We start from the raw sequence: 42934 nt of genomic DNA, 5'->3' as shown, positions 1-42934 counted from the left end.
ATTAAGCGTATCAATCTTCAAATTTTTTGGCTCCGAGCAAGCTCGTCAGCCAAATAAAAAACAGCTAGACCAATTATGATCTAACTGCTTATGTAAACTGCCATCAACTTAATTTGACGAACAGCCTCTTTTTTATGGTTCTTGTTCACTGTTTTATAGTGGAAACGAGCTACACAAGCCAGCTACTTCCGGTTAAGCCTATTTCCCGCCTTGTCTGCTTCGCAGTCAATTCGTGAAATTGTCTTAATCCTCGGTAGCTACCGGGCTTGTTTCGCTCTCTAACTTAAACGAGCTACACAGGGGCAACCCTCTGCACCTAAGACAATTTCCCATATCACTCGCAAAGTACGCGAGCAATCTGTGAAATTGTCTTAGGCTCCGAGGGCTGACCGCCCCTGTTTCGCTCTCTTTTAATCTGCGTCCGGATCTCTCAAATAATATCCAACCCCACGTCTTGTCATCAACCATTCTGGTTGACTTGGGTTATCCTCAATCTTTTCACGCAATCTTCTGACGGTAACATCAACTGTTCTGACATCACCGAAATAGTCATATCCCCAAACTGTTTGAAGCAAGTGTTCCCGTTTCATCACTTGTCCGATGTGTTGTGCTAAATAATGCAACAACTCGAATTCACGATGCGTTAACTCTATTTCTTTACCATTCTTAGTTACCGTATAAGCATCGGGGAGAATGGTTAGGTCACCTATTTTGATTTCGCTGCTTTTGGCATCTTCACTATGAGCATGCGTTTGCGTTCTTAGACGTGCTTTGACACGTGCTACTAATTCTCTATTTGAGAATGGCTTTGTAACGTAATCATCTGCCCCAAGTTCTAGGCCAATAACCTTATCGATTTCGGTATCTTTAGCCGTTAACATAATAATTGGAGTATCTTTAGTTTTTCTGATAGTTCTTGCTACTTCAAGACCGTCGATAACTGTGAGCATCAAATCTAGCAAAATAAGATCTGGATCGTCTTCTTCTACTTTATCTAATGCTTCTTGTCCATCAAAAGCAGTTATGACTTCGTAGCCTTCATTTTCCAAATTATATTTAACAATATCGGAAATCGGTTTTTCATCATCTACTACTAGAATTTTTTTAGCCATATTATATCTCCTTGACATCAACATTATACTAGTTATTTCCCATTAAAACAAAATCGTCATAAACCCACCTTAAAAATTTTGAACTTTTTTTAAAAAAATACTTGCTATGAATTTGGAGCCTATGGTATGATATATCTCGTTGGTTGAGAGGGAAACGTTTCAACCAGTAAGACACATGGGTGGTTAGCTCAGCTGGCAGAGCAACGGACTCTTAATCCGTGGGTCCAGGGTTCGATCCCCTGACCACCCATAAATGCGATTATCGCTTAAACCGATTATGATGAAAATCATGGTCGGTTTTTTAATTATTCTAACAAAAATCATTTAAGCTATCACACCTATTCGTGATAGCTTTTTGTTTTGCAATTGAATATATTAACATCATCAGATTATTTATGACAGGTTTTTGATTTTGTACAGAAAATCTTTTCAATAATTCGTTGATATTTTTTACAATTATTACTCTATTTCTAAATGAAAAGTTATACTTAAAGTAATGTTTAAGAAAAGAGGAAAAAATTGTACATGAAAACAGCAATTTTTGAAAAAGCTGGTCAAATGACAGTTAAAGATGTCGAAAAACCAACTATCAAAGAAAATGACGATGTCATCATCAAAGTCATTCGTGCTTGCGTCTGTGGATCGGACCTTTGGGCATATCGCGGATTCGACAAAAAAGATAATAATTCAACTAATGATGGTCATGAAGCAATCGGAATCGTTGAAGAAGTTGGTTCGGATATCACCACTGTAAAGCCTGGAGACTTTGTAATTGCACCCTTCACGCACGGCTGTGGTCACTGTCCTGCTTGCTTAGCTGGTTTCGACGGCGATTGCCAAAACCACGACGATAACTTTAGCAAGAGCAATCAATCTGAATACATCAGATTCCAACATGGTCAATGGGCTTTAGTCAAAGTTCCTGGCAAACCTAGCGATTACAGCGAAGGCATGTTGAAGTCTCTGTTAACTTTAGCTGATGTTATGGCAACAGGTTTCCACGCTGCTCGAGTAGCTAATGTTAAAGCTGGCGATACTGTTGTCGTTATGGGTGATGGAGCCGTTGGTCAATGTGGTATTATTGCTGCTAAATTACTCGGTGCTAAAAAAATCATTTCAACTAGTCGCCACCCTGATAGAGAAGCTCTAGCCAAGAAATTCGGTGCAACTGACAATATTGCTGAACGTGGTGATGAAGGCGTCAAAAAGATGCTTGCTCTAACTAATAATGCTGGTGCTGACGCTGTCCTTGAATGTGTCGGAACTGAATTATCTACTAAAACAGCTATGCAAGTCGGTCGTCCTGGTTCAATCGTTGGCCGTGTCGGTTTGCCACATGAACCAAAAATGGACGTTGCTACTTCATTCCAAAGCAATATTATTTTAGCCGGTGGACCTGCTTCAGTAACGACTTATGATAAAGAACTTCTATTGAAAGCTGTTCTAGATGGCAAAATCAATCCTGGACTAGTCTTCACAAAGAGTTTTCCACTAGACAAAATCAATGATGCTTATCAAGCAATGACTGACCGTAAAGTCATCAAATCAATGATTGTTGTTAGTGACTAATATAAATGCTAATAAAAAACGCCAATTCAGATTTTTGTGAATTGGTGTTTTTATTTGCTTAATATTTTCTCAACCTCTGTTACATCAGCACTTACACCGAACAAACTGCCATGTGGCTGTAACGGATTAGTCTGGTCTAAAGTTCCTAAATAATAAGGCACGAAGCCAAAATCTTTAATGATTTCTGCCACCTTTTCCAAAGCTTCTTGATTATTTCCAGCATAAACCATCGCTTGATTCTTGCCGGTTGTTGCGGCTAAATCGTGATAGCCCATGTGATTAAAGGCTTTAATAATGATACTTTCGGCAAAATATTTTTGAACATTCTCTGATGAAGTCGTTTTTTCATCATAATACTGACTTTCATCGCCATCGATTTCCCACCAATAATTCATCGCATCAATCACTATTTTATCTTTTAATAGTTTTGAATCTAAAAGGTGATATTTACTTAGTGGCAAAGCTAAAATTATTACATCAGAATTTTCAATCACATCTTTAGTCAACATCGTATTAGCACCTTTGGCTAAGACGCTGACTGACAAATCAATCTTTTCAGGGGCTTTTGAACCGGAAATATTAATCGTATAGCCAGCATCGATCCCTAATTTAGCTAAGGTCATCCCTAACTTTCCAGCTCCAATGATACCAATCGTTAATTTACTCATCATCTTCACTCTCCAAAATTTCCTTAACTCGTGGAATTACTTTTGTTGCGTATAATTCAATCGTCTTAATTCGTGTACTTTCTGTTTGACCGCCAGTTCCATATACTAAATCAAATCTGGAAATATCTAATTCCGAAATCGTTTGAGCAATTTTTTGAGCCACTGTTTCAATTGAGCCGACATAATAAGCTCCTTGACCGACTTCAAAATCATAACGGCTCTTAGTCATTTGTGGCCAGCCACGATCTAAGCCCACTTTATCCATACTTTGCTTGATGTATTTCCAGCCAATATCATAGGCTTCTTGGTCAGTTTCAGTAATGATTCCATGTGAGTGAACGCCGATTTGACGCACTTTTGCCCCATATTCTTTAGTGGCATTTTTATAAAGTTCAATATATTGTTCAAAACGAATTGCTTCGCCACTAATGATGGCAATCATCATATTGTAATCGTACTTTGCCGTTCTTAAAACTGATTCCGGAGTTCCGCCAATACCCACAAAGACTGGCAATTGATGTTGTTCAATTCTTGGATAGACAGTTTGATTGGCCAAACTTTGAGTTTTTTGACCACTCCAAGTCACTTTATCTTTAGTTATCAATTCATTAAACAAAGCAATTTTTTCTTCAAATAATTCGTTATAATCTGCTAAATCATAACCAAATAATGGAAACGATTCAGTAAAAGAACCGCGACCCAACATAATTTGAGCTCGACCATTGGAAATTCCATCTAGTGTTGCAAAACGTTCATAAACTCTGACCGGATCATCTGAACTTAAAACAGTTACTGCGGTACTTAATTTGATATTTTTAGTCGTACTTGCTAAAGCCGACAGCATGATTTCAGGACTGGAAATCGAATATTCTTCCCGATGATGTTCACCTAAAGCAAAGACATCAATTCCTAATTTGTCTGCTAACCGCCCTTCTTTTAAAATATTTTGCAAAGACTGACGATAGGTCATTTTACTTCCATCATCGTTAAATGCGACGTCGCCAAAAGTATCTAAACCAAATTCTAATTTGTCAGTATCGATTGTCATAATCTCACCTCAAAACAATATTTCAAATCTTTATCAAAGTATATGGATAATCTGAAATAGTTGCTATTAAAAGGCTTTGACAAATCGTCTTGGTAAAAATATTTCGTCGTCCGTTCTGCTTTGTGGATGCTGGAACGTACTGGACGCAACTTTAAGCCAATTCCAAAACCGGGAATTGTCAAAAAGTCCGGTCTTCTACTAAGCGATAAATCGCTAAGTAGAATTTCAGTACTGAGCATCCACAAAGCTGCCACTACCAACTGGATAACGTCACTTATTATTTATTTCAAGTAATTTCAGATAAAAATAACCTCCAATTAGATATAGTCGATAAACTATTATCTAATTGGAGGTTTTCTGTTTTTAGTATAAAGAATAAAACCACAATCCAGTCCGGAATAGCAAAGCAAATTGGCTCAGATGTGAAATTATTCTTAGCAATTTATTGCTTAGAATAAGGCCGAGCTTTAAGACTTTGCCTGATCTTGGCAAAGGCTTAAAGTCGTGCCCACATCGTTCCAGCCAAATTTGCTTTGCTATGGAGAACGGCATATAACACTAACCAAAATCGATTATTTTGGTTTATTTATTTCTACGCTTGAACATCAACGATACATACATATTCATTATTAGCTACACGATAATATCCCACATGACCGATATCCGCAAATTCATCGCTATACCAGCTGCTATCAGGACTCAAAGTCTTGTTATTTAGAACTTGCCCATTCTTATCATAAAGCGTGATGGGACTTCCACTTCTTAAAGTTATATCTTCTTTAATCGGATATACAAGGGTTTCTTGATAAACTCGAACATCATTTCCCTTGACGTATTCATTTGCTCCTATTTGAAAGTATGTGCCACTGGGAAGATTGTTTTGGGTTCCAACTTTCCAAGCTGAACCTGCTGGTAAAATTTTTGTACTAGCTTTGCCAGCTGCATCGTAGACAGTTGCTCCAGACAAATTGGTAATTACAACGCCATCATAAGGCGTGCTACTAATTTGACCGTACTTGGAAGCTCCCTCATTCATCAAGAAATTTACATCTGAAGCTTTGAGATACTCATTTTTACCAACGCCAAAATAATTGCCGTTACTAATCGTATTTTCCAGATTGGTCTTCCAACTGGAATTTTCAGACAACTTTTGATTAATTGGTTGTCCCAAAGCATTATACAATTCAGCTGAATTATCTTTGACAGTAACTATTGAATTGCCAATGCTAGTTAATCCGTATTGTAAATCAGCTGCTTTTGCTTCATTGCCATTAATGGTCGCAGGAAGCGCCAACGCACTAATACCTAAAGCCAAAACTGTGGCTTTTAAGAGATTCTTTTTCAATAACTTCATAACTTCATCTTCTTACATCTTAAGCTAAAAAATATCTTGATGACTAAATTCAAATCTAGTTATCAAGATAATCATAGTTCATTTAATAAAAAGTTGCATAAAAATTACTGGGTATTGAGTACACATTTAGTACACTAAACTAAAATCAAACGGTCGATTTTAATATCATGGTCAAAGACTGGCCAATCGGCCTTTTCAAACTGCATCACTGAAGGAACTAAGGCAACGGTTTTGCCTTGGTAATCGGCAAGAAAACGATCATAATAGCCGCCACCAAAACCAACGCGATAATTGCCATCAGTTGCAAAAGCTAATCCTGGTACGATAACCAAGTCAGGTTCTTGATTGACTAAGCCGGCATCATAAACTGGCTCAGGAATCCCAAAATTGCTCTCAACTAAATCTTCGGCACTGGTAAAGTGGATAAAGGCTAATTGACGCTTAGGCATCGTCTTTGGTAGATAAACTTTTTTACCAACCGCTTGGGCAGCCTTAATAATTGGCGTCGTTGCAACTTCAAATGGACCACTGATTGTTGTAGCGATTGAAGTAGCCTTTTGCCACTCAGGAGTCTTTTTCAACTTTTCCAATAATTGCTGGCTTTCGATAACTACTTGGTGCTTATTCTCATTCAATTTTTGAATTTGACGTTTACGTAACTGCTTCTTATCTATGATATTCCCCTCCAAAATCTCTGATTAAATTCAACGCTAATTTCTCTTCATAACATTAACATTATATACAGATTTCTCGAATTGAGTAAAAATATCTAACCATAAATTATTTATCGTCAATTTCATCCAATGTTTTAGACAAGTGTCGCAAACTTGAAAGCAAGTTTTCCTTATCCGCTTCTTGCCAATTATCAAAAGCTGATTGCATCGTCTCTGATCTAGCCGCATTGATTTTCTTTATTATTTGCTCACCCTTTTGTGATAAATAAATTTCTCGAATCCGAGAATCTTTTTTTGAATTATGGGTCACAACTAATTCATTTCGTTCCAGCTTATCAATTTGTCGGCTGGTACTGGAATGATTCTTGCCCAAAACATTTGCCAAATCACTGACCTTCGTTGGCTGCATCCTCCCGATACTGATAAACGCTTGTAATGAGGTAGCTTCTAACTTGACGCCAGCTGCTTGAATTAATTTTTTATCCCGATCAGTGCGATTGAAGAAAGTCAGGATATTTACAAAATATTTATAGATTTCTTCTTCCATTAACTTATTTCACCTCAACAACGACACGTGGCTGGGTTGGTGCGTTCCAAGCATCCTCAATCTCTGTTAGTGGATAAGTCTTGACTGGCATGGAAATTTTTTCTGTCGCTGCAAATTCAAAGACATCCTTAATACTTATTAATAATTCTTGCATCGAGGCACTCTTAGCGCCACTGCCAAGAATTTCAATCGTTGAAGAACGTAATAATGCTGAAGGCAAACTAATTTCATTTTGACCGCTAGCAGCACCGACGCTGACGAAGCGACTTTTATTCTTATTACCCGCTTTAGCAAGAGCTGTCATGATAGCTAAAGAACTATCGCCCCACAAGTAATCTAAGACTACATCTACTCCTTCTTTGAAGTATGGATTCAATTTTTCCGCAAATTCAGTGGCACCATTTTCAGCAATCATATCAAATGAAACTGCTGCATCGGCTCCTAAATTAGCTAACTTCTTCGCATTGCGTCCAGTAACGATAACTTTTTTAGCACCTAAATGGTAAGCAATTTTAACTGCTAAACTGCCAGCACTTCCAGTAGCACCATTGATCAAAACCGTTTGTCCTTTTTCAAAATGGGCTCGGTAAACTAAAGCGACCCAAGATGACATTCCTGGATTAGCAATAGCTGCTGCACTAACATCATCCAAATCTTTAGGAATTGGCACAGTTAGGTTTTTATTAACGATAGTTTGTTGGGCTAAAGATCCAAATGGTGCAGTCGGCATTAGAAAATATACTCGTTTACCTTCACTGGTAGTTCCTACACCGTCAGCTCCAGCGATAATTGGAAAATCATTAGTCGAAGAATAGTGGTTTCCTAAAGCACGGTTTTTAGTAAAATTACTCAAAGCCGCTGCTGAAACGTTAATTTTAAGTTCATCTTTTGTTGCTTCTGGTTCCTTAAATGTTGCATAAACAGGATTGATTCCTGCCCCTTTTACGATTGCTGCTTTCATATAAATTCCTTCTTTTTATGTTTTTTAATTTACGTGCATATTGCACCTATTAAAGTAACAGCTATTTCTGATTAATGCAATTATTATTAACTTTGCATATTTCTTGACATAAAGCTAGCTTTAGGAAGTATTATTATCTAAATTGAAGATTGATTTATTTAATAATGGGAGGCATGAATTATGACACTATTTAACTCAACTATCCAAAAGGTTTCAGGAACAGTGGTCGAAAATCGTAAAATAAACAAAAATACTAATCAATTGGTTATCAAATTGGAACATTTAGAAAACGTTCCGGAAATTGGCGATTATTATCTCGTTTCTTTTAGCAAAACCATGGGGGTCAAAAATAATTATCAACGTCTAACGATTGCCCAGATTCCCGATGAAAATAATCTTTTAGCTTTTACCATCAATAAGAAGACATTCAAAATGGCTTTGATTGATTCTGGTACTAAAGTAAATGTCAAAGGACCCTTTAAGAATCCTGACCAACAAGCTAGTTAACGACACTTTCTAAAAACATATTTCTTCACTAAATTGTAAGGTCATTACCGTGATTTTCGGTTATGTCCTTTTTTGCATTATATTTTAAATTATTAGAGAGCTTTCATTTCTTATAAGTAACGCTTTCTTTTAGTGAAAGGTTCATTGCCAGATTAATTTGGAATATAATGGAAATCATGCTGTATCAAAAGACTTCTTAATTCATTTAGAATCCTCGCATTTTGATACATCAATCTATTAAGCGGGATTTGGAGAAATAATCACTATTTTTTTAAGTTCTAGAAAGTGAATCATATTATGAAAGATCGTTTATACACACCTAATGTGGTCTTAGTTCTAATTGCCAGTTTCTTTTACATGATGAGTTCGATGTTAATTACGCCGATTATCGCTCAATTCACACAAAGCGTTGGTGCTACTAGTGCCATCGCCGGTTTAGTTGCTGGAATTATGAATATTACTTCATTACTTTTAAGACCAATCGCGGGAAATTTAACTGATCGAGTTTCTAAATATCAGTTGACCATGATTGGGGCTTCTTTTTTACTGATTGCTAATTTCAGTTACAGTCTAACGACTAATATTGCTTTAATAACTTTTTTAAGAATTATTAATGGATTAGGATACACTCTTTGTTCTGTTTGTATGTCGACTTGGATTGCTGACTTACTCCCACCCACTCGTGTTGGTGCCGGAATGGGAATCTATGGTTTAGCTAATGCTCTAGGTATGGCTTGTGGTCCTGCAATCAGTATTTATCTTTACCAACATGTCAGTCATCAATCAGCTTTTTGGGTGGCAGCAACTTGCAGTTTATTATTAATAATCATGATTCAATTCGTGACCAATAAAGGCTTACCTACGAAAAGTTCTAAATCTTCTAAACCGCACCAATTAAGGATTGTGCAACCACGAGTTGTTCCAATCGCAATCATATTATTGCTATTTTCATTGCCATATTTTGCCAGTCAAACTTACATCGTAAGTTATATTGCACAGCGTCACTTCAATGTCTCCGCGGAAATTTTCTTTCCAATTTATGCAGTTATTTTACTAGTCTTGCGATTAGTAATGCGTGATCTCTTTGACCGAGTCCCCTTCCATAAATTTTTATGGATGAGTTTAATCGGTAATTTTATTGGACTGATTGGTTTAACTCATTTGACTAACTGGTTCTTTTTACTAGTCAGTACCACTGGATTAGCTGTTGGGTATGGTCTGATGTTTTCAATCTGTCAAGCTAAAGCTTTGATGGTCGTTAATCCTGATGAACACGGGATTGCCAACAGTACTTTCTTTATCGGAGTTGATTTAGGGATGTCGCTTGGTCCTATTACTGGTGGTTTAATCAGTAATTTCTTACCAATAGCATGGTTCTATCCTATAATGATGATAACTTTACCTTTAATCGTCCTAGTTTATTGGTATAATCGAAAATTATTAGCTTAAAAAGCTTATTCAAAAAGTCGAGACACTTTTACATCTATTTGAAGATGTATTAATTGTCTCGACTTTTTTTAGTAAATTTATGTGTAATATTATTTTATATCTATTCCTTGTATTGCATTAGTGTATGTCCATTTCAACAAATCATCTACTTTATTGGTTTGATAGTAGTCAGTGATTAATTTGTTCCATTGTGTCCATAAATTAAGAGGCACATTAATCAACCCTGCTCCATTATCAATCATCAACTTATTTGCGATAAGGGTTGCTGTTCGTTTATTACCATCCCAGAAAAGTTGACCCCGCATATTATGATACATAACTCTAATTGACTTTTCAGTTACTGATAAATTGGACTCCATTAATTGATTCAAATATTTTTCTTCTTTAGAGATATCTACCATATCAGGAACAAGGTCTTCATCCAAACCAATATCAACTGTATCTTGACCTGATCTAAATTCACCAGGAACCAGTGCATCATTTTTAGCAACGATTTTATTGATATTTTTTTCAAATTCTAAACTCAATGACTTGTCACTTTCAGTAATTAATTGCCAGCCTCTTTTTATCTGTACGATGGTATTGATATCATCTATATCAACGCCATCGACTCCCATTCCATCCATAATTGTTTGTGTCTGAGGAAGTGTCGTATTGATACCTTCAAATCTTGCATTCGTATGGACTAGTCTAGTAAAATTCATGCGAGCAAAACGACGATTTTGATCTTTAGTTAAATGATATTTGTCATTATATTCCATATTGATCCTGCTTTCGCCAACTAGTTGTTGTTCTTTAGAAGCCTATTATAACAATGAAACTAAGGCATTTTTCAAACATCATCACTTTCTTTTAAGGGTTCAATCACCAAAGTTTCCGCTAAAAGAACCTCATTATATAAGTCATAAACATAATCTTGATACTTAATTTCACTTTGCGAAATCATATCTAAATAAGCCCGCTCTTTGGAAAAAGCATTCATAAATGCTCGCATTTCCAATTCCTTTTCAGGTCCGGTAAATTCTGGATGTCTGACTACATCTAACCAGGCCTTCATAAAATCCTTCGTTTTTGTCCGCTGCTTTTGACTTCTCAAATCATAAATGACCGATTGCTTCACATTGTCAGGCAGATACATCTGATTAACAGCTTCGACTGCTCGATGAACCATATTTTGCCGCAATTGCGTGACCTCTTGCGAAATTTCCGTATTGGAAACGTCTTTAGGCAAAATAAATCGAAAAATAATTGTCGGCACAATCAAGCTCAAAATTATCAAAACGCTTTCCGACATTAAAACTAAATTGAAATCACCCGTCTTCACGTGGGCCTCAGCTAAAGTATAGGCTAAGGCTAACGTCACGGCTCCATGAACGCCGCCTAATGAGAATATCCAAGCTGAACGATTCTTCAATTTTAGTCGTAAACAACCATAGAAATAACGAATCACTAAACTAACCAGATATAAGATTATCCCAATAAAAATCCAATTCAAAGAATTAGTAGTAATCTTTTCATCACTAAGAATTTTAACGAACATGAATCCTAAAATCACAAAGACCATACTGTTAAAAATTTCGGTAATCATTGAAACCAAACCAAAACCTTGTTGAACTTGAGGTGCATTCGTCAATTTAGTCCGCTGAGCTTCAGCGTTGTGAACTAATCCTGCACAGACTACGGCAATAATCCCGGAAACACTAATTTTTTCAGCCAAATAGTAAATAATTAATGGCGTAATAATATAAAGAATGTTTTGCGCGTTCAATGAATTAAACGAAGTTCTCAATAAAACTTGACGAAATAAAACCATCACAAAAGCTGCTAAGAAACCAAACAAAACTCCACCAACAGCAGAAATCAAGAAGTCTAAAATCGTTTCTCCATAATCGATATAGCCGTTGACATACCATAAAACTGTCATATTTAACAAAATAATACCGGTCGCATCATTGAAAAGCGACTCCAATTTTAAAAAAGTTCCAGTTGTGTTCGGGGTTTTTAAACCATTGCTCACTGAATCCAAGGCTGTCGCATCAGTTGGGGTACTGATTGCTGCCAAAATAAAAGCTAGCGGCAAACTCAAATCACCAATGAACCAAACGCTAAATCCAGCTGCTATCATACACAAAACAACTAAAAAGAGTGCTGTTTGAACAATGTGCTTGAATTCTTTGCCAACTAAATTCAGTCTAGTAGCCTGTCCTTCAAAAAATAACAATGGTGCAACAATCAAGCCAATAAATATTTCTGAGCTAAAATTCTCAATATGATTCCCTAAAGCAGGAATTAAAGCGACAATTCCTCCAATCAGCATACTAAAATAACTAACTGATACTTTTTGAAAGGCTTGTGCCAAAAAAATACTGATGACTGCTGCCAAAGTGATAATAAAAGTTGAAATCATCATTTCCATAGCTGGTTCCCCCTTGAACTAAATCGCTTTAAATATAGCACAAGCGGGATAATTCCTGTATTAAAAGATATTGTCACCAAATTTTTAATCAGGTATTTTGATGCCTGTCATTTCAACTAATTTCTCGATAAATTCAGTTTGTATTTTTTCATCATCAATTCGTTTATCATAGGAAGCTATTCTTAAATGATGGAAATCATGACCAGTCGTCTTTTGATATTTTTCGGCAGTTGCTAACTCAATCTGAGTCGTATATCCCATTGTCAAATCGTCATTGGCAAATTTTCCACCCATTCGCGTTGGCACCCAACCGGGATCAACTGAATTGACCGCCACATCAGGCCACTTTTTGGCCACTTGTTTCATCAATAATATGACTTGTAATTTGGATGATGAATAACTAGTTTCATTTTCTAAATCATCCAGATTTAAACTCGAACCTTGATGCATACCTGATGAAGTATAAACCATTCGTTTTGGTTTATTGATTAAGGCTGTTAACAAATAAGGTGCTAAGACATTAACATCGAAAGTCATTTTCGAGTCATTATTATAGACGCCCGCATTTTGAATGATGGCATCCATCGTCCCTAATTTATTAACTTGGTCGGCAATACTCTTTACCTCAGAAATTGAACTCAAATCACCGACAACCACAGCCTTTGCTTTTGGTAATTCTTTTTCAACCTTTGTCTTTTTAGCGTCATTTCGGGCATGTAAAATTACTTCGTTACCCTTAGCTATTAAATCTTTGGCTATCAAAAATCCTAAGCCAGTCGTTGAACCTGTTACAAAAATTTTTGCCATTTTTCTACCTCCAACTATTTACTTATTAATAATCAGTATAATTAACAAACTAAGATTGGTTAAATACTTATTTACGATAATGGAATATAAAAAAAAGTTATCGATGGTATTCAAAAAGCCTTTGAAAAGAAAAATCTTCTCAAAGGCTTTTTAATTTTCTATTTAATTGGATCATAATTGGCTCTTGGACCACCAACATATTTAGGACGAGAGCGTAAAGCTGTTACATGAGCTGAACCTAATTGGTCTAAACTTGGACGAACCGGTACTTGAACGAACTTAACGTGCATCCCAATTGAAGTATCGCCAATATCTAATCCTGCTTGAGCAACGACATGTTCAACTTCAACTGGGTCATCAAATTGTTTAAAAGCAGCGATTGAGGCTGCTCCACCAGCATGCAAAGCTGGAACGACTGAAACAATTTCAAAGCCCTTTTCTTTAGCAACTTTTCTTTCAACTACTAAACTGCGGTTGATATGTTCACAACCTTGAACAGCCAAATGAATCCCTTTAGGCTTTAATTCAGAAATCAAAGTCTTGATGACTTGTTCACCGACTTTTGGACTAGATTCCTTGCCAATAGTGCCGCCGACGATTTCACTAGTAGAACATCCTAAGACAAATAGGTCATTCTCCTCTAAATTGGCTGCAGCCAAGACATCATCTACGATTGTTGTTAACTGTGTATTAATTTTTTCTAAATCCATTTTTAAAATCCCCCCAAAGTATTTAATTTATAACTCTGCTGAACCTAGCCAGACTTTTGACGATTAGAAGCGTCACGACTAGTCCGAAAACAACTTGAAAAATATTTCCAATGATTGAAGCTAAGCCGGCGGCTATTCCAAACAGTAAAATAGTAGCTAAGCAATAACCGACGACCATAATTATGCTGCCTAAGAGTAACGGCAAAATAATTTTTTTGATGGATTTATCTTCCTTCGGTACTAAATATGCTACCACAAAACCTTCCAGACCGTGGATAACTAATGAAAAAAGGCACCAAACGGGAAAACCCGAAATAATATCGATTAAAAAGCCACTGATAGCGCCGACTGAAAAGCCAACCGGATTTTTGAACAGAATGGCACTAGTAAAAATTCCGACCTCGCATAAGGTCACCATCCCTTTAGTATTAGGAATCGGAATCACGACTAACAATGACATCCCCACTGTTAATGCCGTCAAAATTGCAATCAAACTGATTGTTTTAACTGAACTATGCCCCATGATTTATCCTCTTTTGTCGATAGGCGCCTTGCCAAACGTTGCCTAATTTTTTGTTAACGATAATCCCATTTTCAATCCCAAGATGAACGAATTCTTTCGCAAATTTAATCGAAGAAATCAAAGATTCGCCTTGAGCAAGTTGTGCGGTAATTGCAGCGGAAAAAGTACAGCCAGCACCATCAATAGCACCCGTCAAAATTTTTGTATCCTCTAACCAATACTCGTCTTGACCTAACTTAGCGTAATCTAGTGCAATTTCACCTGGAAGACGACTGCCACCTTTTATAACAACATTTTTACAGCCGAAAGCTTGAATTTTTTCTGCTGCCAATTGAATATCGCTTCGACTTTTTAATTTGTGCATTCCACTCAACTTGGCAGCTTCGTCTAGGTTAGGCGTACTTAGATATGCCATTGGCAAAAAGTTTTGACGATAATAATCTAGATAGTCTTTTTCAATGGCCGCATCGCCCTCTTTAAAAACTAACACTGGATCAACGACCATCTTTTGATTTCTTTGACGTAATTTACTAGTGAGCAACTTTAAGGTAGCTAAATCCCCTAGCAAACCCGTTTTTAAATAATGAATCGGTAAATTATTTAGGACCGAATCCAATTGTTGCTCGATGACAGAAATGGGTTCTTGATAAATAGCAATCCCATTTTTTTGAATCGAAACGATACTGGTAACGACGCTTAAACCAAATGTATCTAATTCTTCAAAAGTTTTCAAATCAGCTTCTAATCCGCCACCAGCCAAACTATCTGAACCGGCAATCGTCAAAACATTTTCCAAAAAAGCACCCTCCATATTCTCGAAAAAATTTACAAGTCACCATCAAATGAAAATCAAACTGATTAATTACAAAAAACTTATCATAGCTGACTCTATAACTCCAGTATAAATGAGATATTGTCTTGTAAACCATGTGTAAATTTTTTATTTTTATTGATTATTACAAAAAAATCTCCCACCAAATGTTTCACATGGAACATCTTGTAGGAGATTTTAATTATTTTACTATATATAGTGTCTAGCAATTAACAATTTCTGAAACTTGTTGAATATCTTCCGGAGTCGTCCGACAGCAGCCACCGATTAAATCGGCACCTGCTTCAAGCCACTTAGGAACTAAATCGCTGAAAGTGTCAGCTTGAGGATTATTTTGCCAAGTTTTCGTGTTGGGGTCGTAAATATCGCCATTATTAGGATAAACGATAATATTTTTGTCAGTCACTGACCGAATATTCTTAACTGTCTCTTCAATATTTTCTAAAGTAGTGCAATTGACTCCAATGGCAGATAGTTGTTTGACCTCATCGAAATAATGAACAGCTTCAAATAATGATGTTCCATCACACAATGTTTCCGTATCTTTGATACTAAAGCTGAGCCATGCGTGTTGTTCTGGAAATTCTTTCACCAAAAGATCAACTAACGCCTTGGCCTCTTCAAAATTAGGCTGCGTTTCAAAGGCGAACAAGTCGACTCCCGCAGAATCTAACAGTTGCATTCTTTGGCGATGAAAATCTTGGTATTGAGTTTGCGTCAAATCGTAGTCGCCTCGATATTCGCTGCCATCAGCTAAGTATGCTCCATAAGGACCCACGCTACCAGCAACTAAAGGATGTGGTGCTCTTTTTTGACGTTCTGCTTTAGGTAGTGCATCAAAATAATCCGCGCGTGCCTTTTGAGCTAATTTTACTGCTTGAACAATCAGATTCTTGCTTTTTTCTTCACTTAAACCTAATTCTTCAAATTTTTTGACATTGGCTTGATAAGTATTAGTAATAGCAATATCAGCCCCGCTTTGAAAGTAACTCTTATGTACAGCAGTGATAGCTTCAGGATTCTTAATCAGCGCTGTCGCTGACCAGAGATCATTATTTGTCTCTACGCCATGCTTTTCTAGTTCGGTTGCCATTGCTCCATCGACTACCAAACCCTTTTTATTTTCTAAATCTTCTGAAATCAAATCACGCAAACTAACATCTCCCATTTCTCTTAGTATCTTGCTATACAAAATAATGTGGACTATTATAAGGATTAAACTTTTTTTAATTTTATTCTAATTTTAAGGGTAACACAAGGAGGAGAAGGTTGGAATCTACAGAAACTACCACAGAAAAAACTCATATTAAATTAAAACGCAACATGGAAGCACGACATTTGTTCATGATTTCCTTGGGCGGCGTTATTGGAACCGGGCTCTTCTTGAGTTCTGGTTATACCATCCATGAAGCCGGACCAATCGGGACGATTTTAGCTTACGGCATTGGTGCCGTTGTTGTCTATTTAGTCATGCTGTGTTTAGGAGAATTGTCGGTCGCCATGCCGGAAACAGGATCTTTTCACGTTTATGCTGACCGCTACATTGGACCAGGAACTGGTTTTACTGTCGCCATTTTATATTGGCTGACTTGGACAGTTGCTTTAGGTTCTGAATTTACTGCTGCAGGACTAATTATGCGTCAATGGTTCCCCAATTCACCTACCTGGATTTGGAGTGCCTTGTTCATGGCAGTGATTTTTATCTCAAATGCTTTATCAGTACGCTTTTTTGCCGAAACCGAATTTTGGTTTTCCAGTATCAAAGTTATCGCCATTGTCATCTTTATTATCGTTGGCTTTTTAGCAATTTTTGGTGTCATTCCTATTAAAGGAACTACTCACGCACCTTTATTTACCAATCTCTTCAAAGATGGTCTCTTTCCTAACGGCTTTAAAGCTGTCTTTACCACAATGTTGACGGTGAACTTTGCTTTTTCCGGAACCGAATTGATTGGAGTAACAGCTGGCGAAACAAAAGACCCAGGAAAGAATATTCCTCGAGCAATTCATACGACTCTTTTACGTCTAGTAATCTTTTTTATCGGCAGCATCGTTGTCATGTCAGCCTTGATTCCTTGGCAAAAGGCCGGGGTCAATCAAAGTCCTTTCGTGCTCGTTTTCAATAGCATCGGTTTGCCCTTTGCTGGCGATTTGATGAACTTCGTCGTTTTAACAGCCATTTTATCAGCTGCCAATTCCGGACTTTACGCTTCAACCAGAATGTTATGGTCACTAGCTCACGAAGGCATGATTCCTTTAAAATATGCCAAAACTAATTCACACGATGTTCCGATGTTGGCTCTTTGTTTGAGTATGATTGGTGGAATTTTTGCCTTAGTCTCAAGCGTTGTAGCAGCCTCAACCGTCTATTTAGTCCTTGTGTCCATCTCCGGACTAGCAGTAGTCATTGTTTGGATGGCCATCGCTTTATCAGAAATCAACTTCCGTAAAAATTTTCTCAAATCTGGACACGATTTATCGGAGCTGAAATTTAAGACGCCTTGGTATCCAATCGTGCCTTGGGCAGCCTTTATTATGAGTCTGTTGTCTTGTATCTTGATTGTTTTTGACCCCAATCAGCGTTCAGCCTTGTTCTATATGATTCCCTTCTTGATTATTTGCTACGGCGTTTACTATGGCAAAGAATATTTGAAAAAGCGTCGTAATTGATAAATAAGTCACAAAATTTGTCTTCCCATATATAAAAAGGTTTAATATTTAAGTAGACACAATTGAGTTACATGCAAATATATGGGGGAGCTTAATTAATAATGAATAAGAAAAATGACGTTAAAGAAACTCCATTGGATAAAGCTATCGATGATGTTTCTGAGGGAATTAATGACGCTGAACCAGTCTTTCCAGAACAAAAAGATCCAGTCGAAGAAAGCAACGGCAAACAAGCCGTTCGTTATCTACTGTGGGGAATAATTTCAGTTATCGTAAATTTTGGTACTTTTTTCATTCTCTATCACATGTTTCATTTAAATTATCAATTTGCTAACATTATAGCTTGGTTCTTAGGGGTTCAAGTCGGATTTTGGGTCGATCGAATCATCGTCTTTCGCCACAAATCCAATACCGCTTTGGCTGAAATGTTGGTCTTTTATGGAACCAGAATATTAACTTACTTAATTGAAAGTGCCACGCTTTGGGTCGGTATTTCATTACTTAGTGCTAATGGAACTGGTTCAAAAATTGTTGGTCAAATCTTAGCAATTATTGGTAACTATATTCTTTCGAAATTCTTTATTTTTAAAAATAGACATTAGCAAAATAGGCCTGATAATCAATTGAGCTGATCCTTTTATGGTTGTCAGATGAAATAATATAAATTCATCTGGCTTTCATAGAAGGATTTTTTATGCTTAGAACAAGACACTTTTGGAGGGTAAATTTAATATTCTCAAAGATTTTTTATTCTTCCAATCTATCTAAATAAGCATTTTGTAAATCATATAATATTGATAAAAAGACGTTTGAAATCACTAGTAACGCAACTACCATTGTCTATACGGACCAAAGAACGGCTTATACGTCTGGTGCACTCAATAATAAAGGTCAATTAGATACACTAAACGGCTGTAATTCAGGTAAATACTAGAATACAGCCGTTTAAAAATTATTCGAGTTTTATCTTATTTCAACTATCATCCACTATTTATTATCTATAATTCTGCAGTTGGACGAATAACTAACTCATTGATGGACATGTTTGCAGGTGTGTCAATTATGAATGATACTGTTTTAGCAATTTCCTCAGGTTTAAGAACAGTCATCGATGGTTGTTTAATATCAGACGAAATCTGCTTACGCAAAGCTTTATTATTAATCGAATTTCCAAGTTCAGTTGCAACTTGACCAGGATAAATGGTTGTGGACTTAATACCATTCTTACCTTCCTCCTGACGAAGTCCCTCCATGATAGAGCGAATAGCTGCTTTGGTTCCGGCATAAACAGCGAATTTAGCATGAGTGACTAGGCCAGCAACGGAATCTGTTGAAATAATATGGCCTGAACCTTGTTTAATCATTGTTGGTAGAACAGCATCAATCCCATTGAGAACACCGTGAATATTAATATTTATGAGATTATCCCATTCTGTCCGAGCACTATTTCTGAGCTCATTGACAGGCATTATTCCAGCATTATTCCACATAACATCAACTCGACCATAAGTTTCAACAGTTTTGTCAACTACTGCTTTAACATCATCAATATTAGTTACATCGGCTTTCATGGCCAAAATACTGGCTCCGGAATTATTAGCTTTTATTTCATCTAGACGATCTAATCTTCGTGCAGCAATTGTCAATTTAGTTCCTTCTTGGGCTAGTAGGTTAGCCGTAGCAGCGCCCATACCACTTGATGCACCCATAATAATAACTACTTTATCTTTTAAGCTCATATTTACTTCCTCCAATATTCTTGATACGATACAGTATAAACATTAAAGTGCACTTTAACGCAAGAATAAGGAAGTATATTTATTATGAAATTTTATGGAATTAATGAAGTAGCAATAAAGTTTCATCTAACTAAACCAACAATCCGGTACTATGATCAACAGAATCTTATTCCTAATCTAAACAGAAATAATAATGGCGAAAGAATTTTCAGTTCATCTAATATTCATACCATCCAATCAATTGAATGTTTAAAAAGGACTGGCATGCCGATAAAAGAAATAAAGAAATATATTCAATTGATTGAGCAAGGTGATTCCACTTTAAAAAAACGCCTTGAATTCTTCTTAGACAGAGAAAAACAAGTCAATTCTCAGATTGAAGATTTGCATAGAACCTTGGATGAAATAAGATGGAAATGTGACTACTATAAAGAAGCTATTGCTGATGGAACTGAAAAATATGTTCAAGAAAAAGCTGAATCATTATGAAATTCTTCAAGGAACTCAAAAGTCGATTTTTATTTGTCCTTGAATGAATCACTAAAATTCTTAAGTAGTTGAGAGGCTTTTAAGTCATTTGAATTTCTATATTTAAAACAAAAGAACGGGATGATAACTCCAATAATTAGAATTATCATCTCGTTCTTATTTTTAAATCAAGGCTTATGTCTCAATATATTTAATTGAAATACACAACTGTTGGTACTGATAGTATCCGTAACTATCAATTATACAAAAGGATATGGAGTTTTGAGATATCATGCTAACAATTCTTCAATTTCTAAGCGACTTTGACATTATCACCTGTTGAAATCTTAGCTCTATTCAACAAGACTGAACTTGTGACAACTGACAATGAACTGAAGGCCATTGCTAGTCCAGCTAATTCAGGACTCAAAGTCAAACCAATAGCATAGAACAAACCGGCAGCCACTGGAATTCCTAGGACGTTGTAGACAAAGGCCCAGAAAAGATTCAACTTGATACGATTGAAGGTCTTGCGACTGAGTTCCAAAGCTTTAGCAACATCGCGAAGATCATTTTTCATCAAGACGATACCACCAGATTCAATGGCAATATCAGTTCCTGAACCCATGGCAATTCCGACATCAGCCATTGTTAGAGCTGGAGCATCATTGATACCGTCGCCGACAAAGGCAACTTTACCATTCTTTTGCAAATCTTCAACGTGGTCAGCTTTGTCACCTGGCAAGACGTCAGCGATGACTTCATCAATTCCAACATCTTTGGCAATAGCTTTAGCGACACGTTGATTGTCACCAGTTAACATAACTGTTCTCAAACCACGATTCTTCAAAGTAGCGATAGCTTCTTTAGAAGTTTCTTTAGGAGCATCTTGAATAGCAATCAAACCGATAATCTTATTATCTAATCCAACAAAGACAACTGTCTTAGCTTCATCTTGTAAACGAGTCATCTTATAAGTTAAATCATCGTCAATTTTTACATCGTCGAGTAATTTATCATTTCCGACAAAGGCATTTTTGCCATCAACAACAGCTGAGACACCCTTACCTTCAATGGCCTTGAAATCACTGGCTTTTGGAGCCGCAATATCTTTAGCACGATTCAAAATAGCAGTAGCTAAAGGATGTTCTGAAGATTCTTCCAAAGCAGCAGCGATTTTTAGAACTTGGTTCTCGTTACCGATAATATCTGTTACTTCAGGCTTACCTTTGGTGATAGTACCAGTTTTATCGAAGACAACAGTCTTAACATCGTTAACTTCTTCCAAAACTTCACCATTCTTGATTAAGATACCCATTTTGGCACCACGACCAGTTCCAACCATTAAAGCAGTTGGTGTAGCAAGACCTAGAGCACATGGACATGCGATAACAACCACGGAGACCGCAAAGATCAAGGCATTAGCTAACGTAGCACCGAGGAAAACGTACCAAACTAAGAACGTCGCAATTGATAAAATCAAAACAGCGGGAACGAAAATCTCAGAAACTTTATCAGTCAAATTTTGAATTGGAGCGTGACTATTTTGAGCCTTCTTAACCAACTCGACAATTTGGGAAAGCATCGTATCGGAACCAACCTTTTGTGCTTTAAACATGAAAGTTCCGTTACTATTCATTGTTGAACCAATAACCTTGTCGCCGACTTTCTTTGCGACCGGCATACTTTCACCAGTGACCATCGATTCATCGACCGTCGAACTGCCGTCAGTGATAACACCATCAACAGCAATCTTTTGACCAGGTTTTACTTTGATTAAATCACCTGTGACAACTTCTTCTAGTGGAATCTTCACTAGTTTGCCATCACGCAATACTTCAGCCTCTTTGGCTTGTAAATCGACCAATTTTTCGATGGCATTTGAAGCATTGTTACGCATTCTCTCTTCAAAGACTTGTCCCAAAAGTACGAAAGTAACCACGAAAGCGGCACTTTCAAAGAAAACCGCTTGGTTCGTCAACATCGCATAAACACTGTAGATGTAGGCTGTAGCTGTTCCTATCGCTACTAAAGTATCCATGTTGGAATGATGCTTTTTAAATGAAGCCCAAGCACTTTGCAGGAAGGGACGGGCAGCGACCAACATAACGATTGTCGTTAAAACAAACTGTGTAATAGCGCCACCTGGCAAAGCTATGCCAAATGGCATCAAAATCATACCAATCAGCATTGGGATTGAGAAGATCAGCGCAATCCAGAAACGCTTAGTAATTGTCATTATTTAATCACTACCTTTCCGTGGAACATGTCCATTCCACAACTAAAGTCGAATTCGCCACTCTTATCAGTTGGAATATTAACTGTTTGCGAAACATTTAGTGGCAACTCTGTTTCAAAATCCAAATCCTTTGAGTGAACGACATCTAAGCAACCTTGGTCCTTAGTTCTAGTAAAAGTGAGTTCTGCGGGAACGCCCTTTTCTAAATTAACAACCTCTGGTTCATACTTACCTGCAACATTTACGTTAACCTTTTGTACATTTTGTGACTTAGCCATAATCTTTTCTCCTCATTAATCCATTTATTTATTGAAATTTATTACTTAATAATTAACTTGCCGTGGAACATATCCATTCCACAAGCCCATTGATATTCACCGGGTTTAGATGTATCAATTTGAATGCTTTGTTCTTCATTTTGTGGTAATTCCTTGTTGATACCAAAATCAGAAAAAACAACTCGATCCAAACAACTCGATGCATCTTTTCTCGTGAAGTTCAAAACTGCCGGAACATCTTTCTTCAAAGTGATAACTTCTGGTGAATAACCACCATTGACCTCAACGTCAACGCTTTGGTTATCATCAGAAACCTTGGCTGTGGCTTGTGCTACTTGGTGTTTGCCGAAGAACCACCAGAGAATAAAACCAATAATTACTAAACCGACGATTAAAACGATTATTCTTGTCATATATTTGCCTCCTCAACTGTTGTTTACAAATGTAATCTACGTCAATTATAGTAATCTTCTAGTTTACATTTGTCAACCGAAGAGATTAAAAAAAAGACCAAATCCAATTATTTGATCTTGATGTCTAGGAAATATTGGGCTAAAAAGCCCGCCTGTTCAGCATTCACTTGCAATCCTCGTAGATAATTTCTATCTAAATCTATGGTCTCGAACTGGCAATCACTCAAGTCGATGCCCTTTAGTGGCGTGTTGAGGGCTGTAAGTTTAGTAAGTTCACAATTTCTAAAATGAGTCTTAACTAGTTTGTTTTCATTGAAACTGACATCCTTCAAAGAACTGTTAACGAAGTCTGTATTTTTTAGATTCATTCGATTCAAATTTGCCATATCCATCCGGCAGTTCTCAAAAACGACATTATTGAAATATGATTGGTCAAAATTTGTCCCTATCAGTTTACAATTTTGAAATTCAACTCGATAAAAACTTACTTCATCTAATTGGCAGTTAGATAAATCACAACTTTTAAAAATGACATCGGTGAAATCTGCTCTATTGAAGTCACATGAACTAAAAGTAACGTGATTGACGACTACTTGTTCTAGTGTAGGACGTTGAATTTTCTCTTGGTCGATAAACTCACCCTTTAATAAACAATTGTTCAAGAAAAAATCTTCTTCGTTATAAATATCAAAAAATGAGGCCGGTTCTAAATAATCAGCTGCTACTTTGGGATGTTCCATAATTTACCTTCTTTCTTCTAATAGGATAATAACAGAAATCTAACGATAATAAATTAGAAGAAAAGTAGGCTCTGAAATTAGTTTTACGTATCCAATATTTTCAAAAATCATGAAATTCTCAATAGATTCCACTTCTAAGGCATCAATCATTAAATCTTCTAATCAAAAATTAATTTGAATCCCGATATAACAGCTTTTTTGAGTATTTAAAAAGGGACTTTTTTCAAGAGTTAAAATCCATACAATTTGTAAAATAATGTTAATCTTAAAAGAAGAATTGCATTGGTGAAAGGAAGTTTATTATGGCACTTTTAGATGAACAAAAGCGTTTAAATATTTTAAAAGATTTAATCGAAATAAAATCTGTCAATGACCACGAAAAAGAGGTCGCAACTTATCTACAAAAGCTGTTGGCTAAGTACGATATCAAATCAGATATTAAAGAGGTTCGCGGTGACCGCGCTAATTTAGTAGCTGAAATTGGCTCTGGCAAACCTGTTTTAGGAATTTCTGGTCATATGGATGTCGTCTCAGCCGGTAATAGCGATGATTGGAACACTGATCCTTTTAAAATGACCGAAAAGGATGGTCAATTATTTGGTCGTGGCATCACCGATATGAAATCTGGTCTCACAGCTTTAATCATCACCATGATTGAATTGCATCACCAAAATTTGCCAAAATCAGGAACGATTCGTTTAATGGCAACCATGGGTGAAGAAGTTGGTGAAGAAGGCTCGAGTTATCTCTTAAAAGATGGTTATATGAAGGATGTCGACGGTTTAGTCATTGCTGAACCTTCCGGATATAACATTGGTTATGGTGAAAAAGGATCAATGGACATTAAGTTCATCTCCAAGGGTAAAGCTAGTCACAGTTCAATGCCTGAGAATGGCTTCAACGCTATTGATGCTTTAATGGGACTATTGCTTGATGCTAACAAAATTTTCCGTGACGACAAAATTTCTCAAAAAACGATGGGACCTTTGATTTTTAATACCACTTTGATTAAGGGCGGTACTCAGGTGAACTCAATTCCCGATTATGCTGAAGCTGAAGTTAATGCTCGGACAATTCCTGAATATGATAACGATAAAATTATTTCTGAATTAAATAATTTAATGAATAAATACAATAATCAAGGTGCAAAAATAAGTACTGACATTTATATGAATGAAAGTCCTGTTTTGATGAACGCCGACAATTATTTGGTTAAGGCTATCAAAACATTGATGGAGCCATATGCAACTGATGACATTCAAATTGGACCTATCTCTCCTGTCACTGATGCTTCAAACTTAGTTCAAGGAAAACCTCAAGATTTCCCATTTATTATTGCTGGTCCCGGTAACGATACCCCACACCAAGTTAATGAAAGTCTTGATAAACAAATGTTTCTTGACTTTATCGATATCTATCAAAAACTCTTCATCGAATTTCTGGAAAAATAATTAACATAAAAAGCTTCAGTAAATTTGCCACTTTCAATGTGACTATTTACTGAAGCTTATTTTTTAAAATTAATTAGTAACTTCTTCTTTTTCAATCACTTGTTCATCATTTTCATCAGTTGTTCCTGTTAAACGAATAACATCTTTTAGAATCATCAATTCCTCATTAGTTGGAATGACTAAAACATCACAAGTTGAATCTTTCGCACTGATTTTATTGATACCCTTGCTTTCCTTGTTGGTCTTCTTATCAAGTTTAATTCCAAGATATCTAAAGCTATCAACGATCATAGAACGAATTTCAGGATTATTAGCACCAGTTCCAGCTATAAAAATTAAAGCATCAATACCATTTAATAAGGCAATATATGAACCGATATATTTAACAATGCGATTAACGTAGATTTGAATAGCTATATTAGCCCTCTCATTAGTGTCTTTAACTGCCAACAAATCGCGCAAATCTGGCGATAGACCTGAAAGTCCTAAAAGTCCTGAATCATTATTTAAAATCTTCACCATATCTTCGACTTTGTCGATTTTCAACTTTTCCATCAAAAATGCAACTAATGATGGATCAATATCACCAGCACGTGTACTCATAGTAAGTCCTGATTCAGGGGTGAAACCCATTGAAGTATCAACTGATTTGCCACCGGAAATGGCATCGATTGAAGCGCCGCTACCGAGATGACAAGAAATAATCTTCATGTCTTCAATTGGCTTATTGAGATAATCGGCCGCCATGTTGGAAACATATCGATGGCTGATACCTTGAGCACCAAACTTTCTTACGCCATATTTTTTGTAGTATTCATAAGGAACACTGTATAAATAGTTAACTGGCTTCATCGTTTGATGAAACGATGTATCAAAAGCAGCCACTTGAATTGCTTTTGGCAAGAGTTTCTCAAAAGCTTTGATTCCAGCAACTTGGCTAGGATTATGCAATGGGGCTAGTTCTGAAAGATCACTGATTTGTTGGACAACCTTTGGTGTAATTACAACTGAATCCTTAAAGATTGTTCCTCCAGCAACGACTCTATGTCCCACACGAGAAATCTCATCTAAACTTTTTATAGCATTTATCTTCAACAACATTTGTAAAGTTTCTTTTACAGCTGTTTCATGAGTTAAAATTGTTTCATTTTTACGAATCTTGTCTCCATTAAAATTAATTTCGAAAACAGAATTTACTTGGCCGAGGCGATCTACCATACCTTCAGAAATAACGTTTTCGTCTGGCAAACCATACAGCTTCCATTTAAAAGTTGAACTACCAGAGTTGACAATTAGTACCTTTGACATTTATACCACCAACCTAATAAAAGATATTAAATTTTCTCTACACCTTTAAATATATTATCTTTTGTAAGCGTTGTCAAATATTGGAACGTACCATTATTTCATGTGGTTGGTGATAATAGTGGGATACTTTGCACTTTAAATTAATTTTTCTAAAAAAGTAATCCTTATAAATCGTGTTCCATCATTCGAATTTCAGGTAATTTATCATCCGTCCCTGGTTTACTGATACCATAACTTCCATGAATATATTCTTCAGGATGGTCAATAATTTTCACAACAAAATCAGCGATACTCTTACGTGAAATCATCGTCCCCTTGAAAGTTTCTCCCTTTTTGGTTAATTCATAGTCAACTTCATCAGCATTTATCATGTAAGCTGCACGAATTATTGTGTAATTTAAGTCGCTAGTCTCAATCACTTTAGCACCACGTCTAGTATCTTCTTTTGATTCATGTCCAACATAGTTTTCGACCCAAGATCCAAATGGAGCGGGAACTTCATGATAAAGACCTGATCCAGTAATCCAAATCAATTGTTTTACTTGAGAGGCATCCATTGCTTGAACAATATTTCGAGCCCAACGTTCCATTTGACCATTTAAATTTGCATAAACCACATCTTGACCAGACATATACTTTTCTAGGAGCGCTTTATTAGCAACATCCCCCTCAACGACCTTAACATTAGTCGCTGTTTTCATATTCAATCTCGAAGCATTGCGCAAAAATAATGTCAGTTGATAGTTAGGGTTATTTAACAAATTTTGTTCGACGATTCGGGCTATTTTCCCGTAAGCTCCAAGGATTAGAACATTGGTCACTTATTTTTCCTCCAATTCAAATTTGATTTTGGTATCACCAAGACCGTTAAAAAGAGAAACATCCGATTTAATGTGGCCTACTTTTTGCAATTCGCCAATAACTTCTCCTGTTTGCTTATAAAAAATCACAAAACTGTGGCGAGGTGCCCAGTAAGCAATATCTCCGACCTCATAACCACTAGTTTTAGCTTTTTTTGCGGGTAAAGCTTCTTTAAAACGATAAGTCATTTCACGTGAATAAAGATTCATCATCGTCACATTCAAAGGAAACTGTTCCATTAAAGCTTTGGACGTATCATTGTCGAAAAAATCGGCTGATAATTTTTGATTATTAATTGTTAATGTAACTTTTGTCATTTATTTACTCCTAGTTTTTAGCTGGTAACTTAATTTCTTGTTGAGAAATGGTCTTATCTTTAATTGCATCTAAGAATTCATTGTAGAAAAAGCCATTTTTTAATTCTGTAGCGCTGTTTAATTCATAAACTGTCAACGTATAATTATGAGGCTTGTCCGGTGGCGTTGGTCCAGCGTAATGATTGATAACTTTTTCATCATCCAATTCATAAAAGCGTGAATACCAACTGTTCTTGCCCTGCGGACCAGAAAATTTTCGACTGAAATCTTCTGGAATAATCTCTGTCACAGAAATATCGCTTGCTAACCAGTGAATAAATGGAAATCCCGTCCGTGGGACTGCGTCATAGTCAATCAAACTGATAGCCAGATACTTAGTGTCTGGAGAAATATTTTCAAGTTCAATTGGAAAAGATATTACTGGTTGACCACTGACTTTCGTATCGGAATACTTAGTATATTTATCTGGTAGATAACTGTTATTTAAATCAACATTAATTTCCATAAATTACTCCTTAGTAAAAAGATGGTTTATCCCATTCTGTATTTGGTTCAACAACGCCGATACTTTGTGCTTTATATAAGGTTGGTTTTTCTACAATATCTGTAATCAATCTAGCAACTGCTTGACGAGTTACTTGTGTTCCTTTCAGTGGTTCTCCTTGAGGAACAATTTGATATTTGTAGTTATTGTCTTGATTGTATAACCAACTCATTCTAAAGAACATATAATTCAGGCCACTATTATCAATAACTGCTGCAGCCTTTTTAATTCCGGTGTAATCACCCATCATTTTGGCATTCCACTGACCAAATTTACCAGCTACTTCATCATAAATCCCTAAACCACCAGCAACAATCAATCTGTTGACGTGATTTTTCTTCATGGCTGAAACAACATTTTCATTAGCTTCAATAAAATGTCCGGTGGCTAAATAGACAATATCTTGATTAACGATACTACTGTCTAAATCAGCTTGATTATTCCAATTGCCATCAATCAAAGTTACTCGTGGATTATCTTGATACTGCGTCAACCTCTTGGTAGCTTGTCTGGCAAAAAGCGTCAATTCACAATCAGTTTCTTCTAATAACATTGGAATCAAATACTTAGAAATATTGCTTGTTGCACCTAATAAAATTACTCGTTGCATAAATTCTCCTTTAAATTAGCCTTGTTTAGTTGGGTAAATCGTAAATTCGTTAACGTTGACATCTTCTGGTTGATCAATTGCAAAGTTAACTACACGTGCAATTGCATCAGGTGTGATTCCAACGGCTTGATAAAATTTATCCATTCTTTGTTTGGAATTGTCATCAGTAATGTGTTTCAACAATTCAGTATTAATAGCTGCTGGATACAAAGTAGCAGTTCTAATATTAGTTTTCTCCTGGGCACTTTCCATACGGATTACTTCCATCAAATCTCTGACCGCAAATTTAGTTGCTCCATAAACGCCGGAACCAATTGAACCTTTCAAACCAGCAACTGAAGATGTAGTTACGATTTGACCATGTTTTTGAGCCGTGAAGTCTGGCATTACTGCAGCAACACCATTAAGAACACCTTTCAAATTAACATCGACCATCTTATTCCAATCGTCTACTTTCAATTCACTAACTGGTGAAGTCAACATGATTCCCGCATTATTGAAGATAACATCGATGGCACCAAATTTTGATTTGGCTAATTCTACCAATGACTTTAAATCTTCGGGCTTTGTGACATCAGTGGCTTTATAAGTAGCTTGTCCACCATCATTATTAATTTCTTCACTGATTTTTTGTAAACGCTCTTCTCGTCTTGCTCCTAAAACAACTTTAGCTCCATTACTTGCTAACAATTTAGCAGTAGCTTCTCCAATACCTGATGATGCTCCTGTAATTACAACTACTTTATTTTTTACTGACATATTAATGTCCTCCTAGTTATTTTTTCTTATTTAAAATGTGATGATAATTTACGACCTTTATTTGGTGGAAATTATTTTTATCAAAAACTATTTTTTCGTTATACGGCGTCAACTTAATAGTTCGCTTGCCAATAATCTTCCAATGTCCGGAATAGATATTCTTTATATCATGTTGATTCTCATGCCATTTATGATTCTTAGTGAAGGTGATTTTTTGATGTAAATTCTTATCGTGATGATTAACCCAAGTACCAACTACATTTTTGGTCGATATTTCTTTTTGGGAGCTGCCTTGAACAATTTCACTCGCCTTGGAACCCACTGTGAAACTGATAAACAACAAAACTGCTACAAAGAAAAGCGTACTAAGTATTCCTTTAGTCTTTATTATCCTCATTTCCTTTCCGCTGCATTCGTTCTTGATTACAAATACCAGTATACGAGGATAAAAAGAAATTAGAAGAATCTATAAATTGATATAGTATTAACCAAAAGTTTATACTATAAAAAAGGAGTGATTTGAATAATGGATATTTCGCAATTACAAACATTTATCAGAGTTAGTACTTATGGTAGTTTTACCAAAGCTGGCGAAGAGAGTTTTATTTCTGGAACAGCGGTGATGAAACAAATCAATCGCTTAGAAAATGAATTAAACTTAAAACTATTCGTTCGTACTGCTACTGGCACCAAATTGACAGCTGAGGGTCAAAAATTCTTGCCCTACATTCAACAAATCTTAAGTCTTTTAGATACCGCAATTGACGAAACTAGAAAAGTCGGCTTATCTGGACAAGGAATTATTACTGTTGGCACGTCCATCTTGCATCCGGCTGATCCATTTATGGAAATTTGGAAAAAAATAACTGCACAGATGTCAGACTTTCAAATCCGCATCGTGCAGTTGCAAGAGGACCTTCGGTCCAGTAATCGAGAATATGCCATGTTAGGTAAACAGTGTGACTTAATAGTTGGAACTTTTGACAACACCACTTTAAAACAATCTTTTCGAGCTTTTCCCTTAGGCCAATATAATTTTGGAATTGCGGTTAGAAGCGACAATCCTCTAGCCAAATTAAGCCAAATAACTTTTAAAGATTTAAAAAATCAGACCCTCATCAGTGTTCCTTTGGGAATCAGCGAAAAAAACGACCAACTCCGCCAAACGATTGCTACTGACTTCCCAGAAATCAATATTTCTGAAACTAATGGCCGTTACGATATGAATACTTTCAATCAAGCTGTCGAAGAAAATGTGGCTCTCATTACCCTAACCCCTTGGAAGAGAATCCATCCTAATTTAGTCTCAATTCCGTTAGAAACAGACGTTACCGTTCCTTATGGTATTCTGACTACTAAATTCCCTGGCAGCAACGTAGAAAAATTTTTGCTAGAATTTTCTAAAATTTATAAATCATTGAATTCTTGAAATAACTTTTAAATGGATAGCCAAGGCTCCAAAGTTTTTTTCCTGCTTGCGCGAATATATTTCAGAATTTTCTCGATCCAATTCTTCGATAGATTCAGTTTCCGGACTTCCGATGATTGGTCCTGAGTATTTTTTGAATAACTCCTTAAAAGTTTGGAACCTTTCAAGACTCAATACTTCAGTTATAATTTTTTCATTTGTCTTTAAATCAGTAAATTCAACTTTTTCACCCATTTTTAATTGTGAACGTTTGTCATCATTTAATCTGATTTCAATTTTTTTCGTACCAGCTTTGATTTGTTCAAAGGGTTGATGATTTAGATGCATCTGCATTTTCGTTGTCTCCATTTTCATTATGCCTGTTATTATTATTATAAAGGCATCAATTATCTATCTGGGGGATTAATTATGGAAATCATTCGTGAATTTCGGCGACAAAATCGTAATTTTTGGCAATATTTCTGGAAGTACAGTCAAATCATTATTTTGATTCAATTGATAATTAATTTTATTGTCGTACCGGTGCTGAGCTTTCTTGCTAACGGCATCAACTATATCGGCAAAGTCAATTATGTTTCCTACAATAATGTCTTGGAATTGATTACTCATAAACCCTTGGTAGTCATCGGATTAATCATGGTTTTATTGATACTGCTCTTACTGGTTTTCGCGCAATTCACGTTGCTTTTGGTCAGTTTTCAAGCTATCAAATCGCATGCCAGTTTAAATTGGTGGGACTATTTGAAGAGCGTCAGCAAGAATCTCTTTGGATTGCCCTTCAAAGCTTTTGGATTCTTTCTGCTTTATTTTTTGATTATTATTCCTTTTGGTAGTTTTGGCTTGTATTCCAGTCTTTTGAATAAAGTCAAAATTCCCGAGTTTATTTTGGATTGGCTCTTTCAAGAACACTTGCCACTGGGAATTTTATTAGCGTTTATTTATATTGTTATTTTTTATATTGGTTTGCGCTGGATTTTAGTTCTACCGTCTATGATTTTTAAAAACAAATCCGTCGGTTCTGCTATCAATGATAGTTGGCGCAAAACTAAAGGAAAAACGATTCAGTATTTTGGCGTCTTTCTTCTATTATTTATCATCGTTTCAATTGTCACCTTTCTCTCTACTAGCATCCTAATCTTTTGTCAAAGCGTGATTGACAAAACCGCCTTCTTAACCAAAATTGATTTCCCAATGGCTGTCTTTAACATGGTGGCTATTCAACTAATCAATTATTTGACGAGTCTTTATGGTTTAGGGATGGCCGTTTTGATTATCTTAAGTGATACCACGACTAATTATTTCTTCCCCACTCGCGAACATCGTTATCATAAATGGTTCTGGGGTATCTTGGGAGCAGCCGTTTTAACTAGTTTTGTCAGCTACGATGTTTCCTATTTCAACAATTGGCTGCTAACTAAACCAATTACGATTTCTCATCGTGGCGTCGATGATGGAAATGGCGTTCAAAATACTATCGAGTCGCTCAAAAAGACGGCCAAAGAAAAGCCCGATTACATCGAAATGGATCTTCAAGAAACTAAAGACCATCAATTCGTTGTTTTCCATGACAATACCCTCAAGAACCTTGCTGGCATCAACAAGCGAGTTAGCCAAATGACTCTAAAAGAACTGAAAAATACGACAGTTCACGAAAACGGTCAAACGACTCACATTGCTAGTTTTGATGATTACCTCGCTACCGCCACAGACCTGCACCAAAAGTTGTTAGTCGAACTAAAAGATGTCCCCGGAAATAAAGCTGATTTTGTCCGGCTTTTTGCGAAGAAATATGGTAAACGTTTAGTGAAAAACCAGGACATGATTCACTCACTTGATTACGACTACATCCAAGAGACTAAGAATTTGATTCCTAAAGCTCAAACTAGTTACATCTTGACCTTCAATTTGTTTGGGGTTCCTCTCACCAACGCCAATGCTTTCACGATGGAATACTCTACTCTCAATCAATCATTCGTTGATGACGCCCACTTACAAAGAAAAAACGTTTACGCTTGGACAGTCAATGACCCAGAAGCAATGGAGCGGATGATCTTTATGGGAACTGACGGCGTTATAACGGATAATCTGACCGAATTGAAGAGTGAAATCAATAATCTCTTTAAGGACTCCAGTTACTCTGACCGGATGGCTAGTTATGTGACCCAAATGCAGAATCCATTTGAATAGACTAAAAAAGGACATTATTCAGCCAAACGCTGATTAATGTCCTTTTGAGGTTCTTTAATTCTTAAATATCCAAGATAATTGTCAGTCGTAAAAGAAATCTTTTGCCCATCTTGAGCTAACTTTCGAGCATGTTCTTCACCCCAAGCTGACATATCAATCAACACTTGTCGTAAAGACCGCCCCTCTTTGGTCAGGGAATATTCGACATGCAGTGGCAAGCCTGGATAATTAGTTTTTTTGACTACTTTGTCATTGATCAATTCTTTTAATTGTTGAGTTAAAACTTTTTGACTTATATCAGGTATTTTTCGTAATAATTCTCCATTACGTTGGGATCCATCACCCAAATGGCATAGTATCAAGGATTTCCACTTGCCATTAATAATGGACAAAGTTAAATCGATGGTCATATGATAATTCTTCTCTACCATTATATGAAAACCTCTTTTATATTTAGTGGTTACTAAAAAGTGCGTACTGTAATTCTAGCACATATACCATTACAATAAATTTATTGAAACTTATTAAGCGAGGTATATTTATGGCTACTAAATATAATTTTTTGAAACCTTATACATTTAAAAATGGTTTGACAGTCAAGAACCGTATCGTCATTCCACCTATGACTGAAGCCGCAGCTCTTGAAAACGGCGCAGTTTCCCAAGATGAATTGAGATACTTCGACATTCATACTGGAGGAGTGGGAATGTTCATCACTCCAGTATTAAATGTTTCCAATGACGGTAAAGGATTTGAAGGTGAACCTTCTGTTGCTGACGACAAGTTCATGCCTGGTCTTACTAAATTGGCTCACACGATGAAGCAAAATGGCACTAAGGCTATTATGCAGATTTTTGATGCTGGTAGAATGTCTAACTCAAAGATTCTTCGTGGCGTTCAACCTGTTTCTGCTAGTCCGGTCGCTGCTTTGCGTCCTAACGCTGAAACTCCTCGTGCATTAACTGAAGACGAGATTGAACAAATTATTGAAGATTTCGGTCAAGCTGCTCGTCGTGCTATTCAAGCTGGCTTTGACGGTATCGAGCTTCACGGTGCCAACACTTACTTGATGCAACAATTCTTCTCACCACACTCCAACCGTCGCAATGACAAATGGGGTGGCAGTTTAGAGAACAGAATGCGTTTTGCTTTGGAAATTATCAAGCGCGTTCAAAAATCTGTTCAGGAATACGCTGACGACAAGTTTATTGTTGGTTACCGCATCTCACCTGAGGAAATTGAAGAACCAGGTATCCGTTTGGACGATACTTTGAAGTTTATCGACGTTCTAGCTGACCAACCTATCGACTACTTACATATCTCAATGGGATATGCTTGGAGAACTTCTTTAAACGATAAATCTGACGATGAACCTATCATTGAAAAGATTAAGAAGACAGTTAACGACCGTCTCCCACTTATCTCTGTTGGATCGATCGAAAAACCCGCTGATGCTGAAAAAGTTATCAACGATGGCATCACTTTTGCGGCTATCGGTCGTGAATCAATCCGTGAACCTAACTGGGTTCAAAAAGTTGAATTGGGTCAAGAAGACTCCATCAACTATCAACTTTCACCAACTGAATTGGATTCATTGGGAATCAACGCTGCTTTCTTAGACTTCTTGAAGTCAATGAACGCTGATTTGCACTGGGTCGATAAAAAGGAACCAAAAGACGATTTCGACAAAAAGCTTGGCGGAGTTGAAGGTAACTAAAGATTAATTTCTAATTATATATGAAATGTGAGATGGATTTTTCAAATCTATCTCACATTTTTTGTACTTATCAAAATATATATATCATACATATAAAATCTAAAAAAGTATCCCTCAAAAGTTGAATTATCAGCCTTAAAGAATACTTTTAATAAAAATTAATTTTTCACTTTATTATAGTCTGTGAGTTAATACTATTGAATCTCCATGATTAACATTTGTTCCATCAACTTTGCTAAACCTATCAATAGAATATTTTTCACCATTGGTTAGAACAGTAATAACGACTGGATTTTTCCCTGCTCTTTTTATTTGTTCTATATCCATCCTACCAATCTTAGTATCTTCGCTAACTTCATCACCTTCACTTACTAAAATATCGAATGGCTTCCCTTCCATTTCAACAGTGTCTAAGCCTAAATGAATAAGTATTTCCGCACCGCTTAAGCTTTTAATACCAATAGCATGTTTCGTAGGGAAAATTGATTCTATTTTTCCTTCAACACTTGCATAAATATCTTCGCTTGTGGGATTAACAGCATAACCACTACCAATCAATCCTTGTGAAAATACACCATCATCTAATTTTTCAATTTCTGTAAATTTACCATCAACTGGAGCAAATAATTGAGATTCATTAGTAATAAATTTAGTTTCTTGTTCTTTTTCTTCAACTGACGTTGGGTCAGATGTCTGATTATTAAATTCTTCCCAGCCACCATTGTCTATAAGGTCATCAACTTCCTCACGAACATTGGTAACATCGGGTCCAATTATAACCTGGACTGCGTCTTTATTTCGTACAACTCCCTTTGCTCCAACTGACATAAATTGATTATCAGTAGCTAGTAATTCTGGCTTATTTATTGTTAATCGCAATCTAGTAAAGCAATTATTTACTGACGCTATATTGTCAGGACCACCTAATAAATTAATATAAGCTCCTGCAGCTGAACGGAACGGATTATTGGATTTTTGACCATTATCCTGTCCTTTCGATTTTTTCTTTTTATAATCATCCTTCGTAAACATATTGACCATTTCATCATCTGATCTACCGGGAGTTTTAAAATCGAATTTCAAAATCAAGAATTTAAATACTACAAAATATATTCCAATAAAGATCAATCCAATTACCCACTGAATTACATATGTTTGCCAATGATTTGCCCACATCGGAATATAATTTTTCGCGGTAATATCAATTAGCCCTGCCGACATATCACCTGTTACTCCAAATGCATACATAGTAGTTGCTAAACTAGCTGCTAAAAATGCATGAACAAAGAATAAAGCTGGTGCAATGAAGAGAAAAGTATAATCAAACGGTTCAGTGATACCTGCCAAGGCTGCTGTTAGTACCCCAGGAATAATTAAAGCAAGCAATTTCTTCCTGTTTTTGGGAATAGCAGTTGAATAAAATGCTAAAGCAATACCAGGAATACCAAATATATTAGATAATCCTTGTAAAGCATAACCACCTTCAGGGAATAATTTAATAAGTGGTGTAGATGTTGCTGCAAATTGACTAATATGCTTAACCCAATATAAAGTTGTTCCACCCTCGATTACAGCAGGACCATATTGGAATGGTGCATATATGAAGTGATGCAAACCCAATGGTAGCAAAGCCTTTTCAAGGAATATATATGTAAATACCCCAAAATTCCCTGATTTAACCATAAAGTATTGCATTTGTAGAATACCATGTTGGAAAACAGGCCAAATCCATACAAATAATCCTGCAATTGGAATCATTAGGAAGAATCCAATCATTGCAACAAAAGCTGACCCCTGGAAAACTCCTAACCAGTCAGGCAATCTTGTACCGAAATAGCGGTTGTGTAGCCATACAACAATACCTGCAATGAGAATAGCGCCAATAACACCTGTATCAAGTGTTTTAACACCAGCAATAACCTTTAGACCACTTGTTTCAGAAGTAGAGTTAATATTTACTCCAAAATTTTTACCAAACATTTGTAAAATCTGATTAACAAAATTATTAAATGTCATATAAATTACAAATGCTTCAAGCGATGCACGTTCTTTTGCCTTATTGGCTAACCCTAACGGCAAACCAATAACAAAAAGGACTTCCATATTATTAAATACGGTCCACCCACCAGCATCGATGATTTTCCAAATAGAAATCCATGCTGTGCCTGGTGCTGCAAGTCCACCAACAATTGCCGGATTAGTGAAGACTGCAGTTAACCCTACAACAATTCCAGAAAATACAAAAAATACAACGGGTGTAAACATGGCGCCACCAAAGCGCTGGAACTTAGCCATCATATTCCTATACCTCCATATTAGTGTAGTTCAGGCCAGTAATCTTTATTTGCAATAATTAAGTCATCCAAAACAAGTTTTGCTTTGTCTGCTGAAGGAACAGTTTGGTTTAATGTAAATGCTTGAAGAACTTTTTGATATGATCCTTCAAAATAACCATCTACTAATAATTTTTCCGCTGCATTTTGAGCTTCCATTAAACCTTTATGGAAATCCGGAATATCATGACGCATTGATATTGGTTCAGCACCCTTACGACCAACGTAAGCAGGCACTTCAACAGCTGCATCAGAACGCAAATTTGGAATAGAGCCATGATTTGGCACAATCAGCATAAACCGTTGATGACTATCATTTAAAATTGATGTTGCCATATCAACAATATATTGACCATGTTCTCCAAAATCAAAGTCTAGAATATTTCCATCATCATTATTTCTAATTTCGTTAGCCATTTCTTTAGTATGCTTTAAACGTCCATCCATAACCATATTGGCACGAGTATAATTGGAATCTGTTTCATCTACGATGATATCTGGGAAGAAATAATATTCCAGATAATTATTTGGCAAATAATCGGGGAATAAGTTCAATATTTTAGATAACTTATTCCAAGCATCTTGCCATGACTGATCGCCTTTGTTAAATGAAGCAATTTTCATTGGTTTATTTCTTAATTTCTCAATAAGTTCAGGCATAACATCACGTTCTAATTTTTTATCATAAATCTCTGTATACCAGCCAAAGTGATTTAATCCATAATATTGACAAATCCAATTTTTTCTATCATATCCAAAATCACGAGCCATTGTTTCTTCAATTGATATCGTCATATCACAAGCATTTAACATATTTGCATTCGGATATACTCTTCTAATAGATTCTGCAATTAAAGTTTCTGGGTTTGTATAATTTAAAATCCAGGCATCGGGTGAATATTGTTGAACATAACCAACAACACCAAGTAATCCTTTGATTGATCTTAGTCCGTACGAAAAACCACCTACACCACAAGTCTCTTGACCAACTAGCCCATACTTCAAAGGAATTTTTTCATCCTTTTCTCTCATTTCCATCCCGCCGACACGCAATTGAGAGAAAACAAAGTCACAATCTGTAAATGCTTCTTCTGGATCCAGAGTTGCAACTAATTCAATGTCATCATGATTAGTTGTCTTCAACATGTATTGAATTATTAAATACATATCCTCATTTCTTTCTTCATCAATGTCATATAAAATTAATTTTGACATTGGAAAGCGATCCAAATTATGTAAAACAGCCTGAGTAATTCCAGGAGTGTATGTGCTACCTCCGCCAGCTATTGTTACATGCAAATCAGTTTGCTTCATAATCGATGCCTCCTATAAATTTTTTTATTTTTTCAACAAAGACAGTATATAATGAAGTTTAAACAGATTGTTAAATTTTATCGCAAGCGCTTACCTTTTTAGAAGAACGATTGCCCTTTCAAATCTCTGAAACAAATTTCATTTTTTTAGGAGGACTTTGGAAATGCGTATAGAAGAATTAATTAATAAATATTCAGACAGATTAACTGAAAATGATTATCAACTATTATCTATTATTCTTAAAAACAAAAAAATTTTAAGTAATTTAAATTCTAAAGAAATCAGTGATATTGTTTATTCATCACCCGCAGGACTAACTAGACTTGCGAAGAAATTAAACTTTACAGGTTTTTCAGAATTTAAGTACTTCTTAAAAAACGATGCCGACAATTCAGGACCGTTAGAACCCAATCAATTAGATATTTTAATTAATGATATGAACGATACAATAAAATTACTCAGCCAGACAAACATGACCCCACTAACGACATATATACATAATGCAAAACGAATATATATCTATGGTACGGGTTGGGGAGAAAAAAGAGCAGCAGATTTAATAGCAAGAAATTTTCTCGCCTATAATATTCTGTTTTATAAAATTCCAGCATTCACTGAATTGGAATGGGTTTTAAATGACATTACGGAGAATGATATCTTATTTGTAATTTCATTTAGTGGAGAAAATACCGACCTAAACAAAAGTTTAAAGAAATTAAAATTAAAAAATGTTCCATACATATCCATAACACCATTATCAAAAAACACTTTGGCTTCCCGAGCAACTTATAACATGTATTACAGTACGACTATTTTAAATATCTCAACCGCACCAAATACTGAATACAATTATTTCTCACCTTTAGAGTTAGTAGCAGATGCCTTATTTAGGTCTTATATAGATACCTATCCAAAATAAGTTAGTGAAAGGCGTTTCAAATCTCCTAAAAGCGATTGAGCAATTCAAGAAAGCGTTTACAATGGTATTAAATAAAAAGCTTTAGGAGGATCCAACTAATGAATAAAATAGCCTCAAATTTCAAGAGGATAGTTCTTTTGAATTCAAAAAAAATCTATAAAATAAATTACTTAATGCTATTTATTACTTCTCTCCTTTATGGACTATATATATTAATGATTAGCAATTCAAAAAATATTGGATTCCAACAAATTTTAAAGGCAAGTCCATATACCGCAATTATGTTTATTGTTATTTTATTAAATTTAATGATTGGTTACGCCCTATGGATTAAAGGTTCTGAAGGTATGTCTAATAACAAAAAGAATAGAATCATTTTAATCGATTTGGCCACCTGCCAATTAATTCTAGGGAATATATTTTCCTTTATTACTTTTATGACTACATATTGGTCATTCAAAAATCAACCTGATACAGAAGTCGAATCTAAAAGAAATTCTCTCACAGGAACGGTTGTGATATCGACGATATTATATATATTATGTTTCTTCTTATTGATTCGCCTTACTTTACATTGAATATAGTCCCTGTGAAATTTGATTCACTTAAAGTATTAAAGTAAAATCATCCACATAAAAAGAGCCAAATCATAACTTCTGCATCCATCATGCAAAATTATGTTTTGACTCTTATTTTATTTCTAAATTAAAGTGATTCGTTAAGACTCCAAGTCAAAGTCCCTTGATAAACTCCACTCGATGTATCTTGCGGAATTTTGATTTGCCAATCATTGACTCCAATATAATTAGTTAAATTAAGGGAATCTTGATTGCCACCGAAATCTTTTGTCCGAATACGCGTACCTGAAGCTGACACCGGCTGCCAAGTTCCTGAATCAGTATCAGAATCATCACGTTGTCTGAGGAACAATAAGTTTGTTCCATCAGTTGGCATCGTTTCGCCACTAGCTAGATTTATCATTTGAGAATTTGGATCGTCATTATCATAAGCGACATTGACGGAAAAATCGTTACTATCGGGATGGTTAACAATTAATTGTCCCTTTGTGGCTATATTGCCTAAGGTCTTTGATTTACCACCAAGATCAACGGCTCCAAAATCAATTAAACTTGGAACTTCAGTAATGCCGTCGGACTTTTGAATATTTGCGGTAGCAGTAGTTGAATCCATCGTTGGAATCGACGTTCCACTCGAAGTTGTGCCACCTGAAATCGTTACGGTATTATCCACTGCTCCGATTGCTGCTGATGTGACTTTGGCTTTGAAATCAATTGTTACCGTTTCTCCAGGGTCAACTTGAGCGATACCGGTACTGATACTGTTACTTTGATAAGGTTCCGTATCTTTAGGTCCTTTTACACTAGCTGCACCATCTTGTTCTATTCCAGCTGGTAATTTTTCAGTCAATTGTGACCCAGCTTCCAAAGAATCAGTTCCTTTAACGGTAAAGTAAATATAATACTCCAAGGTATCGCCGACTTTAGCATCAGTACTATCTTTAAAGTCAGTTTCATTATTCGTCAGATTTTTAACTTGCTTTGTAAATTCAAAATCGTACGCTGGTTTCTCCACTGAAATGTTAGCTGAGGCCGTATAGGATTTATCAGATGTTACTGTATCGTGACCAGTGAAAGTGGCCGTATTAGTAATTGTCTTACTGCCAGCATCCCGATCAATTTTAGCTTCATAGATAATTGTCGCTCTTTGACCATCACTCAATGACAAAGCCGGTGGAATCGTTAATGTTTTTGTTGAAGAATCATAATCATCATCTGAAAGCTTTTGCGAAGTTCCATCATTATCGATCAAACGTAAGGATCCAGAAACAAATTGTAAGCCATCAGGAATCTTATCTTCCAAAGTTTTATAAGTCCACGAACTTCCATAACCATTATTCTGAACATTTAGAGAAAACTTCAATGTGTCATTGACATGATTGGTTGCCTTACTACCAGTTTGTCCAGTAGTTTCATTAGTGTAATTTTTTGATACAACAGGTAAAGCATAAGGCTTAGAAGTTACACCCATGGTTGAACCATAGTGGGAAGTTTCTCCTGGTGCTAAAGAAGTTTTATTCCATTTCAAAGAATAGCTTGAATCTACCTTACCTTTGCCAGTAATATCGGCACCATAATTATAATCTTTAGACTCAGCACCATTACCGTTACTGTCAAACCCTGAAGCCCAATTCATACCACTTCCTGAAGTGTAAGCCTGGCCAGCATATTGATCAAATCCATCTACTGTTTGGTTTGTAACTATTAACTTATAATTATGGATAACACCATCAGAATCAGTTTGAGAATTTTCAATATAAAGACCATTTTGAGTACCTAAATCCTTAATAAAAACTGAATCATCATCACCCAATTTAGTATCTTCACCAAAAAGAAATTGGAAGTTTTGAGTTCTGGTTGAATTGTTCCTGAGAAACAGCTCTCTTTGAACATCGGCTGAATTTGAAGGTGAAGCTCTTAATAAAATTTCCGCTTGTAAATCAAAATCATTACTTCCGGTACCAGTACCACGTTTGAAATCACCGACAATTTTTAGTGCTAGATGTCCATTTTTATCTTTTCCAGTATAGATTTTTTTATTAGTCATATTTGCAAGTAACGCATAATTTTTTGTAGTAACAGATGAGGGCATCGTTGTTGGAACAATTAAGAAATCTGGAGAGGTCAGTGAAACATTTTGAGTATTAGTTGTTGCTGTTGCGTATCCAGATTGAAAGACTGAACTAATATACTTTTTATTATCTCTTAAAAATATATTCATTTTAGAACGATATAAATTATTAGTACCATTAACTACAGAATCGTTAGTAACTGTATTATCATTATTAGTCTTAACTAAGGGATTATCTGAATCCATGCTAAAAACATTCCCGCTTGTATCTTGCGCTAGTCCAAAAGTATAACCTAAATCCATATTAGTACCAATATTAACCAATTGAATTGACGAATAAGAACCACTTGTCGAATTCCAGGTAATATCATCATCGGCATTGCTATACGAATCCGGTGTTGTGGCAGCATGAGCAACACTGACCACACTAAATAAAAATACCATCATCGTGATAAAGGCGATGGTTAATAATCGTTTAATAAACTCATATTTTCTCATCATAAATTATCCCCAATATAAATATAATAAGTCGGCAAACATTCCGATATTAATATCCATTTATTATCATACGAATCGTATCACATATTTTATTAATTAAATTATCATTTTTGAACAAATTATTTTTCCTCATTATTTGAGAAAATTAGTTATTCATGGAAACAAAAAAGAGGCTCAAATATGAGTCTGAAGTGAACCCTCCTAGTTGGAGTAATCCAACGGGAGGGTTTTCTTTGTTTTCAAAAGATATTAAATTGGCTTGTATAACAGATGTTAATAATGGGTTGCCTATTGTACAAGCTATGAAAAAATAT

General features: G+C 35.9%; 44 protein-coding genes and 1 tRNA gene. 13 read left to right on the top strand and 32 right to left on the bottom strand.

Annotated elements, in window-relative coordinates; translation table 11 throughout:
• Positions 1 to 410: 410 nt before the first annotated feature.
• Positions 411 to 1112: a response regulator YycF gene (gene yycF, locus FHL05_RS07845; RefSeq protein ID WP_153522410.1), complete on the bottom strand. Its 702-nt coding sequence runs from the start codon at positions 1110 to 1112 to the stop codon at positions 411 to 413.
• A gap of 177 nt (positions 1113 to 1289) precedes the next feature.
• Between yycF and FHL05_RS07840 the strand changes: the two genes are divergently transcribed.
• A tRNA-Lys gene (locus FHL05_RS07840) sits at positions 1290 to 1362 on the top strand.
• Positions 1363 to 1637: 275 nt separating this feature from the next.
• Positions 1638 to 2681, top strand: a complete 1044-nt coding sequence (locus FHL05_RS07835) for a zinc-binding dehydrogenase (protein ID WP_153384954.1) — start codon at positions 1638 to 1640, stop codon at positions 2679 to 2681.
• 50 nt (positions 2682 to 2731) lie between these two features.
• Here FHL05_RS07835 and FHL05_RS07830 read toward each other — a convergent pair whose 3' ends face one another.
• The 7 genes from FHL05_RS07830 to FHL05_RS07800 form a co-directional block, all read right to left on the bottom strand.
• A complete protein-coding gene (locus tag FHL05_RS07830) occupies positions 2732 to 3352 on the bottom strand; it encodes an NADPH-dependent F420 reductase (RefSeq protein WP_153384953.1) in 621 nt (206 codons plus the stop codon).
• Positions 3342 to 4397, bottom strand: coding sequence for an LLM class flavin-dependent oxidoreductase (locus FHL05_RS07825; RefSeq protein WP_153522408.1), 1056 nt, complete (start codon positions 4395 to 4397; stop codon positions 3342 to 3344). The genes FHL05_RS07830 and FHL05_RS07825 overlap by 11 nt, the downstream gene beginning before the upstream one ends.
• A complete protein-coding gene (locus FHL05_RS07820; RefSeq protein ID WP_153384951.1) occupies positions 4394 to 4636 on the bottom strand; it encodes a hypothetical protein in 243 nt (80 codons plus the stop codon). The genes FHL05_RS07825 and FHL05_RS07820 overlap by 4 nt, the downstream gene beginning before the upstream one ends.
• 353 nt (positions 4637 to 4989) lie before the next feature.
• The gene (locus FHL05_RS07815; protein WP_153384950.1) at positions 4990 to 5751 is read right to left on the bottom strand and encodes an SLAP domain-containing protein; all 762 of its coding nucleotides are present in this window, start codon (positions 5749 to 5751) and stop codon (positions 4990 to 4992) included.
• A 134-nt stretch (positions 5752 to 5885) separates the two neighbouring features.
• On the bottom strand, positions 5886 to 6440 hold the full coding sequence (locus tag FHL05_RS07810) for a 5-formyltetrahydrofolate cyclo-ligase (RefSeq protein WP_153384949.1): 555 nt from the start codon (positions 6438 to 6440) through the stop codon (positions 5886 to 5888).
• A 91-nt stretch (positions 6441 to 6531) separates the two neighbouring features.
• Complete coding sequence (locus FHL05_RS07805; RefSeq protein ID WP_153384948.1) at positions 6532 to 6972, bottom strand: MarR family winged helix-turn-helix transcriptional regulator; 441 nt, start codon at positions 6970 to 6972, stop codon at positions 6532 to 6534.
• Positions 6973 to 6976: 4 nt separating this feature from the next.
• Positions 6977 to 7933 (bottom strand): quinone oxidoreductase family protein, encoded by a 957-nt coding sequence (locus FHL05_RS07800; RefSeq protein ID WP_153522406.1) that lies wholly within the window; start codon positions 7931 to 7933, stop codon positions 6977 to 6979.
• A 180-nt stretch (positions 7934 to 8113) separates the two neighbouring features.
• Between FHL05_RS07800 and FHL05_RS07795 the strand changes: the two genes are divergently transcribed.
• Positions 8114 to 8440, top strand: coding sequence for a ferredoxin reductase domain-containing protein (locus tag FHL05_RS07795; RefSeq protein WP_153384947.1), 327 nt, complete (start codon positions 8114 to 8116; stop codon positions 8438 to 8440).
• Positions 8441 to 8737: 297 nt separating this feature from the next.
• A complete protein-coding gene (locus FHL05_RS07790; protein WP_153384946.1) occupies positions 8738 to 9889 on the top strand; it encodes an MFS transporter in 1152 nt (383 codons plus the stop codon).
• Between the two features lie 89 nt (positions 9890 to 9978).
• Here FHL05_RS07790 and FHL05_RS07785 read toward each other — a convergent pair whose 3' ends face one another.
• The 7 genes from FHL05_RS07785 to mmuM all read right to left on the bottom strand — a co-directional run bounded on the left by FHL05_RS07785 (position 9979) and on the right by mmuM (position 16330).
• Positions 9979 to 10650 (bottom strand): Fic family protein, encoded by a 672-nt coding sequence (locus FHL05_RS07785; RefSeq protein WP_153384945.1) that lies wholly within the window; start codon positions 10648 to 10650, stop codon positions 9979 to 9981.
• Positions 10651 to 10721: 71 nt separating this feature from the next.
• The gene (locus tag FHL05_RS07780; protein WP_153384944.1) at positions 10722 to 12305 is read right to left on the bottom strand and encodes a cation:proton antiporter; all 1584 of its coding nucleotides are present in this window, start codon (positions 12303 to 12305) and stop codon (positions 10722 to 10724) included.
• Positions 12306 to 12389: 84 nt separating this feature from the next.
• Positions 12390 to 13112, bottom strand: a complete 723-nt coding sequence (locus FHL05_RS07775; protein WP_153384943.1) for an SDR family NAD(P)-dependent oxidoreductase — start codon at positions 13110 to 13112, stop codon at positions 12390 to 12392.
• A 158-nt stretch (positions 13113 to 13270) separates the two neighbouring features.
• On the bottom strand, positions 13271 to 13822 hold the full coding sequence (locus tag FHL05_RS07770; RefSeq protein ID WP_153384942.1) for a TIGR01440 family protein: 552 nt from the start codon (positions 13820 to 13822) through the stop codon (positions 13271 to 13273).
• A 22-nt stretch (positions 13823 to 13844) separates the two neighbouring features.
• The gene (locus FHL05_RS07765; protein WP_153384941.1) at positions 13845 to 14345 is read right to left on the bottom strand and encodes an ECF transporter S component; all 501 of its coding nucleotides are present in this window, start codon (positions 14343 to 14345) and stop codon (positions 13845 to 13847) included.
• Positions 14335 to 15141 carry a bifunctional hydroxymethylpyrimidine kinase/phosphomethylpyrimidine kinase gene (gene thiD, locus FHL05_RS07760; RefSeq protein ID WP_153384940.1) on the bottom strand — a complete coding sequence of 269 codons (807 nt, stop codon included), beginning with the start codon at positions 15139 to 15141 and terminating at the stop codon, positions 14335 to 14337. The genes FHL05_RS07765 and thiD overlap by 11 nt, the downstream gene beginning before the upstream one ends.
• Before the next feature lie 238 nt (positions 15142 to 15379).
• A complete protein-coding gene (gene mmuM / locus FHL05_RS07755) occupies positions 15380 to 16330 on the bottom strand; it encodes a homocysteine S-methyltransferase (protein ID WP_153384939.1) in 951 nt (316 codons plus the stop codon).
• Between the two features lie 170 nt (positions 16331 to 16500).
• Here mmuM and FHL05_RS07750 point away from each other — a divergent pair, with 170 nt between their 5' ends.
• Positions 16501 to 17847 carry an amino acid permease gene (locus tag FHL05_RS07750; protein ID WP_153384976.1) on the top strand — a complete coding sequence of 449 codons (1347 nt, stop codon included), beginning with the start codon at positions 16501 to 16503 and terminating at the stop codon, positions 17845 to 17847.
• Positions 17848 to 17948: 101 nt separating this feature from the next.
• Positions 17949 to 18449 (top strand): GtrA family protein, encoded by a 501-nt coding sequence (locus FHL05_RS07745; RefSeq protein ID WP_153384938.1) that lies wholly within the window; start codon positions 17949 to 17951, stop codon positions 18447 to 18449.
• Between the two features lie 396 nt (positions 18450 to 18845).
• Here FHL05_RS07745 and FHL05_RS07740 read toward each other — a convergent pair whose 3' ends face one another.
• On the bottom strand, positions 18846 to 19586 hold the full coding sequence (locus FHL05_RS07740) for an SDR family oxidoreductase (protein ID WP_153384937.1): 741 nt from the start codon (positions 19584 to 19586) through the stop codon (positions 18846 to 18848).
• Between the two features lie 84 nt (positions 19587 to 19670).
• Between FHL05_RS07740 and FHL05_RS07735 the strand changes: the two genes are divergently transcribed.
• Positions 19671 to 20075, top strand: a complete 405-nt coding sequence (locus tag FHL05_RS07735) for a MerR family transcriptional regulator (protein WP_153384936.1) — start codon at positions 19671 to 19673, stop codon at positions 20073 to 20075.
• Between the two features lie 292 nt (positions 20076 to 20367).
• On the opposite strand, the gene FHL05_RS07730 is transcribed toward FHL05_RS07735, so the two are convergent.
• From FHL05_RS07730 to FHL05_RS07715, 4 genes are all read right to left on the bottom strand, one after another.
• Positions 20368 to 22293, bottom strand: coding sequence for a copper-translocating P-type ATPase (locus tag FHL05_RS07730; protein WP_153384935.1), 1926 nt, complete (start codon positions 22291 to 22293; stop codon positions 20368 to 20370).
• Positions 22293 to 22571 carry a cupredoxin domain-containing protein gene (locus tag FHL05_RS07725; RefSeq protein ID WP_153384934.1) on the bottom strand — a complete coding sequence of 93 codons (279 nt, stop codon included), beginning with the start codon at positions 22569 to 22571 and terminating at the stop codon, positions 22293 to 22295. Before FHL05_RS07725 ends, FHL05_RS07730 begins: the two co-directional genes overlap by 1 nt.
• A 41-nt stretch (positions 22572 to 22612) precedes the next feature.
• A complete protein-coding gene (locus tag FHL05_RS07720) occupies positions 22613 to 22984 on the bottom strand; it encodes a cupredoxin domain-containing protein (protein WP_153384933.1) in 372 nt (123 codons plus the stop codon).
• 107 nt (positions 22985 to 23091) lie between these two features.
• Complete coding sequence (locus FHL05_RS07715) at positions 23092 to 23724, bottom strand: pentapeptide repeat-containing protein (protein WP_153522404.1); 633 nt, start codon at positions 23722 to 23724, stop codon at positions 23092 to 23094.
• A 302-nt stretch (positions 23725 to 24026) separates the two neighbouring features.
• Here FHL05_RS07715 and FHL05_RS07710 point away from each other — a divergent pair, with 302 nt between their 5' ends.
• On the top strand, positions 24027 to 25175 hold the full coding sequence (locus FHL05_RS07710; RefSeq protein ID WP_153384931.1) for an ArgE/DapE family deacylase: 1149 nt from the start codon (positions 24027 to 24029) through the stop codon (positions 25173 to 25175).
• Between the two features lie 69 nt (positions 25176 to 25244).
• On the opposite strand, the gene FHL05_RS07705 is transcribed toward FHL05_RS07710, so the two are convergent.
• The 7 genes from FHL05_RS07705 to FHL05_RS07675 form a co-directional block, all read right to left on the bottom strand.
• Entirely contained in the window at positions 25245 to 26483 is a 1239-nt protein-coding gene (locus tag FHL05_RS07705; protein WP_153384930.1) for an acetate/propionate family kinase, read from the bottom strand.
• A gap of 164 nt (positions 26484 to 26647) precedes the next feature.
• Complete coding sequence (locus FHL05_RS07700; RefSeq protein ID WP_162000253.1) at positions 26648 to 27304, bottom strand: NAD(P)H-binding protein; 657 nt, start codon at positions 27302 to 27304, stop codon at positions 26648 to 26650.
• A complete protein-coding gene (locus FHL05_RS07695) occupies positions 27305 to 27661 on the bottom strand; it encodes a cyclophilin-like fold protein (protein ID WP_153384929.1) in 357 nt (118 codons plus the stop codon).
• 10 nt (positions 27662 to 27671) lie between these two features.
• Entirely contained in the window at positions 27672 to 28166 is a 495-nt protein-coding gene (locus FHL05_RS07690) for a YbhB/YbcL family Raf kinase inhibitor-like protein (RefSeq protein ID WP_153384928.1), read from the bottom strand.
• A 10-nt stretch (positions 28167 to 28176) separates the two neighbouring features.
• Positions 28177 to 28815 carry an NAD(P)H-binding protein gene (locus FHL05_RS07685; protein ID WP_153384927.1) on the bottom strand — a complete coding sequence of 213 codons (639 nt, stop codon included), beginning with the start codon at positions 28813 to 28815 and terminating at the stop codon, positions 28177 to 28179.
• A 15-nt stretch (positions 28816 to 28830) separates the two neighbouring features.
• On the bottom strand, positions 28831 to 29574 hold the full coding sequence (locus FHL05_RS07680; RefSeq protein WP_153522402.1) for an SDR family oxidoreductase: 744 nt from the start codon (positions 29572 to 29574) through the stop codon (positions 28831 to 28833).
• Between the two features lie 16 nt (positions 29575 to 29590).
• Positions 29591 to 29971, bottom strand: coding sequence for a hypothetical protein (locus FHL05_RS07675; protein ID WP_153384925.1), 381 nt, complete (start codon positions 29969 to 29971; stop codon positions 29591 to 29593).
• A 129-nt stretch (positions 29972 to 30100) separates the two neighbouring features.
• Between FHL05_RS07675 and FHL05_RS07670 the strand changes: the two genes are divergently transcribed.
• Entirely contained in the window at positions 30101 to 31003 is a 903-nt protein-coding gene (locus FHL05_RS07670; RefSeq protein WP_153522399.1) for a LysR family transcriptional regulator, read from the top strand.
• Here the strand turns inward: FHL05_RS07670 and FHL05_RS07665 are convergent.
• On the bottom strand, positions 30989 to 31336 hold the full coding sequence (locus FHL05_RS07665; protein WP_162000252.1) for an ASCH domain-containing protein: 348 nt from the start codon (positions 31334 to 31336) through the stop codon (positions 30989 to 30991). The two genes, FHL05_RS07670 and FHL05_RS07665, sit on opposite strands and share 15 nt — an antisense overlap.
• A gap of 75 nt (positions 31337 to 31411) precedes the next feature.
• On the opposite strand from FHL05_RS07665, the gene FHL05_RS07660 reads away from it, so the two are divergent.
• A complete protein-coding gene (locus FHL05_RS07660; RefSeq protein WP_162000251.1) occupies positions 31412 to 33190 on the top strand; it encodes a glycerophosphoryl diester phosphodiesterase membrane domain-containing protein in 1779 nt (592 codons plus the stop codon).
• Between the two features lie 14 nt (positions 33191 to 33204).
• On the opposite strand, the gene FHL05_RS07655 is transcribed toward FHL05_RS07660, so the two are convergent.
• Complete coding sequence (locus tag FHL05_RS07655) at positions 33205 to 33621, bottom strand: winged helix-turn-helix transcriptional regulator (protein ID WP_153384921.1); 417 nt, start codon at positions 33619 to 33621, stop codon at positions 33205 to 33207.
• A gap of 110 nt (positions 33622 to 33731) precedes the next feature.
• On the opposite strand from FHL05_RS07655, the gene FHL05_RS07650 reads away from it, so the two are divergent.
• Positions 33732 to 34907 (top strand): NADH-dependent flavin oxidoreductase, encoded by a 1176-nt coding sequence (locus FHL05_RS07650; RefSeq protein WP_153384920.1) that lies wholly within the window; start codon positions 33732 to 33734, stop codon positions 34905 to 34907.
• Positions 34908 to 35081: 174 nt separating this feature from the next.
• Here FHL05_RS07650 and FHL05_RS07645 read toward each other — a convergent pair whose 3' ends face one another.
• The gene (locus FHL05_RS07645; protein ID WP_153384919.1) at positions 35082 to 37205 is read right to left on the bottom strand and encodes an alpha-glucoside-specific PTS transporter subunit IIBC; all 2124 of its coding nucleotides are present in this window, start codon (positions 37203 to 37205) and stop codon (positions 35082 to 35084) included.
• Positions 37206 to 37222: 17 nt separating this feature from the next.
• Entirely contained in the window at positions 37223 to 38554 is a 1332-nt protein-coding gene (locus FHL05_RS07640) for a family 4 glycosyl hydrolase (RefSeq protein WP_153384918.1), read from the bottom strand.
• Between the two features lie 163 nt (positions 38555 to 38717).
• Here FHL05_RS07640 and FHL05_RS07635 point away from each other — a divergent pair, with 163 nt between their 5' ends.
• Both FHL05_RS07635 and FHL05_RS07630 read left to right on the top strand, forming a co-directional pair.
• Positions 38718 to 39473: a MurR/RpiR family transcriptional regulator gene (locus tag FHL05_RS07635; protein WP_153384917.1), complete on the top strand. Its 756-nt coding sequence runs from the start codon at positions 38718 to 38720 to the stop codon at positions 39471 to 39473.
• Between the two features lie 98 nt (positions 39474 to 39571).
• Positions 39572 to 40051: a hypothetical protein gene (locus tag FHL05_RS07630; RefSeq protein WP_153384916.1), complete on the top strand. Its 480-nt coding sequence runs from the start codon at positions 39572 to 39574 to the stop codon at positions 40049 to 40051.
• A gap of 127 nt (positions 40052 to 40178) precedes the next feature.
• Here FHL05_RS07630 and FHL05_RS07625 read toward each other — a convergent pair whose 3' ends face one another.
• Complete coding sequence (locus tag FHL05_RS07625) at positions 40179 to 42623, bottom strand: isopeptide-forming domain-containing fimbrial protein (protein WP_153384915.1); 2445 nt, start codon at positions 42621 to 42623, stop codon at positions 40179 to 40181.
• Between the last annotated feature and the right edge of the window lie 311 nt (positions 42624 to 42934).

Source organism: Companilactobacillus halodurans (assembly GCF_009600995.1).
GTDB lineage: Bacteria > Bacillota > Bacilli > Lactobacillales > Lactobacillaceae > Companilactobacillus > Companilactobacillus halodurans.
The sequence above is the reverse complement of the archived record's forward strand: the minus strand, read 5'-3'. Positions and strand labels throughout refer to the sequence as shown.

Excerpts from the sequence above, each read along its gene's own strand:
- FHL05_RS07770 (WP_153384942.1), bottom strand. The coding sequence starts at position 13,822 with ATGGATTTAGAAAAAATTAATACACAGTTAACAACAATCGTAGATGAT.
- FHL05_RS07670 (WP_153522399.1), top strand. The coding sequence starts at position 30,101 with ATGGATATTTCGCAATTACAAACATTTATCAGAGTTAGTACTTATGGT.
- FHL05_RS07695 (WP_153384929.1), bottom strand. The coding sequence starts at position 27,661 with ATGACAAAAGTTACATTAACAATTAATAATCAAAAATTATCAGCCGAT.
- FHL05_RS07795 (WP_153384947.1), top strand. The coding sequence starts at position 8,114 with ATGACACTATTTAACTCAACTATCCAAAAGGTTTCAGGAACAGTGGTC.
- FHL05_RS07745 (WP_153384938.1), top strand. The coding sequence starts at position 17,949 with ATGAATAAGAAAAATGACGTTAAAGAAACTCCATTGGATAAAGCTATC.
- FHL05_RS07680 (WP_153522402.1), bottom strand. The coding sequence starts at position 29,574 with ATGTCAGTAAAAAATAAAGTAGTTGTAATTACAGGAGCATCATCAGGT.
- FHL05_RS07740 (WP_153384937.1), bottom strand. The coding sequence starts at position 19,586 with ATGAGCTTAAAAGATAAAGTAGTTATTATTATGGGTGCATCAAGTGGT.
- FHL05_RS07690 (WP_153384928.1), bottom strand. The coding sequence starts at position 28,166 with ATGGAAATTAATGTTGATTTAAATAACAGTTATCTACCAGATAAATAT.
- FHL05_RS07630 (WP_153384916.1), top strand. The coding sequence starts at position 39,572 with ATGAATAAAATAGCCTCAAATTTCAAGAGGATAGTTCTTTTGAATTCA.
- FHL05_RS07725 (WP_153384934.1), bottom strand. The coding sequence starts at position 22,571 with ATGGCTAAGTCACAAAATGTACAAAAGGTTAACGTAAATGTTGCAGGT.
- FHL05_RS07720 (WP_153384933.1), bottom strand. The coding sequence starts at position 22,984 with ATGACAAGAATAATCGTTTTAATCGTCGGTTTAGTAATTATTGGTTTT.
- FHL05_RS07830 (WP_153384953.1), bottom strand. The coding sequence starts at position 3,352 with ATGATGAGTAAATTAACGATTGGTATCATTGGAGCTGGAAAGTTAGGG.
- FHL05_RS07660 (WP_162000251.1), top strand. The coding sequence starts at position 31,412 with ATGGAAATCATTCGTGAATTTCGGCGACAAAATCGTAATTTTTGGCAA.
- FHL05_RS07665 (WP_162000252.1), bottom strand. The coding sequence starts at position 31,336 with ATGCAGATGCATCTAAATCATCAACCCTTTGAACAAATCAAAGCTGGT.
- FHL05_RS07805 (WP_153384948.1), bottom strand. The coding sequence starts at position 6,972 with ATGGAAGAAGAAATCTATAAATATTTTGTAAATATCCTGACTTTCTTC.
- FHL05_RS07685 (WP_153384927.1), bottom strand. The coding sequence starts at position 28,815 with ATGCAACGAGTAATTTTATTAGGTGCAACAAGCAATATTTCTAAGTAT.
- FHL05_RS07730 (WP_153384935.1), bottom strand. The coding sequence starts at position 22,293 with ATGACAATTACTAAGCGTTTCTGGATTGCGCTGATCTTCTCAATCCCA.
- FHL05_RS07705 (WP_153384930.1), bottom strand. The coding sequence starts at position 26,483 with ATGTCAAAGGTACTAATTGTCAACTCTGGTAGTTCAACTTTTAAATGG.
- FHL05_RS07635 (WP_153384917.1), top strand. The coding sequence starts at position 38,718 with ATGCGTATAGAAGAATTAATTAATAAATATTCAGACAGATTAACTGAA.
- FHL05_RS07825 (WP_153522408.1), bottom strand. The coding sequence starts at position 4,397 with ATGACAATCGATACTGACAAATTAGAATTTGGTTTAGATACTTTTGGC.
- FHL05_RS07715 (WP_153522404.1), bottom strand. The coding sequence starts at position 23,724 with ATGGAACATCCCAAAGTAGCAGCTGATTATTTAGAACCGGCCTCATTT.
- FHL05_RS07790 (WP_153384946.1), top strand. The coding sequence starts at position 8,738 with ATGAAAGATCGTTTATACACACCTAATGTGGTCTTAGTTCTAATTGCC.
- FHL05_RS07750 (WP_153384976.1), top strand. The coding sequence starts at position 16,501 with ATGGAAGCACGACATTTGTTCATGATTTCCTTGGGCGGCGTTATTGGA.
- FHL05_RS07735 (WP_153384936.1), top strand. The coding sequence starts at position 19,671 with ATGAAATTTTATGGAATTAATGAAGTAGCAATAAAGTTTCATCTAACT.
- FHL05_RS07820 (WP_153384951.1), bottom strand. The coding sequence starts at position 4,636 with ATGCTCAGTACTGAAATTCTACTTAGCGATTTATCGCTTAGTAGAAGA.
- FHL05_RS07785 (WP_153384945.1), bottom strand. The coding sequence starts at position 10,650 with ATGGAATATAATGACAAATATCATTTAACTAAAGATCAAAATCGTCGT.
- FHL05_RS07780 (WP_153384944.1), bottom strand. The coding sequence starts at position 12,305 with ATGGAAATGATGATTTCAACTTTTATTATCACTTTGGCAGCAGTCATC.
- FHL05_RS07800 (WP_153522406.1), bottom strand. The coding sequence starts at position 7,933 with ATGAAAGCAGCAATCGTAAAAGGGGCAGGAATCAATCCTGTTTATGCA.
- FHL05_RS07765 (WP_153384941.1), bottom strand. The coding sequence starts at position 14,345 with ATGGGGCATAGTTCAGTTAAAACAATCAGTTTGATTGCAATTTTGACG.
- FHL05_RS07640 (WP_153384918.1), bottom strand. The coding sequence starts at position 38,554 with ATGAAGCAAACTGATTTGCATGTAACAATAGCTGGCGGAGGTAGCACA.
- FHL05_RS07710 (WP_153384931.1), top strand. The coding sequence starts at position 24,027 with ATGGCACTTTTAGATGAACAAAAGCGTTTAAATATTTTAAAAGATTTA.
- FHL05_RS07815 (WP_153384950.1), bottom strand. The coding sequence starts at position 5,751 with ATGAAGTTATTGAAAAAGAATCTCTTAAAAGCCACAGTTTTGGCTTTA.
- FHL05_RS07675 (WP_153384925.1), bottom strand. The coding sequence starts at position 29,971 with ATGAGGATAATAAAGACTAAAGGAATACTTAGTACGCTTTTCTTTGTA.
- FHL05_RS07655 (WP_153384921.1), bottom strand. The coding sequence starts at position 33,621 with ATGGTAGAGAAGAATTATCATATGACCATCGATTTAACTTTGTCCATT.
- FHL05_RS07650 (WP_153384920.1), top strand. The coding sequence starts at position 33,732 with ATGGCTACTAAATATAATTTTTTGAAACCTTATACATTTAAAAATGGT.
- yycF (WP_153522410.1), bottom strand. The coding sequence starts at position 1,112 with ATGGCTAAAAAAATTCTAGTAGTAGATGATGAAAAACCGATTTCCGAT.
- FHL05_RS07625 (WP_153384915.1), bottom strand. The coding sequence starts at position 42,623 with ATGATGAGAAAATATGAGTTTATTAAACGATTATTAACCATCGCCTTT.
- FHL05_RS07775 (WP_153384943.1), bottom strand. The coding sequence starts at position 13,112 with ATGGCAAAAATTTTTGTAACAGGTTCAACGACTGGCTTAGGATTTTTG.
- FHL05_RS07835 (WP_153384954.1), top strand. The coding sequence starts at position 1,638 with ATGAAAACAGCAATTTTTGAAAAAGCTGGTCAAATGACAGTTAAAGAT.
- FHL05_RS07645 (WP_153384919.1), bottom strand. The coding sequence starts at position 37,205 with ATGATGGCTAAGTTCCAGCGCTTTGGTGGCGCCATGTTTACACCCGTT.